General features: G+C 55.4%; 60 protein-coding genes (2 of these 60 running past the window's edge). 34 read left to right on the forward strand and 26 right to left on the reverse strand.

Annotated elements, in window-relative coordinates; genetic code table 11:
* Positions 1-567: the 3' portion of a transaldolase gene (gene tal / locus WG891_RS04105; protein ID WP_337263473.1), read on the forward strand. Its footprint begins 384 nt before the window's first position; the window shows 567 of its 951 coding nt (coding positions 385-951); its start codon lies beyond the left edge, outside the window; the stop codon is at positions 565-567.
* Between the two features lie 7 nt (positions 568-574).
* Here the strand turns inward: tal and WG891_RS04110 are convergent, their stop codons facing one another.
* Positions 575-2281, reverse strand: coding sequence for an SWIM zinc finger family protein (locus WG891_RS04110; protein WP_337263472.1), 1707 nt, complete (start codon positions 2279-2281; stop codon positions 575-577).
* A gap of 43 nt (positions 2282-2324) precedes the next feature.
* Positions 2325-2558 carry a hypothetical protein gene (locus tag WG891_RS04115; protein ID WP_337263471.1) on the reverse strand — a complete coding sequence of 78 codons (234 nt, stop codon included), beginning with the start codon at positions 2556-2558 and terminating at the stop codon, positions 2325-2327.
* 205 nt (positions 2559-2763) lie between these two features.
* On the opposite strand from WG891_RS04115, the gene WG891_RS04120 reads away from it, so the two are divergent.
* From WG891_RS04120 to WG891_RS04170, 11 genes are all read left to right on the forward strand, one after another.
* Positions 2764-3447, forward strand: coding sequence for a FadR/GntR family transcriptional regulator (locus tag WG891_RS04120; protein ID WP_337263470.1), 684 nt, complete (start codon positions 2764-2766; stop codon positions 3445-3447).
* A gap of 21 nt (positions 3448-3468) precedes the next feature.
* Complete coding sequence (locus WG891_RS04125; RefSeq protein WP_337263469.1) at positions 3469-5073, forward strand: ABC transporter substrate-binding protein; 1605 nt, start codon at positions 3469-3471, stop codon at positions 5071-5073.
* Positions 5074-5163: 90 nt separating this feature from the next.
* Positions 5164-6678 carry a carboxypeptidase M32 gene (locus WG891_RS04130; protein ID WP_337263468.1) on the forward strand — a complete coding sequence of 505 codons (1515 nt, stop codon included), beginning with the start codon at positions 5164-5166 and terminating at the stop codon, positions 6676-6678.
* A 27-nt stretch (positions 6679-6705) separates the two neighbouring features.
* Positions 6706-7407, forward strand: coding sequence for a creatininase family protein (locus WG891_RS04135; protein ID WP_337263467.1), 702 nt, complete (start codon positions 6706-6708; stop codon positions 7405-7407).
* Positions 7404-8480 carry a ketopantoate reductase family protein gene (locus tag WG891_RS04140; RefSeq protein WP_337263466.1) on the forward strand — a complete coding sequence of 359 codons (1077 nt, stop codon included), beginning with the start codon at positions 7404-7406 and terminating at the stop codon, positions 8478-8480. The genes WG891_RS04135 and WG891_RS04140 overlap by 4 nt, the downstream gene beginning before the upstream one ends.
* Positions 8481-8483: 3 nt before the next feature.
* The gene (locus WG891_RS04145; RefSeq protein ID WP_337263465.1) at positions 8484-9230 is read left to right on the forward strand and encodes an SDR family NAD(P)-dependent oxidoreductase; all 747 of its coding nucleotides are present in this window, start codon (positions 8484-8486) and stop codon (positions 9228-9230) included.
* Between the two features lie 68 nt (positions 9231-9298).
* Positions 9299-10324, forward strand: coding sequence for an ABC transporter permease subunit (locus tag WG891_RS04150; protein ID WP_076942862.1), 1026 nt, complete (start codon positions 9299-9301; stop codon positions 10322-10324).
* Between the two features lie 39 nt (positions 10325-10363).
* The gene (locus tag WG891_RS04155; protein ID WP_208611211.1) at positions 10364-11263 is read left to right on the forward strand and encodes an ABC transporter permease subunit; all 900 of its coding nucleotides are present in this window, start codon (positions 10364-10366) and stop codon (positions 11261-11263) included.
* 9 nt (positions 11264-11272) lie between these two features.
* Positions 11273-12247, forward strand: coding sequence for an ABC transporter ATP-binding protein (locus WG891_RS04160; protein ID WP_337263464.1), 975 nt, complete (start codon positions 11273-11275; stop codon positions 12245-12247).
* Positions 12244-13212, forward strand: coding sequence for a peptide ABC transporter ATP-binding protein (locus WG891_RS04165; protein ID WP_337263463.1), 969 nt, complete (start codon positions 12244-12246; stop codon positions 13210-13212). The genes WG891_RS04160 and WG891_RS04165 overlap by 4 nt, the downstream gene beginning before the upstream one ends.
* Before the next feature lie 19 nt (positions 13213-13231).
* The gene (locus WG891_RS04170) at positions 13232-14200 is read left to right on the forward strand and encodes an isoaspartyl peptidase/L-asparaginase family protein (protein ID WP_076942858.1); all 969 of its coding nucleotides are present in this window, start codon (positions 13232-13234) and stop codon (positions 14198-14200) included.
* Between the two features lie 74 nt (positions 14201-14274).
* On the opposite strand, the gene nudK is transcribed toward WG891_RS04170, so the two are convergent.
* From nudK to napF, 8 genes are all read right to left on the reverse strand, one after another.
* A complete protein-coding gene (gene nudK, locus WG891_RS04175) occupies positions 14275-14850 on the reverse strand; it encodes a GDP-mannose pyrophosphatase NudK (RefSeq protein ID WP_337263462.1) in 576 nt (191 codons plus the stop codon).
* 124 nt (positions 14851-14974) lie between these two features.
* Positions 14975-15592, reverse strand: coding sequence for a cytochrome c-type protein NapC (napC, locus tag WG891_RS04180; RefSeq protein ID WP_337263461.1), 618 nt, complete (start codon positions 15590-15592; stop codon positions 14975-14977).
* 11 nt (positions 15593-15603) lie between these two features.
* Entirely contained in the window at positions 15604-16053 is a 450-nt protein-coding gene (gene napB / locus WG891_RS04185) for a nitrate reductase cytochrome c-type subunit (RefSeq protein ID WP_076942853.1), read from the reverse strand.
* Positions 16050-16958, reverse strand: a complete 909-nt coding sequence (gene napH / locus WG891_RS04190; RefSeq protein ID WP_337263513.1) for a quinol dehydrogenase ferredoxin subunit NapH — start codon at positions 16956-16958, stop codon at positions 16050-16052. Before napH ends, napB begins: the two co-directional genes overlap by 4 nt.
* Entirely contained in the window at positions 16958-17710 is a 753-nt protein-coding gene (gene napG / locus WG891_RS04195; protein WP_337263460.1) for a ferredoxin-type protein NapG, read from the reverse strand. The genes napH and napG overlap by 1 nt, the downstream gene beginning before the upstream one ends.
* Before the next feature lie 10 nt (positions 17711-17720).
* Positions 17721-20207, reverse strand: coding sequence for a nitrate reductase catalytic subunit NapA (gene napA, locus WG891_RS04200; RefSeq protein ID WP_337263459.1), 2487 nt, complete (start codon positions 20205-20207; stop codon positions 17721-17723).
* The gene (napD, locus tag WG891_RS04205; RefSeq protein WP_337263458.1) at positions 20204-20467 is read right to left on the reverse strand and encodes a chaperone NapD; all 264 of its coding nucleotides are present in this window, start codon (positions 20465-20467) and stop codon (positions 20204-20206) included. The genes napA and napD overlap by 4 nt, the downstream gene beginning before the upstream one ends.
* Positions 20460-20954, reverse strand: a complete 495-nt coding sequence (gene napF, locus WG891_RS04210; protein ID WP_337263457.1) for a ferredoxin-type protein NapF — start codon at positions 20952-20954, stop codon at positions 20460-20462. The genes napD and napF overlap by 8 nt, the downstream gene beginning before the upstream one ends.
* Before the next feature lie 347 nt (positions 20955-21301).
* Between napF and narQ the strand changes: the two genes are divergently transcribed.
* Together narQ and narL are read left to right on the forward strand one after the other, a co-directional pair.
* The gene (gene narQ / locus WG891_RS04215) at positions 21302-22984 is read left to right on the forward strand and encodes a nitrate/nitrite two-component system sensor histidine kinase NarQ (RefSeq protein ID WP_337263456.1); all 1683 of its coding nucleotides are present in this window, start codon (positions 21302-21304) and stop codon (positions 22982-22984) included.
* 237 nt (positions 22985-23221) lie between these two features.
* The gene (gene narL / locus WG891_RS04220) at positions 23222-23854 is read left to right on the forward strand and encodes a two-component system response regulator NarL (RefSeq protein ID WP_076942847.1); all 633 of its coding nucleotides are present in this window, start codon (positions 23222-23224) and stop codon (positions 23852-23854) included.
* 27 nt (positions 23855-23881) lie between these two features.
* Here narL and WG891_RS04225 read toward each other — a convergent pair whose 3' ends face one another.
* Entirely contained in the window at positions 23882-24160 is a 279-nt protein-coding gene (locus tag WG891_RS04225; RefSeq protein WP_076942846.1) for a winged helix-turn-helix domain-containing protein, read from the reverse strand.
* A gap of 287 nt (positions 24161-24447) precedes the next feature.
* On the opposite strand from WG891_RS04225, the gene acrD reads away from it, so the two are divergent.
* A complete protein-coding gene (gene acrD / locus WG891_RS04230) occupies positions 24448-27585 on the forward strand; it encodes a multidrug efflux RND transporter permease AcrD (RefSeq protein ID WP_337263455.1) in 3138 nt (1045 codons plus the stop codon).
* A gap of 120 nt (positions 27586-27705) precedes the next feature.
* On the opposite strand, the gene ypfM is transcribed toward acrD, so the two are convergent.
* The gene (gene ypfM / locus WG891_RS04235) at positions 27706-27792 is read right to left on the reverse strand and encodes a protein YpfM (RefSeq protein ID WP_337274576.1); all 87 of its coding nucleotides are present in this window, start codon (positions 27790-27792) and stop codon (positions 27706-27708) included.
* 194 nt (positions 27793-27986) lie between these two features.
* On the opposite strand from ypfM, the gene WG891_RS04240 reads away from it, so the two are divergent.
* The 7 genes from WG891_RS04240 (at position 27987) to WG891_RS04270 (ending at position 31774) form a co-directional block, all read left to right on the forward strand.
* The gene (locus WG891_RS04240; RefSeq protein WP_156292999.1) at positions 27987-28466 is read left to right on the forward strand and encodes a tetratricopeptide repeat protein; all 480 of its coding nucleotides are present in this window, start codon (positions 27987-27989) and stop codon (positions 28464-28466) included.
* Positions 28467-28475: 9 nt separating this feature from the next.
* The gene (locus tag WG891_RS04245; protein WP_076942843.1) at positions 28476-28907 is read left to right on the forward strand and encodes a GNAT family N-acetyltransferase; all 432 of its coding nucleotides are present in this window, start codon (positions 28476-28478) and stop codon (positions 28905-28907) included.
* A 26-nt stretch (positions 28908-28933) separates the two neighbouring features.
* Positions 28934-29254 carry an isochorismate lyase gene (locus WG891_RS04250; RefSeq protein WP_337263454.1) on the forward strand — a complete coding sequence of 107 codons (321 nt, stop codon included), beginning with the start codon at positions 28934-28936 and terminating at the stop codon, positions 29252-29254.
* Positions 29255-29425: 171 nt separating this feature from the next.
* The gene (locus WG891_RS04255) at positions 29426-29791 is read left to right on the forward strand and encodes an ArsC family reductase (RefSeq protein ID WP_337263453.1); all 366 of its coding nucleotides are present in this window, start codon (positions 29426-29428) and stop codon (positions 29789-29791) included.
* The gene (gene dapE / locus WG891_RS04260; protein ID WP_156292996.1) at positions 29788-30915 is read left to right on the forward strand and encodes a succinyl-diaminopimelate desuccinylase; all 1128 of its coding nucleotides are present in this window, start codon (positions 29788-29790) and stop codon (positions 30913-30915) included. The genes WG891_RS04255 and dapE overlap by 4 nt, the downstream gene beginning before the upstream one ends.
* Complete coding sequence (locus WG891_RS04265) at positions 30912-31586, forward strand: M15 family metallopeptidase (RefSeq protein ID WP_337263452.1); 675 nt, start codon at positions 30912-30914, stop codon at positions 31584-31586. The genes dapE and WG891_RS04265 overlap by 4 nt, the downstream gene beginning before the upstream one ends.
* Before the next feature lie 2 nt (positions 31587-31588).
* Positions 31589-31774, forward strand: coding sequence for a YpfN family protein (locus tag WG891_RS04270; RefSeq protein ID WP_076942838.1), 186 nt, complete (start codon positions 31589-31591; stop codon positions 31772-31774).
* 31 nt (positions 31775-31805) lie between these two features.
* Here WG891_RS04270 and ypfH read toward each other — a convergent pair whose 3' ends face one another.
* The 6 genes from ypfH to dapA all read right to left on the reverse strand — a co-directional run bounded on the left by ypfH (position 31806) and on the right by dapA (position 38635).
* Positions 31806-32495, reverse strand: a complete 690-nt coding sequence (gene ypfH / locus WG891_RS04275; RefSeq protein ID WP_337263451.1) for an esterase — start codon at positions 32493-32495, stop codon at positions 31806-31808.
* Positions 32496-32715: 220 nt separating this feature from the next.
* Positions 32716-34731 carry a tRNA(Met) cytidine acetyltransferase TmcA gene (locus WG891_RS04280; protein ID WP_337263450.1) on the reverse strand — a complete coding sequence of 672 codons (2016 nt, stop codon included), beginning with the start codon at positions 34729-34731 and terminating at the stop codon, positions 32716-32718.
* A 56-nt stretch (positions 34732-34787) separates the two neighbouring features.
* Positions 34788-35651, reverse strand: a complete 864-nt coding sequence (gene ypfJ / locus WG891_RS04285) for a KPN_02809 family neutral zinc metallopeptidase (protein ID WP_076942835.1) — start codon at positions 35649-35651, stop codon at positions 34788-34790.
* Between the two features lie 154 nt (positions 35652-35805).
* A complete protein-coding gene (gene purC / locus WG891_RS04290; RefSeq protein ID WP_156292992.1) occupies positions 35806-36519 on the reverse strand; it encodes a phosphoribosylaminoimidazolesuccinocarboxamide synthase in 714 nt (237 codons plus the stop codon).
* 165 nt (positions 36520-36684) lie between these two features.
* Positions 36685-37737, reverse strand: coding sequence for an outer membrane protein assembly factor BamC (gene bamC / locus WG891_RS04295; RefSeq protein WP_337263449.1), 1053 nt, complete (start codon positions 37735-37737; stop codon positions 36685-36687).
* A 16-nt stretch (positions 37738-37753) separates the two neighbouring features.
* Entirely contained in the window at positions 37754-38635 is an 882-nt protein-coding gene (dapA, locus tag WG891_RS04300; RefSeq protein WP_156292990.1) for a 4-hydroxy-tetrahydrodipicolinate synthase, read from the reverse strand.
* A gap of 127 nt (positions 38636-38762) precedes the next feature.
* Between dapA and WG891_RS04305 the strand changes: the two genes are divergently transcribed.
* Positions 38763-39350 (forward strand): glycine cleavage system transcriptional repressor, encoded by a 588-nt coding sequence (locus WG891_RS04305; protein ID WP_337263512.1) that lies wholly within the window; start codon positions 38763-38765, stop codon positions 39348-39350.
* 2 nt (positions 39351-39352) lie between these two features.
* On the forward strand, positions 39353-39817 hold the full coding sequence (gene bcp / locus WG891_RS04310) for a thioredoxin-dependent thiol peroxidase (RefSeq protein ID WP_076942831.1): 465 nt from the start codon (positions 39353-39355) through the stop codon (positions 39815-39817).
* 52 nt (positions 39818-39869) lie between these two features.
* Here the strand turns inward: bcp and WG891_RS04315 are convergent, their stop codons facing one another.
* On the reverse strand, positions 39870-40946 hold the full coding sequence (locus WG891_RS04315; protein WP_076942830.1) for an AI-2E family transporter: 1077 nt from the start codon (positions 40944-40946) through the stop codon (positions 39870-39872).
* Between the two features lie 382 nt (positions 40947-41328).
* Here WG891_RS04315 and WG891_RS04320 point away from each other — a divergent pair, with 382 nt between their 5' ends.
* Complete coding sequence (locus WG891_RS04320) at positions 41329-42798, forward strand: beta-barrel assembly-enhancing protease (RefSeq protein ID WP_337263448.1); 1470 nt, start codon at positions 41329-41331, stop codon at positions 42796-42798.
* A 21-nt stretch (positions 42799-42819) separates the two neighbouring features.
* Positions 42820-43173 carry an arsenate reductase (glutaredoxin) gene (gene arsC, locus WG891_RS04325; protein WP_337263447.1) on the forward strand — a complete coding sequence of 118 codons (354 nt, stop codon included), beginning with the start codon at positions 42820-42822 and terminating at the stop codon, positions 43171-43173.
* 26 nt (positions 43174-43199) lie between these two features.
* Here the strand turns inward: arsC and hda are convergent, their stop codons facing one another.
* Positions 43200-43901 (reverse strand): DnaA inactivator Hda, encoded by a 702-nt coding sequence (hda, locus tag WG891_RS04330; protein WP_076942827.1) that lies wholly within the window; start codon positions 43899-43901, stop codon positions 43200-43202.
* Here hda and WG891_RS04335 point away from each other — a divergent pair.
* Together WG891_RS04335 and WG891_RS04340 are read left to right on the forward strand one after the other, a co-directional pair.
* The gene (locus WG891_RS04335; protein WP_156292986.1) at positions 43817-44059 is read left to right on the forward strand and encodes a hypothetical protein; all 243 of its coding nucleotides are present in this window, start codon (positions 43817-43819) and stop codon (positions 44057-44059) included. The two genes, hda and WG891_RS04335, sit on opposite strands and share 85 nt — an antisense overlap.
* Positions 44060-44095: 36 nt before the next feature.
* Positions 44096-44311, forward strand: coding sequence for a hypothetical protein (locus tag WG891_RS04340; protein ID WP_337263446.1), 216 nt, complete (start codon positions 44096-44098; stop codon positions 44309-44311).
* A 50-nt stretch (positions 44312-44361) separates the two neighbouring features.
* Here the strand turns inward: WG891_RS04340 and uraA are convergent, their stop codons facing one another.
* Both uraA and upp read right to left on the reverse strand, forming a co-directional pair.
* Entirely contained in the window at positions 44362-45651 is a 1290-nt protein-coding gene (gene uraA / locus WG891_RS04345) for a uracil permease (RefSeq protein WP_076942825.1), read from the reverse strand.
* Positions 45652-45931: 280 nt separating this feature from the next.
* Positions 45932-46558: a uracil phosphoribosyltransferase gene (gene upp, locus WG891_RS04350; RefSeq protein WP_095996141.1), complete on the reverse strand. Its 627-nt coding sequence runs from the start codon at positions 46556-46558 to the stop codon at positions 45932-45934.
* A 342-nt stretch (positions 46559-46900) separates the two neighbouring features.
* On the opposite strand from upp, the gene purM reads away from it, so the two are divergent.
* From purM to speG, 3 genes are all read left to right on the forward strand, one after another.
* Positions 46901-47938, forward strand: coding sequence for a phosphoribosylformylglycinamidine cyclo-ligase (purM, locus tag WG891_RS04355; RefSeq protein WP_076942823.1), 1038 nt, complete (start codon positions 46901-46903; stop codon positions 47936-47938).
* Positions 47938-48576: a phosphoribosylglycinamide formyltransferase gene (purN, locus tag WG891_RS04360; RefSeq protein ID WP_337263445.1), complete on the forward strand. Its 639-nt coding sequence runs from the start codon at positions 47938-47940 to the stop codon at positions 48574-48576. The genes purM and purN overlap by 1 nt, the downstream gene beginning before the upstream one ends.
* Positions 48577-48690: 114 nt before the next feature.
* Positions 48691-49236: a spermidine N1-acetyltransferase gene (speG, locus tag WG891_RS04365; protein ID WP_076942821.1), complete on the forward strand. Its 546-nt coding sequence runs from the start codon at positions 48691-48693 to the stop codon at positions 49234-49236.
* Positions 49237-49278: 42 nt separating this feature from the next.
* Here the strand turns inward: speG and WG891_RS04370 are convergent, their stop codons facing one another.
* Positions 49279-49785 carry a DUF1993 domain-containing protein gene (locus WG891_RS04370; RefSeq protein ID WP_337263444.1) on the reverse strand — a complete coding sequence of 169 codons (507 nt, stop codon included), beginning with the start codon at positions 49783-49785 and terminating at the stop codon, positions 49279-49281.
* Between the two features lie 484 nt (positions 49786-50269).
* Between WG891_RS04370 and WG891_RS04375 the strand changes: the two genes are divergently transcribed.
* Together WG891_RS04375 and WG891_RS04380 are read left to right on the forward strand one after the other, a co-directional pair.
* Positions 50270-50599, forward strand: coding sequence for a hypothetical protein (locus tag WG891_RS04375; RefSeq protein ID WP_337263443.1), 330 nt, complete (start codon positions 50270-50272; stop codon positions 50597-50599).
* Entirely contained in the window at positions 50523-50828 is a 306-nt protein-coding gene (locus WG891_RS04380) for a bactofilin family protein (protein ID WP_337274577.1), read from the forward strand. Before WG891_RS04375 ends, WG891_RS04380 begins: the two co-directional genes overlap by 77 nt.
* Before the next feature lie 9 nt (positions 50829-50837).
* Here WG891_RS04380 and pstB read toward each other — a convergent pair whose 3' ends face one another.
* From pstB to WG891_RS04395, 3 genes are read right to left on the reverse strand one after another with little or no spacing between them, the layout of a single operon-like run.
* On the reverse strand, positions 50838-51650 hold the full coding sequence (gene pstB / locus WG891_RS04385) for a phosphate ABC transporter ATP-binding protein PstB (protein ID WP_337263441.1): 813 nt from the start codon (positions 51648-51650) through the stop codon (positions 50838-50840).
* 46 nt (positions 51651-51696) lie between these two features.
* Positions 51697-53349 (reverse strand): phosphate ABC transporter permease PstA, encoded by a 1653-nt coding sequence (gene pstA, locus WG891_RS04390; RefSeq protein WP_337263440.1) that lies wholly within the window; start codon positions 53347-53349, stop codon positions 51697-51699.
* Positions 53346-55520, reverse strand: coding sequence for an ABC transporter permease subunit (locus tag WG891_RS04395; protein ID WP_337263439.1), 2175 nt, complete (start codon positions 55518-55520; stop codon positions 53346-53348). Before WG891_RS04395 ends, pstA begins: the two co-directional genes overlap by 4 nt.
* Before the next feature lie 257 nt (positions 55521-55777).
* On the opposite strand from WG891_RS04395, the gene ppk1 reads away from it, so the two are divergent.
* Positions 55778-56261 carry the start of a polyphosphate kinase 1 gene (gene ppk1 / locus WG891_RS04400; protein ID WP_337263438.1) on the forward strand. Its footprint extends 1580 nt past the window's final position, so 484 of the gene's 2064 nt are visible here — the first part of the coding sequence; its start codon is at positions 55778-55780; the stop codon falls past the right edge of the window.

The following is a 56261-nucleotide window of genomic DNA, read 5'->3' on the forward strand; positions in this document are numbered from 1 at the left end:
CTGATCAAGCTGGCCGCCACCTGGGAAGGCATCAAAGCGGCTGAAGAGCTGGAAAGAGAAGGGATCAATACCAACCTGACGCTGCTGTTCTCCTTTGCCCAGGCCCGCGCCTGCGCCGAGGCCGGCGTATTCCTGATCTCGCCGTTCGTAGGCCGCATCTACGACTGGTATCAGGCCAAACAGCCGACGGCTGATTACGTTGCCGAGCAGGATCCCGGTGTAAAATCGGTTCGCGCAATTTATGCCTACTACAAACAGCACCGCTACCAGACCGTGATTATGGGAGCCAGCTTCCGTAAAGTTGAGAAGGTTCTGGCGCTGGCGGGCTGCGATCGTTTAACCATTGCCCCTAATCTGCTGGAACAGTTAAAGCAGAGCAATCAACCCGTTGAACGCCAACTAACGCCATCGATCGAAGCTTTCACCCCACCGGCTCCGCTGGCCGAAGCCGAATTCCGCTGGCTGCACAATCAGGATGCGATGGCGGTTGAGAAACTGGCCGAAGGCATCCGGCTGTTCGCCGTTGATCAGCAAAAGCTGGAGGATATGCTGGCGGCTGAGCTGTAGTTCAGCCTTACAGGTAAGCGGCAAAATGCTTATTGAACAGGGCCAGCATGTTGCGCTTACGCCGATACTCCGTGGCTAACTGAGCCACGGAGTGCCCGAAATCATTCAGTGGATGCCGGTTTGCTTTGAGCCGCGCCTGAAGGCGCAGTAACAGCTTTATTGCTTGTTCATACGATGATGTATGGGTTTCTTCGATCAATCCTTTCACTGCCTGTCGATAAAGCACCAGCGCTTCGTCAGGTTCTGAAACAATCAATAGATCGGCCAGTTGCAATATTTGCGTTCGCGATCCATTCCCGGCTTTGACACAGACTTTAGCTTTTTCAAGCTGCTTTTGTTCGGTATAAAACTCCAGTAATTCATTCCCTAAACGTGGAGAACTGCACAATATCTGCTCGACTTTATTTAAAAGCTCTGGTTCAGGCTGCCCAAGTTCCTCATGCACAGCAAGTAAATACTGGAATTCACGATAGCTAGGACGGTGTTCAAAACTGCGCCAGGCGGCGTTCCATGCCTGCTTGTTTTCGCCAAGGGCTATTTTAACGCGTACCTCTTGGTGCCAACAGGCTATTTGATCGTGAGGTGTCGCAACTTTTTTCGCTTTCAGTAACCAGTCCTCTGCATCCAACTCTTCCTGATGCTCAAGGTAAAACTTACTGAGATCAAGGTAATCACGGCAACAATGGGCAAGCAACGACAGCAAACGCCCCTCTTTACGCCAATCACCGTTTTGCTGCGCAGCCGTCAATAACGGCCTAGCATAGCTTCGCATTCGGTAAACCACGTCAAACGGCTGATCGGCCATTTTAAGCTCGGCGGCCATCGCCTCGACGGCATCACTACAGAGTTTCAGCAAACAGTCTTGCACTTCAGCGCTGAGAACAAAATGTTCGTCAACCGTTGGGAATACGTCATATTCAGTTTGCCCCAAGTGTTCAAACAACCACTGTGCTTTCTTTGCCGCAGGCCAATCGAGCTTTTCGAATATGACCGGCATTTTTTCTAAAATCTGCCCTTCAATAGTAAATCGGTGACCACCAGAATCATCAATACGCTGTAGTACGTTATTCAGCCGTTTCAGCACGTGCTCCGTCAGTGCCCATTGTTCTACGACGGGTAATTTCTCCATCGCATTCCAAATGCTGTCCAACTGGGGTTCAGCATCTGAAAAATAGCCATAGACCTCATGCCAATCCCAGATCTCGCTGCTAGGCAATGCTTTAGTGACCATTTTCTTCAGTTGTGCCAGTGAAATCGATTCGGATGTCAATCTGGCATCGAGCAGCCATGCCTTCATTAAACTTTCATTACCGCGCAACGCTTGCAGTAATAATTCGATCAGTTCATCGGTCTTTTTTTGGCCAAAATAACGGCGCAGTAATTGCTCATCGCTTTCTTCCGTTGGCAAGCTATCAGGGTTTTCCAACAGTAACGCCACGGCGACGGCATGTTTGCAGACATCCATATAATCTGCGGCGGGGCAGGTACAGCTGCATTGCAGTTCAGGTTTTAGCGCGATCATGACCTGATAAGTGTAGCTACCCCGAACATCCGCAGTCACTAGTGACCCGCGGATGCACAGATTGCTGACACGGCCTTTCTCCATCAGTTGCGTACCTTTGGTAAAGGTTTCCCGCCCCGTTAACATTCTTAACTCAGTCATATCAATCAAGGGTGGCGCTGTGGTAGTGATGCCACTGATGTCTGATTTCATGCTTTTTTCCATAGTCATTATCTGTCGATAGCGACAGCAAAAATTATCCCGCTACCCAGTGAATCTGCGCATATTGCAGCAGCATAATGGTTTTGCCGTCTTTAGCCCGCCCCCGCATGTCGCAATAGCAAAACGCAGCCACGGCAGATTTGCAATAAAAAAGCTGCGGGTGGAACACAAGGATTGTTGAGAAATGACCAATGATTAATCTTTCCTCTATCTTGAAATATTCATTTTCTATAGTTTTTAATCGTGTTTTACCTGGCGGGTAAAGCATCCTCGCCTTCATTTAACCTATTTTTAACTAAAGAGGGTAAATAGGTTTCACCGCTAATACATTGAATAAAAACTAGAAAAAATCTCTCGAGTGGGAATAATCCTTTATATTGACAGTAATTGACAAAAACAAGCGGATCTCGCATTTTCTAAACGCTAACAAGTCAAACCTGTCTGACCTGTTAGCCCAATAAAAGGACCTCGTCGTGGCGACCAAAATGTCTGTGGTGCAACAAGCAACTCAAGAAATTGAAACGCGGATTAGCATGGGAGAATGGCAGGTGGGGCAACGCCTCCCCTCGCAGCATGAACTGGCCAAAATGCTCCAGCTCAGCCGTGCTTCATTGCGTGAAACACTCAGCCATCTTGAATCGCGGGGGTTGTTAAGTATCAAGCCTGGGAAAGGTGTGTATGTCACCGCACGCGCCCCCACAGAGCCGAAGCAATGGCGGTTTGAAAACTACTCGCTCGCCGAGGTGCTGGCTATGCGTCAGCAACTGGAAAGTTTTGCCGCCGCTCATGCGGCAGTGAACGCGGTTGCTGAAGATATCACGCTGCTGGAAACCTCAATCAATGAGGCGTACCAGGCGGCAAAACGGGGAGATCTGCTCATGGTCAAGCTGTGCGATCTGGATTTTCACGCACAGATCATTCGGATCGCGGGTAACCGGCTGCTGCAAGAGATTATCAAACTCATTCGCCAGCCCTATGAGCAGAGTAAAACGCCGCCGCACGGCAGTTTTGCAGACATGGAACCCACCCTCGAGGAGCACAAGCGGATCTTTTTAGCCATAAAAATGGGTGAACCTCATTTAGCACGGACCGCGATGGAGCAGCATCTGCAAAATGCCGCCCTGCGCGCCAATATCCATCTTAGTGGGCCAATTTAATTCATTTGCCAGGAGGCTATCATGATAAAAAAATTTACGTTGAGCATCGGTGCCAGCTTATTGTTGATGGCAGGGCTCGCCAGTGCCGCCGATCCGGTGAAAACACTCAAAGTCTGTACCGAAGCCAGCCCAGACGGCTTCGACTACTCCTTGTATCATGCTAACTCCACAGCAGATGCCTCATCAGAAGCCCTGTATAACCGCCTGGTCGACTTTAAACCGGGAACGACGGAACTCAGGCCGGCACTGGCAGAAAGCTGGGAGATCAGCCCAGATGGCAAAACCTATACTTTCCATCTGCGTAAAGACGTGCAGTTTCATACGATGCCCTGGTTCAAGCCGACGCGTAACATGAATGCCGACGACGTGGTGTATAGCCTGCAACGCCAGATTGACCCAAGTAACCCTTGGTATAAAACCGCGACGCAAGGCTGGTTTTATGCTCAGGCCATGGGGTTCAAGGAGCTGGTCAAGTCCGTTGAGCGCATGGATGACCATACCGTGCGCATTGAGTTAAATCGCCCGGAATCCCCTTTCCTGGCGGATTTGGCGATGGGCTTTACCTCAATTTTGTCTCGTGAATATGCCACGCAATTAGAGAAAGAGAATAAATTGCGCGATATGGACGTGAAGCCAGTGGGCACCGGCCCGTTTGTGTTTAAGCGTTACAGCAAAGATCAGATGGTGCGTTATGAGGCAAACCCTACCTATTTTCGTGGCAAGCCGAAGATCGACCAGTTAATTTTTAGCATTGCCCCCGATGCCTCCGTGCGTCTGCAACGGTTAAAAGCCGGTGAGTGTGATGTGATGCTCTACCCAAGCCCGCAAGATTGGCCAGCCATCGAAGCCAATGACAAATTGAATTTGATCAAAGGCAATGCGCTCACCAGTTCTTATTTGCAAGTGAATACCCAAAAGCCGCCGTTGGATAATAAATTAGTCCGCCAGGCATTAGCGCTGGCCGTTGATCGTCCTAATTTAATTAAGGTGGTCACCGCCAATGCGGCTTCTCCTATGACCAACCCTTATCCGCCGTCACAGTGGAGCTATAACAGCGATATTAAGCCGCTGGAATTAAATATCGATAAAGCGAAAAAACTGCTGGCGGAAGCTGGGCACCCTAACGGATTCGACATGGAGATCTGGGTGCGCCCGGGCACCAGTGGTTCTAACCCGAACCCTAAATTAACCGCAGAGATGCTTCAGGCCGATTTCAAGAAGATCGGGGTCAACGTGAATGTCAAAACCATCGAATGGGGTGAATTGCTGCGCAGAGCACGTGATGGCGAGCACACCTCAGTAGTATTGGGTTGGGCATCTGATAATGGCGATCCGGATAACTTCCTGTCCAACAACCTTTCCTGTTCTGGCATGGAAGATGGCAGCAACTTCTCGCGCTGGTGTGATAAACCCTTCGATCAATTACTGAAAGATGCCCGCGCAGAATCGGATGTCGCTAAGCGTACTGCAATGTATAAGCAGGCCCAGGTGATATTCCAGGAAAACCTGCCGTGGATCCCTTTATTCCACCCGCTGAATGCGTTAGCGACCAGTAAAAATGTTTCTGGCGTTGTTGCCAGCCCATTAACGCTGAATAGCTATGCGGATGCCGATATTAATAAATAATCTGCAATAACCTCAGCCGCAATATTACCCCAATACTCTTCCCGTTATGCCAATAGCGGGAATGAGAGTGGGTGCATATAAGGATGTATCATGACCGCGACGCCATTAAAGGCGCAGATCGCCCGTCTCAGCGATCTGCTCAATGTGATTAATTTATTAAATTGGGATGCCAGCACCGGCATGCCAAACGGTGCCAGCCTTCAGCGTGGGCAACAGATTGCCACCTTGAGCAGCCTGGCACAGAGCATGATCCTGTCTCCCGAATTAGCCAGCGCGTTGGCCGATGAAGCAGCATTACCGAATTTAACCCTGCATCAGCAACGTTCTCATCAGGCATTACAACAGGCGATTGCCCACTATAAAAAGGTCCCTGCCAGCCTGGTGGTGGAACAGGCACAATTAGTGGCCGTGGCCGAAGTGGCGTGGCGCCAAGCGCGTGAACAGAATAACTTCAGCCTGTTCCAACCCTATTTAGAAAAGATTGTGGCTTTAAAACGCCGGTTTGCCGAGGTGGTGGGTTACGAAAATCACCCTTATGAGGCCCTGACCCATGAATATGAGCCAGGTTTAACCGTCCCAGCGTTAAAGGCCCTGTTTGCCCAGCTACAGGCGCGGTTATTGCCGTTGGTAAAACGCGTTCACGCCGCACCTAAGCCTGATAACACCTTCCTGCATCGTCATTTTCCGGTCGATCAGCAGCGGGCGCTGTCCACCAAGCTGGCCGGGAAGATTGGCTATGATTTTCAACGTGGCCGTTTAGATACCACCACGCACCCTTTTGAAATCTCTATCACCCGCGAAGACGTGCGCATCACGACCCGGTTTAATCCGCAGTTTCTCAATGCCGGGCTGTTTGGCACCCTGCATGAGGCCGGGCATGCCATTTATGAGCAGAATGTCGCCCCAGAACTCAGCGGCACCGCGCTCACGCTGGATCTGTTCGGGCTGTATGCGGTCGCTGGCACCAGCTACGGGGTGCACGAGTCGCAGTCGCGCCTGTGGGAAAACCGCGTGGGCCGCTCTCTGCCGTTTTGGCATAACCACTATGCCGAGTTACAGGCCACCTTCCCCGGCGTGCTGGACGATGTGTCTGTCGAGCAGTTCCACCGGGCGATCAACCGCTCAGAGCCTAGCCTGATCCGCGTCGAAGCCGATGAACTGACCTACGATTTCCACGTGATGCTGCGGGTTGAAATCGAAATGGGCCTGATTGAAGGCAGCCTGAAAGTCAGTGATTTACCGGCGTTTTGGGCTGAAAAAATCCAGGCCTATCTCGGCGTTAAGCCCACTACCGATACGCTTGGGGTGCTGCAGGACATCCACTGGTCAAAAGGCATGATCGGTTCATTCCCCACTTACACCCTCGGCAACGTCATGGGCTCACAATTTATGGCCGCCGCCCTGCAACAGCAGCCGTCATTAGCCACGGCGTTAGAACAGGGGAACTACCTGCCACTGAAAGGCTGGCTGACAGAAAACATTCTGCAGCATGGCCGCACTTATTTACCCCATGAGCTATTACAGCGCACCACCGGTAAAGGGCTGGATGCCACCCCTTATCTTGATTATCTGGAACAGAAATTCACCGCGCTTTATCAACTGTAAACGACGCGGCTAACCGAGGGAGAAATCATGAAAATTGCAGATATGAACTGGATGCAGCTCGAATCCTACCTGCAGCAGGACGATCGCGTCGTGGTGCCATTAGGCAGCGTTGAGCAGCATGCTTATTTGAGCCTGGCCGTTGATATGATCCTGGCAGAGAAAGTGGCGGTAGATGCGGCCGAACCTTTGGGTATTCCGGTCTATCCGGCGATCCCTTTTGGCGTAACGCCCTATTTCGCCGCTTTTCCCGGCACGGTCTCTTTGCGCGTAGAAACCTATGTGCGGGTGATCCACGATCTTTTAGACAGCCTCGCCCGTTCCGGTTTCAAACGCATTGTGCTGGTGAACGGCCATGGCGGCAATCAACCGGCCGCCAGCGCCGCCACAGAATGGATGCTGAGTAATCCAGGCGTTAAGGTGCGCTTCTACAACTGGTGGAATGCGCCGTATACCCTGGCCAACGTGCGCTCGGTGGATCCCACCTCTTCCCACGCCAGTTGGATGGAAAATTTACCCTGGACGCGATTGGCTGACGCCCCCTGCCCAGACGCACGCAAAGCGCCGATTGATTATCAGCGCTTCCATGTGATGAACGCAGCACAGGCCAAAGAATACCTGGGCGACGGCAACTTTGGTGGCTGGTATCAGCGCCCTGCCGAGGTGGAAAATGCCATGTGGCAAGTGGCGGTGGAAGAGACTCGCGCCATTCTGCAGGAGCCTTGGGAATGAACCCGTCACCGATTTTAGTCTGGGGTGCAGGTGCCATGGGCGGCACCCTGGCTGCCTATTGGATCCGCGCCGGGCTCGATGTGCTGCTGGTGGACAACAACCCTGCCCATGTGGCGGCCATTAACCAACAGGGCTTACGCATCAGCGGGCCGATCGAGGAGTTTGTCGTCCCTGCCCGTGCGGTATTACCGGAGCAGCTTGGGTCGCCAAGCGCCGCAGGTAACGCCAGCCCGCAACAGTACCAGCGCATCTTTCTCTGCACCAAGGCACAGCATACAGAAGCCGCCTGCCGCAGCCTGGCTCCACACCTGGCCGAGCATGGTGAGGTGATCTCGGTGCAAAATGGTTTGAATGAGCTGATTATTGCCAGCATCGTCGGCGAATCACGCACCATTGGCTGCTTTATCAACTTTGGTGCCGACATTTTAGAACCGGGCCACATTCATTACGCCGGGCGTGGTGCCGTGGTGATCGGTGAACTGCAAGGCGCTTTAACCCCTCGCCTGGCCGATATTCTGCATTTGATGCAGCGATTTGAACCGAACGCGCTGCAAACGGAGCATATCTTCAGCTATTTATGGGGCAAGTTGGGTTATGGCGCGCTGCTGTTCGGCACTGCACTGACCAACGCGTCAATTGTCGATGTGCTGGCGCATCCTGATTACCGCAACGTCCTGATCGCTATCGGCAAAGAGGTGTGTGCGGTGGCCGCTGCGGCCAACATTCCGCTGGAAGGCTTCAATGGTTTTCATCCCCCCGCCTTCAGCGCCCAGGCCACCACAGAGCAAAGCCATGCCTCGATGGATGCGATGGTGGCATTCAACCAGCGCTCGGCCAAAACCCATAGCGGCATTTGGCGTGATCTCGCCATTCATAAGCGTAAAACCGAGGTGGATCAGCAACTCGGCGTGATTGTGCAGGAGGCGGAACGCTTAGGCATTGCCACACCCCTGTTGCAAGCGGTGATTAGCGGTATTCACCAGATCGAACAGGGCACGCCTTTATCCTGGGCCAACCTCGATCGGGTTGCCGCCCTGGTGCCGCCAGTCGCTCATTACGGGAGCAAGGAGTAACAGATGAAATTTGATTTTTCTGAACAGCAGATCATCGTCACCGGTGCCGCACAGGGTATTGGCCGCGCAATCGCCAAAGCCTTTGCAGCGCTGGGTGGCAAGGTGTGGATCTGCGACGTGGATGCAGACACGCTGGCTATCACCCAGCAAGAGTGTGGGCCGTTGGCACAGGCGCGCATCGTCGATGTCACCGATCAGGCGCAGGTGCAGGCCTTTGTCAGTGAGGTTGGCAAGGTGGACGTGCTGGTGAACTGTGCCGGCGGGGTGCGCGGGCAAGAGGGCCATCCGCTCGAAACCATTACCCCGCAGCAGTGGCACGCCCTGTTCCAGGTTAACGTGGACAGCACCTTCTGGTTCGCCCAGGCCGTCGCCCCGGCGATGAAAGCGGCTAACTATGGCCGCATTATCAATATCTCCAGCGGAGCCGGGCTAGGCATCAGCCTGACCGGGATACAGGCCTATGCTTCCGCGAAGGCGGCGCAGATTGGCCTGACCCGCCAGCTCGGCCATGAACTGGGCCCCTTCGGTATTACCGTTAACAGCGTTGCCCCCGGCTTTGTGCGCTCCAACCCCAGCAGCGAGCGCCAGTGGCAAAAATTTGGCGAAGCTAAACAGCAGACGATTTTGAGCCAAATCGCCATGCGCCGTTTAGGTAAAGCGGAAGATATCGCCCACGCCGTTCTGTTCTTTGCCTCCCCTTATGCGGGCTGGGTGTCGGGCCAGACACTCTCCGTTGATGGTGGCAAGTAACGCGTTCAGATTCACCCGGTGCGCGGGAGGATGCTCCCCGCACCTACGCACTCTTAATAGGTACTCCGATGGTTAAATTTATTATAAAGCGCCTATTGATGCTGATCCCGAGCTTTATCGGGATCACCTTGATTACGTTTATGCTGGTTCATCTGATCCCAGGCGATCCGGTGGAAATCATGATGGGCGAACGCGGCCTGGATCCCGCTTATCACGCTGAAATGCTGAAAAAACTCGGCTTGGATTTGCCCCTGCCGCAGCAGTATCTCAATTATCTGAGCAGCCTGCTGCACGGCGATTTAGGCATGTCACTCACCTCCAATGAGTCGGTGCTGCATGAGTTTCTGACGCTGTTTCCCGCCACGTTGGAATTAGCCACGCTGGCAATGATTCTGGCCATTATTGTCGGCATCCCGATTGGGGTATTAGCCGCCGTTAAGCGTGGTTCGATTTTTGATCATGGCGTGATGGGCCTGTCATTAACCGGCTTTTCCATGCCGATTTTCTGGTGGAGCTTAATCCTGATCATGTTCTTTTCGGTGCAGTTGGGCTGGACGCCAGTATCAGGCCGCATTGATCTGGATTTTGATATCGAACCCCACAGCGGTTTTATGCTGATCGATACGCTGATCGCGCAATATCAGGATCCCGATGCTAATCAAGGGGCTTTCCTTAACGCGCTCAAGCACCTGATCCTCCCGGCGATCGTCCTGGCTACCGTGCCGCTGGCAATTGTCTCGCGCATGACGCGTTCATCAATGCTGGAGGTGCTGCGCGAAGATTATGTGCGCACCGCCTACGCCAAAGGGTTATCGCCGTTGCGGGTCATTTTTGGCCACGCCCTGCGCAATGCCTTGATCCCGGTGTTAACCATTATCGGCCTGAGCGTCAGTTCTCTTCTGGGTGGTGCGGTGATGACAGAAACCATTTTCTCCTGGCCCGGCATTGGCAAGTGGCTGATCGAGGCGATTGGCCGCCGCGATTACCAGGTGGTGCAGAACGGTATTCTGCTGGTTGCCACGTTGGTCATTCTCACCAACGTGCTGGTGGATATTTTATACGGCGTAGTCAACCCGCGTATTCGCCACGCTTAACAGGAGCCGATGATGTCTAATGCAATTTTAAATAACGGCATGGCGATGGATCAGGACGATCTCTCATACCGCTATCCCTCGCCATTAAAAGAGTTCTGCCAGAGCTTTGCGACGAACCGCGGAGCCTCGATCGCGCTGGGTTTCATCGCGATCGTGCTGATTGCCGCCGTTTTTGCCCCTTGGCTGGCGCCTTATGATCCGATCACGCAATACCGCGATCACCTGATGCAGCCGCCGATGTGGCAAGAACACGGCAGTGCCGCCTTCCCCTTGGGGACTGACGAGGTCGGGCGCGACATTCTTTCCCGTTTGATGTACGGCGGGCGTTTGTCGCTGTTTATCGGGTTCTGTGCGGTGATTTTCGCCCTGATCCCCGGCGCCATGCTGGGGCTGCTGGCGGCATTTTATCCGCGCTTCATCGGCGTCGCCGTCATGCGCTTGATGGACATCATGATGTCGATGCCCACCCTGCTGCTGGCGGTCGCCATTATGGCGGTTCTCGGCCCGGGCCTGCTCAATGCGATGATCGCCATCGCCATTGCGTCGTTACCCGGCTATGTCCGCCTGACGCGGGCGTCGGTGATGATGGAGCTGAACCGGGACTACGTCACGGCCGCCCGGGTTGGCGGAGCCGGTACGCTGCGCCTGATGTTCTTCACCGTGCTGCCGAACTGCATGGCACCGCTGATTGTGCACATGACCATGAGTTTCTCCTCGGCGATCCTGGAAATTGCCGCACTGGGCTTCCTCGGGCTGGGTATTCAGCCACCGGACCCGGAATGGGGCACCATGCTGGCGTCGGCGCGTGAATATATGGAGCGCGCCTGGTGGATTGTCACCATGCCGGGCCTGACGATTCTGTTGTCGGTAGTGTCTATCAATCTGATCGGTGATGGTCTGCGTGACGCACTGGATCCTCGACTGAAGCAAGCAGGATAAGGTGAACGCATGAGTCTGTTGGATATTCGTAATCTCTCCGTGGCCTTTGGCGCGCGGAAAAAACCGTTTCGCGCGGTTGAAAATGTGAATTTAACCGTCGAGCACGGTGAGATCGTCGGTATTGTCGGCGAGTCGGGATCGGGTAAATCGGTCACCATGATGGCAATGATGGGGCTGCTGGAAAAGCAGGGGCGGGTTTCCGCAGACACCCTGCAGTTTGACGGCCACGACATGTTAACCCTGTCGGCACGCGAACGCCGCAAAATCATCGGCAAAGACATCGCCATGATTTTTCAGGATCCGATGTCATGCCTCAACCCCAGCTACACCGTAGGGCGGCAGATTATGGAAGTGCTGGCTCTGCACCAAGGGCTGAAGGGAGCTGCGCTGCGCGATCGCGCCATTGAGCTGATGACGCTGGTGGAGATCCCCGATCCCGCACGCCGTTTAGAGGCCTACCCCCATCAGTTATCGGGGGGAATGAGCCAGCGCGTGGCGATCGCCATGGCCATCGCCTGTAAGCCGAAGTTATTGATCGCCGATGAGCCGACCACGGCGCTGGATGTCACCATTCAGGCGCAAATCATGGAGCTGCTGGTGAACCTGCAGAAAACGCAGGGGATGGCGCTGATCTTGATCACCCACGATCTGGCGGTGGTGGCAGAGATCGCCCACAAAGCGGTAGTGATGTATGCCGGGCAGATCGCTGAAGTCTCCGCCGTTCCGGCGATCTTCCGCCGTCCACACCACCCGTATACGCAGGCGTTGCTGAAGTCGATCCCTGAACACAGCAAGGGAACCGAACGGCTGTTTACCCTGCCGGGGATTGTGCCTGGGCAATTTGATCGCCCGATCGGCTGTTTACTGGCCCCGCGCTGCCCTTATGTTCAACAGCAGTGCAGCGCCCAGCGCCCAGAACTCACCGTTACCGACGACTATGCCGTCAGGTGCTACTTCCCTCTCAATGCGTCAGGTCAACCATGAAAACGATATTACAAGCCACCGATCTCACTCGCCATTATGAGGTCGGCCAGGTTTTCTTGAGCAAGGGCCATACCGTAAAAGCGCTCAATGGGGTCAGCTTTTCGCTGGCTTCCGGCAAAACCCTGGCCGTGGTCGGTGAGTCCGGCTGCGGGAAATCCACCCTGGCCCGCCAGTTAACCTTAATTGAATCGCCGACCTCGGGCTCGCTGGTGCTTGATGGCCAGGATATCGCCAGCGCCACGGCCGCCCAGCGCAAAGCGATGCGCGCCAAAGTGCAGATGGTGTTCCAGAACCCTTATGCCTCATTGAATCCACGCAGCAAGATCGGCACGCAGCTCAGCGATCCGCTGGCGATCAACACCTCGCTGAATGCCAAAGAGCGCGAGGAACGGGTGCGGCTGATGATGAGCAAAGTCGGGTTACGCCCGGAGCATTACCACCGCTACCCGCATATGTTTTCCGGCGGGCAGCGGCAACGGATCGCCATCGCCCGCGCCATGATACTTAACCCGAAAATTGTGATTGCGGATGAGCCCACCTCGGCGCTGGATGTTTCGATCCAGGCTCAGGTGCTGAATCTGTTTATGGATTTGCAGGCGGAATTTAATACCACCTACGTGTTTATTTCCCACAACCTTTCCGTGGTGGAGCATGTCGCCAATGACGTCATGGTGATGTATCTCGGGCGCGCCGTCGAAATCAGCAGCAAAACCACGCTTTATGCGCAACCGCTGCACCCTTATACCAAAGCGCTGCTGTCAGCCACCCCGACCATCCATCCCGAAGATCGGCAGATCAAAATCAAGATCATGGGGGAGTTGCCCAGCCCGCTGAATCCCCCTTCTGGCTGTGCATTCCACAAACGTTGCCCGTTTGCCGATGCGCGTTGCCAGCAGGAAGAACCCCAATTACGGCCGCTCGGTAATACGCAGGTGGCCTGCCACCATGTAGAGCGGATTAACTAAACGCATTCAAGGTCATACAATGAGTACAATCAAGCCCGTTATCGTGATCCATGGTGGTGCTGGCACTATCAGCCGCCATAGTTGTACGGCACAAAAAGAACAGGAATACCACGCGGCTCTGCAAGCGGTGTTAGCGGCAGGCCAGGCTATTTTAGCCGAGGGTGGCAGCGCCACCGACGCCGTCACCCAGGCGGTCACGCTGTTGGAAGATTGCCCGTTATTCAACGCCGGGAAAGGCGCGGTCTTTACCCATGCGGAAACCCACGAGCTGGATGCGGCGATCATGAACGGCGCAGATCTGCAAGCCGGGGCGCTCTCTTGCGTTAACCATATCAAGCACCCGATCCAAGCCGCCCGCGCCATTATGGAGCATAGCGATCACGTGCTGTTTGTCGGCGCAGGCGCCGAAGACTTTGCCCGTCAGCAGGGCTTGGAACTGGTGGATAATAGCTATTTTTCTACCGATGCCCGGCGCGAGCAGCTTTACCGGGTAAAAAACGGCCATGGCGGCATGGTTTTGGATCACAGCGCCGAAACGCTCACCCAGCAAGCCTCGCCGATCGCTGAAGAACATAAATTTGGTACCGTCGGAGCCGTCGCGCTCGATCGCTACGGCAATCTGGCGGCGGCAACCTCCACGGGCGGCATGACCAATAAACAGGCGGGGCGCGTTGGCGATAGCCCGATTTTAGGTGCTGGCACCTATGCGGATAACCAGACGGCGGCCATTTCCTGCACCGGTACCGGGGAAATGTTTATGCGTATGGTCACGGCCTACGACGTCTGTGCCCTGATGCGCTATGCCGGCCTTTCTCTGGCGCAGGCCACCGAGCAGGTGGTGATGGAAAAACTCCCCACGATCGGCGGTGAGGGCGGATTGGTTGCCGTTGATGCGCAAGGCAATATCAGCCTGGCTTTTAACAGTGAAGGCATGTATCGCGGCTATGCGTATGTCGGGGAAGAGGTGGTCACGGCGATTTTCAGGTAGGGTGAGAACCCTGATGTTGCCAGAGGCAGCCTGCTATAAACGACAGGCTGCACAACCTTAAAACGATGTCTTTTTTATGCCATCACCCGATGAATTTGCAGATACTGCAACAGCATGATGGTTTTGCCATCCTTGATGCGGCCATCAGCGATCATCGCTACCGCTTCGCTGAACGGCAGTTCCACCACTTCGATATCTTCATCTTCAATGCCGCCACCGGCGGTATGGCGTTCGTTATCCTGGTACTCGGCGATAAAGAAATGGACAATCTCTGTCACCCCGCCCGGCGACATGTAGGCTTCGAAGATTTTCTGTACTTTATCCACCTGAAAACCGGTTTCTTCCACCGCTTCGCGGCGGGCGCACTGTTCGGGTGAGTCGGCGTCCAGCAACCCGGCGCAGGCTTCCAGCAGCATCCCGCTGGCATTGCCGTTAACGTAAGTCGGCATACGGAATTGATTGGTCAGCACCACGGTGCCTTTAGCACGGTTATACAGCAGAATCGTCGCGCCGTTGCCACGATCGTACACTTCCCGCACCTGCTCAATGGAACCGCCATTCTTACGTTTTAAATCAAAGGTGTACTTGTTCAATACGTACCAGTTGTCCGACAGCAGCTCTTTTCTGATATTTTCAATCTTTGATGACATAAACCTGGCTTCCGTTAACCGATCTGATCCCAACATGTGGCAATAGCAAAACGCAGCCACGGCGGATTTGCAACAAAAAACCCCGCAGGCTTTGCAGCACTGCGGGGTTTTTAACGTCGATCGTTTAAAAACCGTTCGGTACTTCGCGCATATCCGGCAGTTTATGCGCAATCCCTTTATGGCAATCAATACAGGTTTTGCCTTCGGTAATCGCTTTGTCATGCATTTTCGCCGCCACGGTTTTCTGCGCGTTGAAATCCATATACTCAAAGTTATGGCAGTTACGGCATTCCTGTGAGTTATTGGCCTTCATGCGCGCCCACTCGTTGCTGGCCATCGCCAAACGGTGCGACTCAAACTTCTGTGGTGTGTCGATCAGGCCAAACGCTTTGGCATACAGTTCCTTGCTGGCCTTAATTTTGCGCAGCATCTTTGGCCCCCACTCGTGCGGGACGTGGCAATCCGGGCAGGTAGCGCGCACGCCGCTGCGATTGGTGTAATGCACGCTCTCCATATATTCTTCGTAGACGTTTTCGCGCATTTCATGGCAACTGATACAGAATTGCTCAGTGTTAGCTGCCTCCATGCCGGTGTTGAAACCGCCCCAGAAAATAATCCCGGCAACAAAACCCAGCAACAGCAGCGTCCCCAATGCCAAACGGCTCCGCCTGCGCCACCAGCGCCATAAACGGCGGATCAGCCCGGCCTTTTTCTCAGGTGTTTCATTATTACGTTCGGCCATAGCTCCCCCGCTTATTGCCCAAAGCCCGGCATAGGCTTGAAATCGTTACCGATGATCGGTGCTGCATCGGTTTGTGGTACGTGACATTGCAAACAGAAATAGCGGCGCGGGGCCACTTCACCCAGCACTTTGCCATCGCTGTCCATAAAGTGTGTCGGGCTGATGCGCGGTGCACCGGTGGTGCGATAGCTTTCGACCCCGTGGCACTGCAAGCAGCGGTTAGTGTTCTTGGTCACCTGGTAGCCATCGATGCTGTGCGGGATCATCGGCGGCTGGTTAACATAGTTCAGTGCCATCCTTTCCTGCTGTTTCGGCATTTTGATCTGCCCTTCGACAGTGGCGGAAACCTCTGGCGACTGCTGAAGATCCACATCGCTGGCGGCAAACGCGAAGCTGGCAATCACCAGCGATAGCAGCGCCCCACACAGGGAAAGCGGCTTGTTCAGGACATTGCTTTTCATTTTTTGGCTCCCGAATAATGAAATTTGGTCTTAATCTCGAATACATTTTCTGCACAGACGTCTATACAGCGCCCGCAGGCAATACAGGCATCGCTGGCCACTTTGGGTGTGCCTTTTTGCAGTAATAACGGTTCACGTAGAATTTGTGGTTCCGGGCAAACATGAAAGCAATCCATACAGCGGGTGCAATTTTCGCGCTGCTCGGCGCTGATCTGCACCACGCCCTGGCTACCAATCACGCCGTATAACGCCCCCACTGGGCAAAGATGGCCGCACCAGCCGTGCTCGACCACCAGCAGATCGAACAGGAACAGCGCCACAATCAGCCAGATCCCGGCACCAAAGGCGGCCACCAGGCCTTTCAGCCAGCTCAGCGCCCCCTCGCCGGTGCCATGGATCAACCCCCGGCCCATCAGGGCTACCGGGTTTAACCATTCCCACAGCAGCGTACCGCTGACGGCACTGCCCACCAACACGGCGATCAGAATGCCGTAGCGCAGGCTGCGTGGCAGACTGGCCGACTGCCGCAGGCCCAGCTTGCGCCGCAGCCAGGCTGCCAGATCGGTGACCGGATTCAACGGACAAACCCAGCCACAGAACACCCGATTGCCGATCAGGCCGTAGATCAGCACCACTGCGGTGCCCACCCACACCAGCCAGGCGGGCCAATGCCCTGCCAACAGGCTTTCCAGCATCATCAACGGATCGGTGAGCGGGATCGTCTCCAGCAACAGGCTGGCACTGTAGTTACCGCGCAGGATCCAGACGCCCCACAGCGGCCCGGAGAGAAACATCAGCAAGATCAGTAGCTGGCTGCTACGCCGCAGGATCAGGAAGCGGTTGCTGCGCCACCAGCCGTGACGCAAACGCGCATCACGCCCGGCCTGTGCGACAGAATTGGCCATCATTCACCTCCCTTTGCACCACGTACCGGCAAGGTTAGCCCTTCCGGCACCAGCGAATGCCCTGCACGCTGTTTTTCCTGCCAACCCCAGCGGTAATGCTCACCCAACTGGCCGCGTGCCAGTTCCATTGGCAACACCTTGATCGCTGCCTGTTCCAACACGCAGGCCTGTTCGCACTTACCGCAGCCGGTGCAGGCGTCGCTGTGAACCGTGGGCAGGAACATCGCGTGTTTGCCGGTGCGCTGATTGTGCTGCAGATCCAGCGTAATGGCCTTATCGATCTGCGGGCAAACGCGGTAACAGACGTCACAACGCAAGCCCTGCCAGTTCAGGCAATTTTCATGATCCAGCAGCACCGCCAGGCCCATCCGTGCCTGATCGATATCGGTCAATAACGGATCCAGCGCCCCACTGGGGCAAGCCACCACGCACGGCAGGTTTTCACACATCTCGCAAGGAACGTCCCGCGCCACAAAATAAGGCGTTCCCGCCGCCAGCGGCGAAAGCAGCGTAGCCAGCTTCAGCGTCTGATAGGGGCACGCCTGCACACACTGGCCACAGCGGATACAGGCGCTGTCAAACGCCCCGTGCGTCAGCGCGCCCGGTGGCCGCAAGGCCAAACCATCGCGCGCCTGCGACTGCTTCTGCTGTAACCCGAGCTGCGCGGCGATCCCCACCAACCCGGCGGCGCTGCGAGCCGCGTCGCGCAGGAAGCGCCGCCGCGCTGGGGTTTTATCTCGTTGCTGGCTCATGGCGTTGGCCTTATACCTTCTCCAATTTCACCGCACACTTCTTGAAATCGGTCTCTTTCGACAGCGGATCGGTCGCATCCAGCGTCAGGTTGTTGACCAGCTGCGCCGCATCGAAGAATGGCATGTAGACCAGGCCTTTCGGTGGGCGGTTACGGCCACGGGTTTCGACGATACTGATCACTTCACCCCGGCGGGACACCACTTTCACTTTGTCGCCACGGCGCAGGTTGCGCTCCTTGGCATCCAGAGGATGGATAAAGGTGACCGCCTCTGGGAAGGCGCGGTGCAGTTCCGGGACACGGCGCGTCATGGAGCCGGTATGCCAGTGCTCCAACACACGGCCGGTCGACAGCCACAGATCGTATTCCTGATCCGGGCTTTCTGCCGCTGGCTCATACGGCAGTGCGAAAATCACCGCTTTACCGTCCGGTTTACCGTAGAAGCGCACGCTTTCACCCGCTTTCACATAAGGATCGGTACCTTCGCGGTAACGCCACAGGGTTTCTTTGCCATCGACCACCGGCCAGCGCAGACCGCGCGCCTGGTGATACATGTCGAACGCCGCCAGATCGTGACCATGGCCACGCCCAAAACCGGCATACTCTTCGAACAGCCCTTTCTGGATGTAATAACCGAAGGCTCGCGCCTCGTCGTTCAACTGATCGGCCGGGATCTCATCCAGCTTGTATTTGTTGACTTCGCCGTTGGCAAACAGCACGTCATACAGGGTCTTGCCACGGTATTCCGGCTTCTGATTCAACAGTTCTGCGGGCCATACCTCTTCCACTTTGAAGCGTTTGGCAAATTCCACCAACTGCCACAGATCGGATTTAGCCCCGTCCGGCGCTTTCACCTGCTGGCGCCAGAACTGGGTACGGCGCTCGGCGTTGCCGTAAGCCCCTTCTTTCTCGACCCACATAGCGGTTGGCAGGATCAGATCCGCCGCCAAGGCACTTATCGTCGGATAGGGATCGGAGACGATGATAAAGTTGCGCGGATCGCGCCAACCCGGCATGCGGTCTTCGTTAATATTCGGCCCGGCCTGGATATTGTTGGTACACATGGCCCAGTAAACATTCAGCTTGCCGTCTTTCAGCGCCCGATCCTGCGCTACCGCGTGCAGCCCGACTTTTTCAGGGATGGTGCCCGCCGGTAGCTGCCATCTCTGTTCGGCGATCTGGCGGTGTTTTTCGTTGGTGACCACCATGTCTGCGGGCAGACGGTGAGCAAAGGTGCCCACTTCACGTGCGGTGCCGCAGGCAGAAGGCTGGCCGGTGAGCGAGAACGGCCCGCAGCCCGGCTTGGAGATCTTGCCGGTCAGCAGGTGCAGGTTGTAGCACAGGTTATTAGCCCACACGCCGCGCGTATGCTGGTTGAAGCCCATGGTCCAGTAAGACACCACTTTCACATTGGGATCGGCATACAGCTTCGCCAGCGCTTCCAGTTGATCTTTCGGCACGCCACTCATCTCTGCGGCCTTATCCAACGTATATTCCGCCACAAAGGCTTTGTAATCGTCGAAGCTCATTGGCTCCGAAGCATCACTGCCTGGGTTCTTGGCGGCTTTTTCCAGTGGGTTCGTCGGGCGCAGGCCGTAACCGATATCGGTCGCGCCCTTGCGGATATTGACGTGCTGTTTGAGGAATTCCTGATCGACCGCGTTGTTCTGGATAATGTAGTTAGCGATATAATTCATGATCGCCAGATCGGTCTGCGGGGTGAACACCATAGCGTTATCCGCCAGCTCAAAGCTGCGGTGTTCAAAGGTCGACAGCACTGAGACGTTGACCTTGTCGTTGCCCAAGCGGCGGTTGGTGATGCGCGACCAGAGGATCGGGTGCATTTCCGCCATGTTGGAACCCCAGAGCACAAACGCATCGGCCTGCTCGATATCATCGTAGCAGCCCATCGGTTCGTCCATACCGAAGGTGCGCATGAAGCCCACCACCGCCGAAGCCATACAGTGGCGCGCGTTCGGATCGAGGTTATTGGAGCGCAGACCGGCCTTGAACAGCTTGGCAGCCGCGTAACCTTCCCACACCGTCCACTGACCGGAGCCGAACATGCCTATCGCTTCAGGCCCCTTCTCTTTCAGGGTGGCTTTAAATTTCTCGGTCATCAGATCAAAAGCCTGATCCCAAGTGATGGGCGTAAATTCCCCTTCTTTGTCGTATTGGCCGTTTTTCATCCGCAACAGCGGCTGCGTCAGGCGGTCTTTGCCGTACATGATTTTCGGCAGGAAGTAACCTTTGATACAGTTCAGGCCACGGTTGACCGGCGCATCCGGATCGCCCTGCGAAGCCACAATGCGGCCATTCTGGGTACCCACCAACACGCCGCAGCCGGTGCCGCAGAAACGGCAAGGCGCTTTGTCCCATTTGATTTCATCGGCACCACCGACCACGGCCTGTGCGACCGTTGGGATCGTCAGCCCGGCTGCTGCAGCGGCTGCCGCGGCAGCATTAGCTTTCATGAAGTCTCGACGACTGAGTTTCATGGCGTTACCTCACCTTGCTCATCCTGCTGGTGATAAACCAGCGATACCGCCAGCACGCCATCCAGATTGCGTGCCGACTCAATTTTTTCCAGCAGCGCCTGAGAGCGCGCAGCCTGCATGACCACCACCAGCTTGCCCTGCTGTTGATCCTGTGCCGGTATTTCCGTCTCCGGGATGGCCAGCAGCGCTGGGATCAACCCTGAGAACTTCTCCGGCCGGGCCTGAATCATCAACCCGCTCACATGCCATTCGTTATTCATTCTTTTCACTCCGGGTTATCGCGATCGCCGCAGCCGGACAACCGGCTACACAAGCCCCACAGCCGTTGCAGGCCGCTGCCTCAAGCGTCGGTTTGGCTATCCCTCCCAGCTGTGGCAGAAAGCGGATTGCCTGCGTCTCACAACTATCCTGACAGCTGCGACACTCAACGCCCCGCAACGCCAGACAGCTGGCGGTAAATTGCGCGACTTGCTGCCAGGGCGGCTCGTGCGGCGGGTAAAACAGCGGTGCTTCACAAGCCGTTGCACACTGGCGGCAAAAAGTGCATTCCGCACGTTGGAAATCAACCTCAGGAAAACCACCGCTGCCAGCGATCAGCACGCCGGTTTCACAGGCAGTGATACAGGCCTGGCAACGGGTGCAACCGGCAAGAAAGAGAGAAGCTTCGCGCGACCATGGGGGGCGGATCGCATCAGAATGCTGACGCCATTGTCCGCTGAGCAGTCTGCGTCGCGACAATTCGGCCATGCGGTTTATCCTTAGCGTTAAAAACACGCGCTGCGTGTAAAACAATTAATCATGTGACTTTGTTATTTTTTTGTTTCAAAACCCTAGAGGGCTTGAAAATAAAATAGGCTGAACGCCGGGAGCGCATAATCACTCTTTAGGGGTAAATCACTAGGTTGATTGCGCCAGATCAATCTCTGGCAAACCCTGGAGGGGTTTTGTCGGCAAATTTCCCCTCCACCGTTATGTATTTTTTTACACAACGCTAAGCAGACTGCCTGACGAAAATCGTGGTGACTTTGGTTATGCTTATGCGGGTAAATAAAATACGATGGGGGAATTCCACCTCCAGAGACAAGGAGACTGATGTGTTCGTCAAACGCTCAGTGACAAGCAGCATGGCCAAGGCGCTGGTTGGCATCTTGATACTTTCGGTACTGTCTACCGGGTTGGCGCTTACGACCCTCGTCGACAGCCTGCGGGATGCCGAAGCCGTGAACATTGCCGGCTCCCTGCGCATGCAGAGCTATCGTTTGGCCTACAAACTGACCAGCGGTTCCAACCAGATAGATGGGTTGCTGGTGCAGTATCAGCAATCACTTTTAGCCCCTGCGCTGCTCAAGCTCGATCGTTTTTACGTTCCGAGAGATGTGCGGGAAAAATACCTGACGCTGCGCCAATCCTGGCATGCGCTGGAAGCGGAGATCCGCGCCGGGCACCCGGAAAGCTATCAGGCTAACGTGGCCAGCTATGTCGATCAGATTGACCATTTTGTGTTGGCATTACAGCGCTATTCCGAACAGAAACTGAGCATTGTGGCCACAGTCAGCGTTGTGGGGTATATCGCCATTATCGCCTTGGTGCTGTTCTGCATCCGCTTTATGCGCCGCCAGGTCGTGACGCCGCTGAAGCGCCTGGTAGATGCCAGCTTGCGTATGCAGCAGCGTGATTTCAACCATCCACCTCTCGACGTGTCGCTACCGAATGAGCTGGGCGTGCTGTCGCAGGCGTTTACCGCCATGTCCGGCGATCTGTCCAAGCTGTATAAATCGCTGGAACACAAAGTGCGGGAGAAAACCGAACGCCTGCTGCAGGCCAACCGCACGCTGGAGGTGCTCTACAGTTGTTCACAAGCGCTGAATGCCGGGCAGCTCGATCAGCGGGCATTTGAGAAAGTGCTGCACATCGTGCGCCTCAGTGAACAACTGCAATGCATTCGGCTGAATGTGGAGGACAACGTCAATCAATGGCAGATCGGCAACGGTGAACCCCTGGCCGAGCAAGAGTGGCACGCTCTGGCGATCATGCAGGACAACAAACCGCTGGGCAGCCTGAGTTGGCAACAGCAGCAGCAACCGCCCCATCCGCACCTGATGCAAAGCGTGGCGAATATGCTCAGCCGCAGCGTCTATTTTTACCGCGCGCAAAAGCAGCACATGCAGTTCCTGCTGATGGAGGAACGCGCGACCATTGCCCGCGAGTTACATGATTCACTGGCTCAGGCTCTGACCTTCCTGCGCATTCAGCTCACCTTGCTGAAACGCACGCTGGCAAACAGTTCGCCAGCGGCACACGAGATTATTGACGATTTTGACCAGGCGCTGTCCGATGCTTACCGCCAGCTGCGCGAGTTGCTGGCCACTTTCCGCCTGAGTATTCAGGATGCCGATCTGAATGCCGCGCTGAAACAGGTGCTGGAGCCATTAAAACTTCTGACCAGCGCGCGGATTCAGTTACACTGTCGGCTTGCCTCGCAGGCGCTGAATGCGCAGCAACAGGTTCATGCGTTGCAGATCGTGCGTGAAGCGGTGCTCAACGCCATCAAACACGCCGATGCGCAGGAAATTGTGATCCGCTGTGAACTTTCACCTGAGGGGAATAACCAGATCACCGTTTGCGATGATGGCTCCGGTATCGACAGCCTGGACGAACCCGAAGGCCACTACGGCCTGACGATTATGAACGAACGGGCGGTGCGCCTGGGGGGAACGCTACATATCGGGCGTGGCAAAACGGGCGGCACCGAAGTCTGCCTGACCTTTCCACCCTAAGGAAGTGGTGATTAATTGTTCACCAACTTTCCCTTTGGCAGGGATATTAGCTAGCCTTATAAACAGCAAGATATCTGCGGTATATACCCACAATAATTCGAGTTGCGCGTAGGCAATGGTGCGCAGCCACACCCAAGCAGCTTGACGTGTGGCGGGTACAAACGCCGCTCTATTATTAACGGCCAAGTGCCCTCCCCGGCGCTTGTGTGGTTTTACTCACTACAGGGAGCATGTTTCATGGTGATAAAAAATTACAAAGTCATGATCGTTGACGATCACCCACTGATGCGCCGAGGCATCAAACAGTTGCTGGGGCTCGACCCGACGTTTACCGTGGTGGCGGAAGCCAGCAATGGTAATGAAGCCATTACCCTAGCCGGGCAATTGGCACCAGACCTCATCCTGCTCGATCTCAACATGAAAGGCCTCTCCGGGTTGGATACGCTGAAAGCCTTGCGTGACGAGGATGTGGAGGCCCGGATCATCGTGCTGACGGTTTCCGATGCACGTAGCGATGTCTATGCCCTGATCGACGCCGGTGCCGACGGTTATCTGCTGAAAGACAGCGAGCCTGAGCAGTTGCTGGAGCATATCCGTGAAGCTGCCGAAGGCAAAAACGTGATCAGCGATGCGATAGCCGACTACCTTGCATCGCGCAGCGAACAGCACGATCCGTTTGCCGATCTGACCGAGCGCGAACTGGATGTGTTACAAGAAGTGGCACGTGGCATGTCAAACAAACAGGTGGCCGCGCAGTTACACATTTCCGAAGAAACGGTGAAAGTGCATATCCGCAACATGCTGCGCAAGCTCAACGTGCGTTCGCGCGTGGCGGCCACCGTTTTGTATCTGGAATACAAAAGCCAGTAATGCATCCCCGGCATGCCGGGGGAGCATTTATTCAATCGCGGCAAGCAGCGCCAGATGATGCTGGTTAATCCAACTTTTATTCAGCGGCCCCCAGTTCTCTAGCCGGTAGAAACCGTCGTTATTACGCACGCCCTGCTGAACAAACTGTAATTCCACGCCTAAGCCGGGTAAGGCTTTTAACACATCCTGCAATGTACGACGCGGCCAGCCAGTCAACTCCATCAGGCGCGGAACATTAGGCCGCTCACTGTGACTGATCAGCCAGCAGAGATAAAGGCGACGGGCAAATACGGGGTTAATTTCCATGCCAAACTCCTGCTGCAAACAATTTCTGATGATTTCTAACCGGTTACGAGACGCATTGTTATCACTGTTATTTACACTATCTCCATTTTTTCTCCACGCTTTCCCTGCGTATCGCGAGTAAAGTGCAATAGCGTCTGGAGCCTGCCAGACCGTTATATCCCCTTTATACTTCAGGTTGCTTGGGTGCTGGTTGCGCACCGTCGTCGACAAGCAACTCGAATTATTCTGGGTATAAGCATAACTAACGCTGTCAAAAATATAACAAGTCATAATGAGGTTCGTGCTGCATGGCTAATTTTTTTATCGATCGCCCAATTTTTGCCTGGGTGCTGGCAATCATCCTTTGCCTGACTGGGACATTGGCGATTTTTTCTTTGCCTGTTGAACAATACCCGAATCTCGCACCACCGAATGTGCGCATTAGTGCCACCTATCCTGGAGCTTCAGCGCAAACGCTGGAAAACACCGTTACCCAGATTATCGAACAGAACATGACCGGCCTCGACAACATGATGTATATGTCGTCGCAAAGCACCAATACCGGCCAGGCCAGCGTAACGCTGACGTTCAAGGCCGGTACCGATCCCAACCAGGCCATGCAGCAGGTGCAAAACCAACTGCAAGGGGCGCTAAAGCGCTTACCGCAAGCGGTGCAGCAGCAAGGGGTATCGGTATCCAAATCCGGGGACACCACGCTGATGATGGTGGCCTTTGTCTCCACCGATGGCAGCATGGACAAACAGGATATTGCCGATTACATCGTCTCCAACCTGCAGGATCCATTGAGCCGGATCGACGGCGTTGGCAGCATGGACGTTTACGGCTCGCAGTACGCGATGCGCATCTGGCTGGATCCGAACAAGCTCACCAGCTATCAGATGACCACTCAGGACGTCGTGAGCGCAATCAGTGCGCAGAACGCCCAAGTCGCAGTGGGCCAGTTAGGGGGAACACCCTCTGTGGACAAACAGGCGCTGAACGCCACCATCAATGCCCAATCCCAGTTGCAGACGCCGGAACAGTTCCGTGAGATCACTTTGCGCGTCAACCAGGATGGTTCACTGGTCACGCTAGGCGATGTGGCCACCGTGGAGCTCGGCGGGGAGAACTACAACTTCCTCAGCCGCTATAACGGCCAGCAGGCCGCCGGGATGAATATCAAGTTAGCCTCCGGCGCTAACGAGCTGCAAACCGATCGGTTAGTCAAAGACAAAATTGCCGAACTGGCGCAATATTTCCCGCCTGGGTTGGAGGCGAAGGTTGCCTACGAAACCACCCCGTTCGTTAAAGCCTCGATTAAAGACGTGGTGAAAACCCTGCTGGAAGCCATCGTGCTGGTATTCCTGGTAATGTATCTGTTCCTGCAGAACTTCCGCGCGACGCTGATCCCGACCATCGCCGTTCCGGTGGTGCTGATGGGCACCTTCACCATCCTTTCCGCCTTTGGTTACAGCATTAACACGTTAACGATGTTCGCCATGGTATTGGCGATCGGCCTGCTGGTGGACGATGCCATCGTGGTCGTGGAGAACGTTGAGCGCGTGATGAGCGAAGAGGGGTTACCTCCGCGCGAAGCAACGCGTAAATCCATGGGGCAGATCCAGGGCGCGTTGGTGGGGATCGCCATGGTGCTGTCGGCGGTATTTATTCCGATGGCGTTCTTCGGCGGCACAACCGGTGCCATCTATCGCCAGTTTTCGATCACCATCGTTTCTGCCATGGTGCTGTCGGTGCTGGTGGCGATGATCCTGACCCCGGCGCTGTGCGCCACCCTGCTGAAACCGCTAGCCAAAGGCCATCATCACGGCAAGCGCGGCTTCTTCGGCTGGTTCAACCGCATGTTCAACCGCAGCAGCGAACGCTATGAGCGCGGTGTAGCGCGCGTGTTGCACCACAGCATCCGTTATCTGATGATTTATCTGCTGTTACTCGGCGGTATGGCTCTGCTGTTCCTGAAATTGCCCACTTCGTTCCTGCCGCAGGAAGACCGTGGCGTGTTTACCGTGCAGGTGCAGCTACCGACAGGCTCCGCGCTGCAGCAAACCACCAAAGTAGTGGAAAAAGTGGAGCACTATTTTCAGAGCAAAGAAAAAGATAACGTGCTGTCGGTATTCTCCACCATTGGTTCCGGGCCTGGGGGAAACGGGCAGAACGTGGCGCGCATGTTTATCCGCCTGAAGGATTGGGAACAGCGTACGTCCGGCGCCAATAGCTCATTCGATATCATCGATCGCGCCACCAAGGCCTTCGCTAAGATTAATGAAGCCAGGGTGATCGCCAGTAGCCCACCGGCGATCACCGGCTTGGGTAACGCCGCAGGCTTTGATATGCAGTTGGAAGACCATTCGGGCCAAGGCCACGAAAAACTGATGGCAGCACGCAACCAGTTGCTGCAACTGGCCGGGCAAAACCCGCTGTTATCGCGCGTGCGCCATAACGGCCTGGACGACAGCCCGCAGTTGCAGATCGATATCGATCAACGCAAGGCTCAGGCGCTCGGCCTTGCCATTAGCGACATCAACAGCACGCTCTCTACTGCCTGGGGCTCAACTTACGTGAACGACTTTGTCGATCGTGGCCGGGTGAAGAAAGTGTATGTGCAGGCAGCGGCACCGTTCCGCATGCTGCCGGAAGACATTAACAAATGGTATGTGCGCAACAACAGCGGTGGCATGGTGCCGTTCTCCGCCTTTGCCACGTCGCATTGGAATTACGGCTCACCGCGCCTGGAGCGCTATAACGGCAGTTCAACGGTCGAGATTGTCGGTGAAGCCGCTTCGGGCGTCAGCACCGGCACCGCGATGAAAGAAATGGAAAAACTCGTTAGCCAGTTACCCGTCGGTTTTGGCCTGGAATGGACCGCCATGTCTTATCAGGAGCGGCTGTCGGGCTCGCAGGCCCCGGCGCTGTATGCCATCTCGCTGCTGGTGGTGTTCCTGTGCCTGGCAGCCCTGTATGAAAGTTGGTCGATTCCGTTCTCGGTCATGCTGGTGGTGCCGCTTGGGGTGATCGGTGCCGTGGCAGCAACCTGGCTTCGCGGGCTGGAGAACGATGTTTACTTCCAGGTAGGGCTGTTGACGATTATCGGGTTGTCCGCCAAGAACGCCATTCTGATCGTCGAATTCGCCAATGAGCTCAATCAAAAAGGACAAGATCTGGTAGCCGCTACGCTGGAGGCTTCACGCATGCGCTTACGCCCGATTTTAATGACCTCGCTGGCCTTTATCTTCGGCGTTTTGCCGATGACAATCAGTTCCGGTGCCGGTTCAGGCAGCCAACACGCTGTCGGTACCGGCGTGATGGGCGGTATGATCTCCGCTACGGTGTTGGCTATCTTCTTCGTGCCGTTGTTCTTTGTGCTGGTGCGTCGCCGCTTCCCTGGCAAACGTGCGGTGCAACCATCAACAGAGACAGCCGATAAATAATCGGCGTAAAAAAAGCAGCATCAGAAAACCGATGCTGCTTTACTACTCTCTCTATTTTGTACCCAAGGTGTTTTAAGTAAAAAACCAATCAACTGCCTTGTTGTAAGCTTCAAGCCGGTGTTAGTTGCCTAACATCTCGTCAATGAAGTCTTTCCAGTTTCCTAACTCACGATCAACCATAATAACTTTACTGCCTCCATTAAACATCGTTTCAAATTCTACGCCCGTTTTTTAACCAAGTGAAGCCTTTTGGGAACGGTGCCAATCGTGAAAAACCGGGTTAAGCGCACATTTTCAAATTAATCATCAACCTGGTTAAATTTTATATTCCCTTGTGCGATCAATTCTTCCGTAGTAGCGTGCCGGAAGGCTAAAAAAACCTCATAGTAAAGGCTACGCTTATGCCCCCAACGTTCACGATCGAACAACTGAAAAAGCAGGGCCGCTACCAGGAAGCCTGCGAACGGGTGCTGCAGATGCTGCAACAGGCCCCCCAGGATGCCATGCTGCATTACCAGTTAGCCTGCCTTTACGATGTGCAGGGTTTTGAACAACAGGCGATTCCCTGCTATCTCGCCGCGTTACAATACGCCTTGCCCGCACAACAGCGCCAGGAAGCCTGGCTTGGGCTGGGCAGCACCTACCGCGCTTTGGGGGATTATCAGAAGTCGCTGGCCGCTTTCGACAGTGGGTTAAGCGAATTTCCGCAGGCCAAAGAAATCACCCTGTTCCGCGCCATGACGCTCTATAACCTGGGTGAAACCAAGCAGGCCGTCGCCGATCTGTTACTGCTGCTGGCTGAAACCTCTTCCCACAACGCTATCAGCCACTATCAGCGCGCAATTCGTCAATATGCGGCGGATCTGGATCGCATCAGTTAGGAGCAAACCATGGAGATCGTTGTTGACCGCCACCATTGCGGCATTGACTGGCAGCAGGTGGCAGCATTGCTGGAGGCCGCCGGATTGGGCAAGCGCGATCCGTTAGTGATGCAGAGGGTCTATCAAAATAGTCAGTTCTGTTACTTCGGGTGGGTTAATGGTGAACTGATGGCGACCGCTCATGCTATCAGTGATATGACTTCAGTGGCTTATCTGGCGGATGTGGCGATCCACCCGCATTTTCAGGGGCATGGCTATGGCCAGCGGTTGATGGCGCGCGTGATGCAGGATCTGGCTCCGCTCGGTAAAGTGTTTATCTACTCGGTGCCGGACAAGCTGACATTTTACAAAAAATATGGCTTTCACGATCTGACCACCGGTATGGTTTACGCTGAAGGACCGGTGCTTGAACGCTTACAGAACGGCGGGTATGTGCGCTGAAAGGGACATGACTGAGAGAACCACAGATGAATATAATCAATAAATTACCGCCACAAGCCTGCACCAGCATCGATGAGATACGTGCTGAAATTGATATGATGGATGAGCAAATCATTAAACTGCTTGCCCAGCGTTTTGCATATGTCAAAGCCGCGGCAAAATTCAAAACCAGCCCCGACGCCGTGCGAGCCAAAGCCCGCTTTGACGCCATGATCCAAACCAGAAGGCAATGGGCCAGTGAAAACGGCCTGAGCCCAGACGTGATTGAAAATCTCTATACGCAACTGGTGAATTACTTTATCAGCGAGGAACTGAAACACTGGTCAGAAGAGCAAGAGAACCGCTAAGCTGTTGCGTTCGCAAAAGATGAAAACTTTCATCCTCCCCCATTATTGCCCCCATTCGCGGTGGAACTCCCCAGCGTTTTTCGGCATGCTGGGCGCGGGTTTCTATTTTCCGCCACGAGCGGTTTATCATCGGTGATTACCGGTGTTTTGTTGCAGAGAAGGCTTTTCCTCATGACGTTAACCATGTACGGCATCAAAAATTGTGACACCATCAAAAAAGCGCGCCGCTGGCTGGAAGAGCAGGGCGTGGCTTACCAATTCCACGACTATCGCGCAGACGGGCTGAATGAACAGCAACTGCGGGATTTTGTCGAACGCCTTGGCTGGCAGCCGCTGCTGAACACCCGCGGCACCACCTGGCGCAAGCTGGACGAGGCACAGCGTAACGCCTGCGACAATGCCGATGCGGCCATCGCCCTGATGCTGGAACAACCCGCCATTATCAAACGCCCGCTGTTGGATGACGGCAACGGCCATGCTCTGCTGGGTTTCAGTGTTGACAGTTATCAGCAATTTCTTACCGAGGTTACACCATGATCTGCCCTGTTATTGAACTGGCGCAACAGTTAATCAAGCGCCCTTCCCTCAGCCCGCACGACGAAGGCTGCCAGGAGATCATGATTGCCCGCCTGAAGGCGGCCGGTTTCACCATTGAGCCAATGAACTTTGGTGATACGCAGAATTTCTGGGCCTGGCGCGGCCAGGGCACAACGCTGGCGTTTGCTGGCCATACCGATGTGGTGCCCACCGGCGATGAGAAAAATTGGGCGATCCCGCCCTTTGAACCGACGATCCGCGATGGCATGCTCTATGGGCGCGGCGCAGCGGATATGAAAGGCTCATTAGCCGCAATGGTGGTGGCCGCAGAACGTTTTGTGGCGGCACACCCGGATCATAAAGGCCGCCTGGCGTTCCTGATCACCTCAGACGAAGAAGCCAGCGCCACGCATGGCACCGTGAAAGTGGTAGAAGCTCTGAAAGCCCGCAGCGAGCGCCTGGATTATTGCCTGGTGGGTGAGCCTTCCAGCACCGAACGCGTGGGTGACGTGGTGAAAAACGGCCGCCGTGGGTCGATCACCGCCAACCTGCATATCCACGGTATTCAGGGGCATGTGGCCTATCCACACTTGGCGGATAACCCGGTTCACCGCGCGATGCCGGCGCTGAACGAACTGGTGGCGATCGAATGGGATCAAGGTAACGAATTTTTCCCGCCGACCAGCATGCAGATTGCCAACGTGCAGGCAGGCACCGGCAGCAACAACGTGATCCCCGGCGACCTGTTCGTGCAGTTCAACTTCCGTTTCAGCACCGAACTCACCGACGCGATGATTAAACAACGCGTGCAGGAACTGCTGGATCGCCATCAGTTGAATTACACCCTCGACTGGTGGCTGTCCGGGCAGCCATTCCTCACCGCGCGCGGCGCGCTGGTGGATGCGGTGGTCAATGCCGTGCAGCACTACGCTGAAATAACGCCACAGTTGCTGACCACCGGTGGCACCTCTGATGGCCGCTTTATCGCCCAGATGGGGGCTCAGGTGGTTGAACTTGGCCCGGTGAATGCCACCATCCACAAAGTTAACGAATGCGTCCATGCCGCCGATTTGCAGTTATTGAGCCGCATGTACCAACGTATCATGGAGCAACTGGTCGCATGATCACGCCAGAAATGCTGACCGGGCGCTCAACCGAACACTTGGCCGTGCTGAGCGGCAACCACCGCCTGCAACCTGCAGCGGTTGAGGCTTTCCGCGCCATGCAGCAGGCCGCCAACGCGGCGGGGTTTGATCTGCAACCGGCCAGCACCTTCCGTGATTTCGACCGGCAATTGGCGATCTGGAACGGTAAGTTTTGCGGCGATCGCCCAGTCTTGGATCAAGACAGCCAGCCGATAGATATCATGCCGCTGTCCACCGCCGAGCGCTGTGAAGCCATACTGCGCTGGTCTGCATTACCCGGTGCCAGCCGTCATCACTGGGGCAGCGATCTGGATATTTACGATCCGTCGCTGTTGCCAGCCGAGGAAAAACTGCGGTTGGAGCCTTGGGAATACCAGGAAGGCGGCTATTTCTATCCGCTGAATCAGTGGCTGACTGCGCATATGGCCGATTTCGGCTTTTACCGGCCGTTTACCGAAGATCAAGGCGGTGTCGCAATAGAACCCTGGCATCTCAGCTACCGTCCGTTGGCGCAGGAGGCCGAACGGCTATTAACCCCGGCACTGCTGCTGGCGGCCTGGCAGGATAAAGAGGTAGCCGGTGCGCAGTGGCTGGCCGGTCATTTGCCTGCCCTATTCACGCGTTTTATACACATTCAAGGGAAGGCATAAGCATGCATTGGTTAGCGGACTACTGGTGGGTAATATTGGTGATACTGGTAGGCATAGTGCTTAACGGAATCAAAGAATTACGCCGCCTGGATCATAAGAAATTTATGGCTAACAAACCCGAGTTGCCACCGCATCGCGATAACAACGCCAAATGGGACGATGAAGAGGATTGGCCGAAGAAGAAATAATATTAGGGCGCTCTACTTGGCGCCCTGAAGTTTATTTAAACGCGATCAAGTCCCCGCGTTTACCAAACATTGCCTCTTCCCAATAGCGCTGTGGGACGTAGTAATGCAAACGTTCCAGCGCCTGGTTCATCATGCCTTGATTGATGGCATGCCCGACGCCCTGTTCCACGTCCAACGTAAAATCACAGCCAACGGCCTGCAACCGTGCCGCCGCCGCACGCGCATGTTCCACCGCAATAACGGCATCGTCCTCACCGTGGATCAGGTGCACTACGCTTTCGCCAAAGCCGGTCTCCGGCAAGTGAGCAAAACGGCCGCTGAAGGCCACCACGCGCCCCGCCAGCTTAGGTTCTGCTTTCAACCCTTCTAGCGCCATGATGGAACCTTGCGAGAAACCGACCAACGCCGTTCCCGCATAGCCCACACCGCTTTGCTGCTGCCAGTAGCGCACGGTTTCGACAAACGTTGGCATCACTTCCGCAATGCGCTCAGCACGGTTAGCTTCCGTCACCCCTTGCACCGAGAACCACTGGCGGCCATTACCCTGGCCGAAAGCGAACGGCCCGCCGATGCTTACCACCAGCGCCTGCGGGAAGTCTTTGGCGAAGTAGCTGCCAATCTCACCCATCGCTACCGGGTTATCGCCCACGCCATGAAACAGCAGGATCAACTGCTCGGCCGGTGTCGCCGGGCTTTGCACAACAAAATGTTCATGTTTCATGGGGACTCCTCAGGTTAAATAGCAAGCCGAACTGCGATAACTATATACACGTCATACTTCAAGTTGCATGGGTGTTGGCTGCGTCCGTTCGCACCAGTCACATAGTTATCTATGCTCCTGGCGACTCTCGAACTTGCCGCCTACACGCAACTCGAATTATTTAGTGTATACACCGCTGGGATGTCGTGAAAATCGGGTTTTATTGAACAACTCTTTCCATTTATTGCAATGACCGCGACCAGCGCTGCCAATGGTGGCAACGTTGGCTATCCCAGTGCTCAAGCGCCTGCGCAACCTCTTGTCGCCATTGGCGTAACAGCGCTTTCTGGCCGCTCAAACCGTATTCAGCCGCACATTGCACCACGCTCTGCTGCTGTTGCAAATGGCTGCGCAAGGCGGCCATGGGCCAGGCGGTGGTCAACAACAGGCGTTGCAGTGCCCCAAGGCTGGCTTCCAGCGGGCGGTGGGCAAAGGCAAAGCCAGCCAACTCACGCCAATCTTCTTCGTTCAACAGCGGATCGCTATCATCGGCAACCAACGCTGGCGGCAGATCGATACGCTGTTGTAACCAACGCCAGTCGCGGGCCAAACGCTTATGCGCCGCATGGCACAACGCCTCCCCCTGCTCACTCAGTGGCAACAGCGCCATGGCGGTATAACAACCGCTGCTGGCTTCCGGTTTACTGCCAACACGCACCAGGGTAAAACCGCAGGATTGCCAGAAACGCCACAGCGGCTCGGTATAACCAAAACTGACGGAAAGAAAATCCAGCTCCTGTGAGCGCTGTTTTTGCTGTTCGATGAGCCGCTTGGCGATCCCCTGCTGGCGCAGCTCCGCCAGCACCGCAATGCGGGTAATGCGACGCGAACGCAGCGTTGGCGCCCACCACTGGCCGCCGTGTGCCGCCAAAGATTGCGCCACCAGGTTGCCACGCGGCCTTCTGCGGCCCGCCCAGACCTCATGCGCCAGTGCAGCGCTCAGGCCCCCTTCATCCACCAGCCACAGCGCCCCCACAATCTCATCCGCCAGCGACGCGGCGCTGAAGTGCATACCCGGTGCATCCATCAGGCGGCGCAGATCCAGTGGGGAAGTGCGGTAGTGAGCGCTGCAAAGCAATGCGTAGAAACGCCTCAGTTGACGCGGATCGGCACACAGCGCCGCTTGTTCAAGTGGGTTGATACTCAGATCTTGCCGGGCCACTGCCCACGCCGGTTCCTCGTTAAACAACAGGGCGTTATCGATGATGCGCTCCAGGGCATCACCCTCTGCCCAGCGGATGGGTTGCTGCAAACTCAACGGCTGCCACTGTGGTAATGCGGCACAGAATTTAAGCAAAAATCCGCGCCCCGTGCCTTCGTAGCCCTGCACCGTGGTGGTCAGTAATACGCGCGGGAAGTGGCTAATCAGCTGTTGTAACAACGGGCCGGGAATTGCCGCCGCCTCATCCACCAGTAGCCAGCCAGCGTTAACAATGCCGTGCTCCGTACAATATTGCAGCAGTGCGTCCGGTGCCCAGAACTGCGCTTTACCACCCGCCCACTCGCTGGCGACCTCGGTTGCCGCTCGGCTTGGCCCGGTGATCCAGCAGGTCAGCGGGCTGGCAGCCACCAGCATCCCAGCCAAGGTGGATTTGCCGCGGCCACGCGCCGCGGTCAGCACCCAGACGCCGCTTTCTGCCACCAGCAAACGCGCCAGAATGGCTTGCTGCTCGGCGCTAGGCAACCCCTGCGGCGGTTGCCAATCCACACGCTCCGGCAATGGGGCCAAACACAAAGGTTCGCCTTGCTGCCACAGCGTCACCTCACTGTCTGCCGCAAGCTGTTGCTGCAAATGAGCGATGAAATGGGGGGTGACGATCGGCTGCGGGCAGTCGCTCCAGCGCAGGCTGTCGCTATCCGGCTGTTGTTCCCACAGCGGCCAGGCGGGAACCAGCAGCAGCAACCAGCTACCGGCACGCAGCGTGCCGCAGAGCTGGGCCAAGGCTTCTACGTCCAACCCCTGTGTGGCATCAAAAACGGCGTGCAGGCGCTCCTGCCCGAGCAGCGTTCTCACCGCACTGCTGCTTAGAGACCGGGCATCATCGGCAGGAGCCGCATTGCCGATCCACGGCCAATCCCCCGGCAGTTGTGCTGCCAGTTGCTGAGCCTGAGTACGGCACCATTGCGGCTCACCGCTGAGAACCAGCAAACGGCGGATACCTTGCCGCTGCATGAGTTGTTGCATTGCCTGTAACATCAGAAGCCACGCTTGCAGGAAAAGCGCCGATGTGGAAACACCGGCACGGAATTGAATCAACGGGAAGCGAAGGTATTACACTTATTAGGATCGCCGCTGTCGAACCCTTGCTTGAACCAGGTATAACGCTGCTGCGAAGTGCCGTGCGTAAAGCTGTCTGGCACCACCCGCCCCTGGCTCTGCTGCTGCAGGCGATCGTCACCAATCGCCTGTGCCGCGTTCAGCGCCTGCTGCAAATCACCGGCTTCCAGCATGTTCTGCCGTTGCGCATAGTGCCCCCAGACGCCAGCAAAGCAGTCTGCCTGTAATTCCATTTTCACCGAAAGGCGGTTGACGTCTACCTGGCTGGCACCCTGCTGCATCTGGCGAACTTTCCGCTCGATCCCCAGCAGGTTCTGCACATGGTGCCCAATCTCATGGGCCACGACATAAGCCTGTGCAAAATCACCGCCAGCGCCCAGCTTGGTCTTCATATCCTGATAAAAGGATAAATCGATATATACGGTGCTATCCGCCGGGCAGTAGAACGGCCCCATCACCGCTTGGCCGGTTCCGCATCCGGTACGCGTGGCACCGCGATACATCACCAGTTTCGGATCCTGATAGCGTTTGCCGGTCTGCTGGAAGATTTCCTGCCAGGTGTCCTCGGTGGAAGCCAGCACCACCGAGGTGAACTTAGCTAACTCATCGTCTTTCGGGCTGATTCTGGCGCTTTGCTGCTGCGTTTGCGGCGCTATCTCGCCGCCATTGAGCAACGGCGTCAGATCCACACCGTAGTAACCGGCAACCAGCACCACCACCAGAATGATCAGGCCGCCCTTGCCGCCAATCGGCGGGCGAAAACCGCCGCCGCCCAGGCCGGAAGATTGCCCGCGACGATCTTCAACATTGTCACTTTCCCGACGCCCTTGCCAACGCATAGTTAAACTCCAGAATAAATAGTGAATCCCCGTGGGTATAGAGATGATTATAAAGGGTTAGCGGCACGGGGAATGCAGTAATTTTCTGGAAAGCAAAATAGAACGGGGCATTCCGCAGAAATGCCCCGTGTTGAACAATATGGCGGGAATGTGCTTAGTCGAGCTTCACACCGATGCGGTGGGCAACTTCTTCATAGGCTTCGATCAGGCCACCCAGGCTCTGACGGAAACGATCTTTGTCCATTTTATCCAGGGTATTCTTGTCCCACAGGCGGCTACCGTCTGGCGAGAATTCATCCCCCAGCACCACTTCACCCTTGAACAGCCCGAACTCCAGCTTGAAGTCCACCAGGATCAAACCGGCGTCATCAAACAGTTTGCTCAGCACCTCATTGGCCTTATAGCTCAGCTCGCGCATGCGTGCCAGATGCTCCTTGCTCACCCAACCGAAGGTTTCGCAGTAGGATTCGTTGACCATCGGATCGTGCATTGCATCGTTCTTCAGGAACAGATCAAACAGCGGTGGATTCAGCGGCAAACCTTCTTCAATCCCTAAGCGTTTCACCAAAGATCCGGCGGCGCGGTTGCGGATCACACATTCAACCGGCACCATATCCAGCTTCTTCACCAGCACTTCGGTGTCTGACAGCAGGCGTTCCATCTGCGTTGGGATACCGGCTTCTTCCAGTTTGCTCATGATGAAATGGTTGAATTTGTTGTTCACCATCCCTTTGCGATCGAACTGCTCAATGCGCTGACCATCCAGTGCTGACGTATCGTTACGGAATTCCAACACCAGCAGATCTGGATTTTCGGTGGTGTAGACGGTTTTCGCCTTTCCGCGATACAACTCAGCTAGCTTTTGCATCTTACTTACTCCAATGAGGTTATACCTTCCGGCTGCCGACAACCTACCGGGTATAGAATTGACCTAATAAATTCGTTGATTTGCTGGTAACTATTGTGCCAAACCCCGGACGCAAACGATACCGTTTCTGCAAAAACAAAAAGGGGCCGTAGCCCCTTTCGATGATTATTTAACGCTGGTTTGGCTGAAAGCCGCCTGGAACGCGGCCACCAGGGCATCATTCTGCGCCTGAGACAACGGTTTCCCTTTGGAATCGATAAATTGCAGGCTGGTACGGTTGTTCAAATCACCGACCTGCAGTTTGTAATCCCCTGAATTCAGCTCAGGATCTTTCACCCCTAACGCACTCCAATCGCTGCTGCTCAAGGATTTGTAGGTCACGGCAACGGTGCCCTGCGGACGGCTGCGGTCGCCCACTTTCATCCCCAGTTTTGCCAAGGCCGCAGGTAAGCGATCCCACACGGTGGCGTACGGCGCACGTACGATCAGCACCGGTAACCCCACATCGTCCGCGCCACTCTGCACGTCCAGCGCGCCGGTACGGCTGGCCGCACGGTTGCTCGTCAGGTTATCCTGCTTATCCAGACCTTCGGCGATGGTGTTCATCATCATGCTGTTATAGCGCTGAATCTCGGAAGGATCGGTCACCTCATCGGTTTTACCCTGTTGGCGCAACCCTAGCGTTTTCACCACCAGCGCCTGCTGGTAACCCTGCTTCTGCAGGCTGACCTGGTAACGGCCTTCGTACTGGTTGTCTTCATCCAGACGGTTCCACTTCACCCAGTCGGTGGTCAGAGTCTGGCTGGCTTCCTCCTGAGAAGCGATTGGCATGTTTTTCGCCTGCAGCAGGCTGACGATGCGTGGCCACAGGTTCTGGTTCTGTGGGCTGTTTTCCAGCAGCAATGTGCCGCTGTTCCCGCTGTTCTGGCTGCGGGAACCGCTCAGCAGGGCCAATGGCTGTGACGGAGGCCGGATATCCAGTTGCTTGCCGACAGGGCCTTTTTGCGTACTGGCCGCAACATCAAAATTACCGGCTGACGCTGGCAGAGTGATACCCGCAGGCGCGTTCAGCGGCTTGAGTGGTGCAGCGTCGAGATAGGACTCATCGCCGCTCACCTGGCGTTTGTAACGTTGATCGGAAGAACATGCCGACAGCGCCATGACCAGCGCTAACCCCACGACTGTTGCTACCGTCGACTTTTGCAATGAATAAGCCATCAAATCTCCCTAAGAGTTACAGCAAACCGGCGCTTTTCAACGCACGCTCCACCACAGGGCGGGCAGCGTCGGTTAACGGCGTCATAGGCAGACGCATCGTATCGGTTGCCATCAATCCCAATGCCTTACAGGCCCATTTCACCGGAATTGGGTTGGGTTCTACAAATAAATCCTGATGCAACGGCATCAAGCGCTGATTCAAGCGGCGAGCTTCGGCAAAGTTGCCTTGGGCCGCAAGACGGCAAAGTTCTACCATTTCACGCGCAGCCACGTTGGCCGTTACGGAAATCACCCCTTTGCCACCCAGTTGCATGAAATCCAGGCCGCTGGCGTCATCGCCGCTCAGCAGAGTGAAGTTTTCATCATCAACCAGCACTTGGATCTGACTTACACGACTTAAGTTCCCTGTTGCCTCTTTAACGGCAACAATATTCTTAATTTTGGCCAAACGCGCGATCGTCGGCGGCAGCATGTCACAACCGGTGCGTGAAGGCACGTTATACAGGATCTGTGGCAGGTCGGTGCTTTCGGCAATCGCTTTAAAGTGCTGATACAGCCCTTCCTGCGTTGGCCGGTTATAGTAAGGCGTGACCGACAGACAGCCAACGACACCGGTATTGCTGAAATGCCGCGTGAGCGAGATCGCTTCGCTGGTTGAGTTCGCGCCGGTTCCGGCAATCACCGGAATGCGGCCTGCGGCCAGTTCCAGCGTCTGCAGCACCACGTCAACGTGCTCATCGTGAGCCAGCGTAGCGGACTCACCGGTGGTCCCAACGGAAACAATAGCCGCAGTCCCACTGGCTACATGATAATCAATCAGTTTTTTTAGGCTCGCACGATCAACAGCGCCTTTGGCGTCCATCGGCGTTACCAGTGCAACAATACTTCCCGTAAACATTGGCCATCCCCTCCACAAACAAGTGACTCATGGTACTTTTGACACCTATCCAAAAGCAAGCAAACAACGTGTTGTAAGCGCTTGGCAGGCGGTTTTTTTTATGTTTACCATGGTAAACCCATTGAGCATGACAGGAAGCTCCATTTTGCCTAAGCCAGATGAACACTATCTCGTGATTACCGCACTGGGCGCCGATCGCCCCGGGATCGTCAACACCATCACCCGCCACGTCAGCAGTTGCGGGTGCAATATCGAAGATAGCCGTCTGGCCATATTGGGTGAAGAATTTACCTTCATCATGTTGCTTTCCGGCAGCTGGAACGCGATTACCCTGATCGAATCTACTTTGCCGCAAAAAGGTGCGGAGCTGGATTTGCTGATTGTGATGAAACGCACAAACTCGCACGAAAGGCCGCCCATGCCGGCTGCGGTGTGGGTGCAGGTAGAGGTGAGAGACTCCCCGCACATCATCGAACGTTTTACCGCTCTGTTTGACGCCAGCCAGATGAACATTGCCGAGTTGGTGTCACGTACTCAACCCGCAGAGGGCAATCTGCCGCCCCAGCTTTATATCCAGATCACTGCCCATAGCCCTGGCAGCCAGGATGCATCAAATATCGAACAAGCCTTTCATCGCCTATGTACAGAATTGAATGCGCAAGGCAGTATTAGCGTTGTGAACTATCCACAGCATGATGAGAAAGATGGAGAGTAGTGATGAGCCCATTGAAAGCCGGTGATACAGCGCCAAAATTTAGTTTACTCGACCAGGATGGCGAGGAAATTCATTTGGCCGACTTCCAGGGACAGCGAGTTCTTGTTTACTTTTATCCTAAAGCCATGACGCCAGGCTGTACTGTGCAAGCCTGTGGCCTGCGGGATAATATGGATGAATTGAAAAAAGCCGGTGTCGAAGTGCTGGGCATCAGCACCGATAAACCGGAGAAACTGTCACGTTTTGCCGAGAAAGAGCTGCTCAACTTCACGTTGTTATCTGACGAGAATCATGAGGTAGCACAGCAGTTTGGCGTCTGGGGTGAAAAAACCTTCATGGGGAAAACCTATGACGGCATCCACCGCATCAGCTTCCTGATCGATGCCAACGGCAAGGTTGAAAAAGTGTTTGATGATTTCAAAACCACCAATCATCACGACATCGTTTTGAATTACCTGAAGCAGTAATCACTGATTAATACCAAAGCGCAGCTCCCCGCTGCGCTTTGTTTTTCTGGCCTTACTGCACTTCTTTCCCCGCATCCACCAGCATGTCATCCGGCCAGGCGCGAATCACCGCTTTCACCAGCGTCGCCAGCGGAATGGCAAAGAACACGCCCCAGAAGCCCCACAGGCCGCCAAAGATGATCACCGAGAGAATAATCACCAGCGGGTGCAGGTTGACCGCCTCAGAGAACAGAATCGGCACCAGCAGGTTGCCGTCCAGCGCCTGAACCACCAGATAAGCGATAACCAGCGTCCAGAAATCGGCACCGATGCCCCACTGGAACATCGCCACCACCACGACCGGGATCGTCACCAGCACTGCGCCAATATAAGGGATCAACACCGAGAAGCCGACCAGCACCGCCAACAGCAGCGAGTAGCGCATATCCAGAATGAAGAACACCAGGTAGGTGGTTACGCCAACGATCACCATCTCCAGCACTTTGCCACGGATATAATTGGTGATCTGCTGGTTCATCTCTTTCCACACCTGCCCGGCCAAGCCGCGATCGCGCGGCAACACCCGGCGCACCGCGTTGATCATCTGCTCTTTATCTTTCAGCAGGAAAAACACCATCAGCGGCACCAGAATCAGGTAAATCGCCAGCGTCAACAGCCCGACCAGCGAGGCCAGAGAAAACTTGACCACCGACTCCCCCATGCCAGACAGCCGGCTGCGCAGGTTTTCTGCCATCATGTCGATGATCCCGACATCCACCAACGCCGGATAACGCTTCGGCAAGGTGGCCGCATAGTTATAAAACTGGTTGAGCATGCCCGGTAAATCGGTCATCAGGTTGATGCCCTGCTTCCAGGCCGTTGGGGCAACGACCAAGACCAGCAGCAACGTAATGCCAGCAAACACAATCAGCACCATGCTCGCCGCCCAGTTGCGTGACCAGCCCAGGCGTTGCAGGCGTGCGGTCGGCCACTCCAGCAGGTAGGCCAAGACAATTGCCACCAAAAGCGGGGCTAAAATACCGTGCAGAAAATAGAGAATGCAGAACCCGCCAACCAGGATCACCAGCAGCGCGATGGCTTGCGGATCGGTAAAACGACGGCGGTACCACTGTAATAACATCTCCAACATCAGAGATTACTCCTTAATTCCATCAATGAGAGTGTGCTTCCGCCTTTCCCTGTGCGACCCAGCAGGCATCGTATTATGACTTGTTTTAACACAATTTCAGCCCGATTATCGTCGGGCAAACGTTTCATTGCAGGCGCTGGCTGACTATGATGAGAGGGTGCCAGCCCGGTTCGCAAACGGTTTATTTTTGTGAGCCAACAGACCTTTATGCTGATTGTACTGGAGAGTCTGGCATGCAAGAAGAACTCTTACGTGATGCTGACGTCTTAATACCCGTCATACTTCAAGTAGCAGGTGTGTTGACTACACGCTTGTCGCTTTCCTGCTACTCGAATTATTTAGGGTATAGTTGATGACTTTGATTTAAGGGAAACGCCTGACTATGACCACCCGGTTGACCAAAACAGCGTTAGCAGTACTGTTGTTCGGCACACTTTGCGCCTCTGCGCCGGTGCCGGTAAATGCGGACACACAGGACCAACTGCCAGACATGGGGACCAGCGCAGGCGGCACCTTGAGTATCGGCCAGGAACTGTTGATGGGGGACTTTTACGTGCGACAGCTGCGCGCCAGCGCCCCGCTGATTAACGATCCGTTATTAACCCAGTACATCAACCAGTTGGGTAACCGGCTGGTCGCCAACGCCTATTCGGTAAAAACGCCGTTCCACTTCTTTCTGGTGCGTAATGATGAGATAAACGCCTTCGCCTTCTTCGGTGGTAACGTGGTGCTGCACTCGGCGCTATTCCGTGAAACCGACAACGAAAGCCAGTTGGCTTCGGTGCTGGCGCACGAAATCTCTCACGTTACCCAGCGCCATCTGGCCCGCGCCATGGAAGATCAACAGCGCAATGCTCCGCTCACCTGGGTGGGTGCTTTAGGTTCTGTCCTGCTGGCGATGGCTAACCCGACCATGGGAATGGCAGCGCTGAGCGGCACGCTGGCCGGTGCACAGCAAGGGATGATCAGCTTCACTCAGGCGAATGAACAGGAAGCCGATCGCATCGGCATTCAGGTGTTACAACGTTCTGGCTTTGATCCGGAAGCCATGCCGGATTTTCTGCAAAAATTAGCCGATCAGTCGCGTTACGCGTCTAAACCACCGGAAATGCTGCTGACCCACCCGCTGCCCGACAGCCGGCTTTCCGACGCACGTAACCGTGCCAACCAGATGCCGCGTCATCTGGTCCAATCCAGCCAGGAGTACCTGTTAGCCAGAGTGCGTACCCTGGGTATGTACAGTTCAGAAGGTTATGGCCTGACCGAAGAGATTCTGAATGACTACAGCAAAGGTAACGTACGGGAACAAATGGCGGCAAAATATGGCCGGGCGATCCTGTTCTACGAAGCGAAAAAGTACGATGAAGCCCGTAATATCATTCAGCCGTTGCTGGCGCAGGATGCAAAAAACGTCTGGCTGCTGGATCTGATGACCGATATCGATCTGGCCCAGCAGAAAGCGCCACAGGCGATTGCGCGCCTGCAGGCCGCGAATGCGGAACAAAGCAAGAATCCGGTGCTGCTGCTCAACCTGGCCAACGCCTTCGTGGAGGGGAATCAGCCAGCGCAGGCCTCAAAAATTCTTAACCGTTACACCTTTACCCACCCGGACGATCCAAACGGTTGGGATTTACTGGCGCAAGCCAGCGCCGCTCAAGGGTTACGCGATGAAGAGCTTTCAGCGCGTGCAGAGAGCCTGGCGCTCGCTGGCCGCCTCGATCAGGCGATTGGTTTGCTGAGCAATGCCAGTTCCCTGCAAAAACTCGGCAGCCTGAAACAGGCCCGTTATGACGCGCGTATCGATCAACTGCGCCAGCTACAGAAGAGCTTCAGCAAATTCCAGCGCAGCTAATTTGACCAAGGAAAGATTGCCATGAAAAACGTCACTATTTACCACAACCCACGTTGCTCGAAGAGCCGTGAAACTCTGGCACTGCTGGAACAGCAGGGCATTACCCCAAAGGTAGTGCTGTATCTGGAAACGCCGCCGTCGGTAGATGAACTGAAAAAACTGCTGAAAGAACTGGGTTTCCATTCAGCACGTGAACTGATGCGGCAGAAAGAAGAGATTTACAAAGAATTGAAGCTGGCGAATGAAAACCTGAGCGAAGAGCAACTGCTGCAAGCAATGGTGGCCAACCCGAAACTGATCGAACGGCCGATCGTAGTAAAAGGCAACCGAGCGCGCATTGGCCGGCCACCGGAGCAGGTGCTGGAAATCCTCTGATCCCCCGGGCTCTGCACCCAGGGCCCTTACAACCCCAGAATATCCTTCACAAACGGAATGGTCAGCTTGCGTTGCGCAGTGATCGACGCGCGATCGAGCTGATCTAACGTCATGAACAGCGTGCGCATTTCACGATCCAGGCGCTTGAGCAGGAAACGGCCCACGTCTTCCGGCAGTTCAAAGCCACGCAGCTTGGCGCGCAGTTGCAGTGCCAGCAATTTCTCTTCATCGGAAAGCGGCTGCAGCTTGTAGATCTGCCCCCAATCCAGACGGGAAGCCAGATCCGGCAAATGCAGATTCAACTGACGCGGCGGACGATCGCCGGTGATAAACAAGCGCGTACGCCCGGTTTCCTGAATGCGGTTATAGAGATTGAACATCGCCATTTCCCACTCTTCATCACCGGCAATGCATTCAATGTTGTCGATGCACACCAGGGCCAGCTGTTCCATGCCATCCAGCACTTCCGGCACGAAATAAGTGCGCTTGTCCAGCGGCACATAGCCGACGGCCTCCCCCTGCTTCGACAGTTCGGCACAGGCCGCATGCAGCAAATGGCTGCGCCCGCCGCCCTCGCGTGACCAGAAATAGATGTAACTACCGTGTTCCTGACGGATGGCAGACTGGATTGCGGCTAACAGGGATGGGTTCTCGCCCGGATAAAAACTGGCAAAAGTTTCATCATCGGGAAGATAAAGTGGCAGTGAAAGCTGTGCCGGCGTATTCAGAAAAGCACCTCAACCAAAACTGGCAGGAAAACAGAGTCAGTCTATCACAGAAAGCGCGAACTGTTGAACCGGCAGGTTTTTATGTTGCAATAGTGAGCAAAGATGGCATTCATGCTGCATCGCTGCTATACCGAAAGCACTTGGCTGCGCCACTTTAGACTGTGTCCCACAGATTATGACAAGGATAATAAACGATGAAATCATGGAACAAAGTACTGCTGGCTTCGATGATTGGCTTGCTGGTAGCCGGTTGCGATGAAGCCCCCAAAACCAGTGCCACGCCAGACAAAAGCAGCGCAGAGCCGATGAAAAATGGCGCCGCCACGGAAGAGGACAACAACAGCATGGGCGAGCAGCCGCAGGAAACGGACGGTGCCAACGATCCGGCAGGCAAACCGGTTAGCCCCTAAACGCCAACAGGGCGGAGAACTCTCCGCCCTGTTCGGCTTACAACGCGAGGTTACTTGTGATCGCGCCGCTCTTCCGGCACGTCAATCACTTCCTCTTCACGGCGATACAGGCTGATCACCTTAAACAGCAGGCTCAGGCCGATGCCGACGATGGTCGCCAGCGCCATGCCTTTCAGCTCCGCTGCGCCGATATGCACTTTGGCACCGCTGACGCCGATAATCAGGATCACCGAGGTCAGGATCAGGTTCTGGGCTTTGTTGTAATCCACCTTGGATTCAATCAGCACCCGGATACCCGAAGCGCCGATCACTCCATACAGCAGCAGGGAAACGCCGCCCATCACCGGCACCGGCACCGCCTGGATCGCCGCCGCCAGTTTACCCACGCAGGAAAGCAGGATCGCCAGAATCGCCGCGCCGCCAATCACCCAGGTGCTGTAAACCTTGGTGATCGCCATCACGCCGATGTTCTCGCCGTAGGTGGTATTCGGCGTTGAGCCGAAGAAGCCGGAGATCACCGTTGAAATACCGTTGGCAAACATCGAACGATGCAAACCTGGATCGCGCAGCAGGTCTTTTTTGACGATATTTGCCGTCACCACCAGGTGGCCGACGTGCTCGGCAATCACGACCAACGCCGCAGGCAAAATGGTGAAAATGGCGAACCACTCAAAGCGCGGCGTATAGAAGGTTGGCAGCGCAAACCAGTGCGCTTCACGGATCGGCGTCAGGTCCACCACGCCCATCACGAACGACAGCGCATAGCCCACCAGCACCCCAATCAGGATCGGGATAATCGCCAGGAAGCCGCGGAACAGCACCGAACCGAGCACGGTCACGCCCAGCGTCACCAGGGAAATTGTGATGGTGGTGCTATCGGCAGAAGTCCCTTCGGCAGGCAGCAGCCCGGCCATATTGGCCGCCACGCCCGCCAGTTCCAAACCGATCACCGCCACGATGGCCCCCATCGCCGCAGGCGGGAAGATCACATCCAGCCAGCCGGTTCCGGCCTTCTTCACAATCAAGGCCACCAGGCAAAACAGCACGCCACACATGATAAAACCGCCGAGCGCCACTTCATAGCCCAGCGGCAACAGCAGCAACACCGGTGAAATAAACGCAAAGCTGGAACCCAGATACGCCGGGATCTTGCCTTTACAGATAAACAGATACAGCAGCGTACCGATGCCGTTGAACAACAGCACCGTCGCCGGGTTGATTTTGAATAAAATCGGCACCAAAACGGTCGCGCCAAACATGGCGAACAGATGCTGGAAACTGAGCGGAATAGTCTGGAGTAACGGCGGGCGTTCGCTGACGCCGATAGCGCGACGGGTCATGGTGTGTTTTTTCCTCTGAATTGTATTAATCAGTTGTTTAAGTTCAGTAAGTTATGCCCAATGGACTTCAAGTTACCGCTAGGCGGCAAGGGCGTGACAAATCGGTCGTAGACTGATTTGCACAGCGCTTGCGCTGGCCCGCAGGGTGAGCCTCAGTATTGAGGCTCATAATCCCTGGGAGCTTATACGTAATAAGTGACCGGGAGTTACATCCCGCCAACAACGCTGTAGCTTGAAAGACGAAGGGCATAAAAAAGCCGACTCTCTGGTCGGCTCGACGTTATTTTGTACCAAATATCTTATCGCCGGCATCACCCAGGCCAGGCACGATGTAGCCCTTCTCATTGAGGCACTGATCGATGGAAGCGGTATACAGTTCAACATCCGGGTGCGCTTTTTCCAGCGCTTTGATCCCTTCTGGTGCGGCCACCAGCACCAGCACCTTGATGCTGGTACAGCCGGCCTTCTTCAGCAGATCGATGGTAGCAATCATCGAACCACCGGTCGCCAGCATCGGGTCAACCACCAGCGCCAAACGCTCTGAGATGTTGGAAACCAGTTTCTGGAAATAAGGCACCGGCTCCAGGGTTTCTTCATCACGATAAACCCCAACCACGCTGATACGCGCGCTCGGTACGTGCTCCAGCACCCCTTCCATCATACCCAGACCGGCACGCAGGATCGGTACGACGGTAATTTTTTTCCCTTTGATCTGATCGACTTCAACCGGCCCGCACCAACCTTCGATGGTGACTTTTTCCGTCGCCAGATCGGCGGTCGCTTCATAGGTCAGCAAACTACCCACTTCAGAAGCCAGCTCACGAAAGCGTTTGGTACTGATATCATGTTCGCGCATCAGGCCAAGCTTGTGTTTAACCAGCGGGTGTTTCACCTCAACGATCTTCATCATTATTCTCCTATTAAGGCGGTTGACGGCCAAAAAAATCGCGGGATTATACCGCCTTTTCCCACGAGCGCCACTACCAATAGCCGGATCGAGATCAACAAAAGGTCGATAATCATTATATACCCAATAAATTCCAGTCAACGGTTTATAGTCATTGTCCCCATCCTCATCACCTGGTTGACCTGATTAGCAAACGCCAGGGTCCGATGAAACGAAAAATGGAAGCTGGCCGATAAGGCTCTCGCAAACGTTTGCTTGCGCTGTTAGAATTGCCGCGCCTTATTCCGGAACCAACACCGGAAGCACCGTTTTCAAACCGCAAACCGTCGTGGGGATCGCGCAGTGACCGACAAAACCTCTCTCAGCTATAAAGACGCAGGTGTCGATATCGATGCTGGCAACGCATTGGTAGACCGCATCAAAGGTGTAGTTAAACAGACCCGCCGCCCCGAAGTGATGGGTGGTCTGGGCGGATTTGGTGCCCTGTGTGCGTTGCCGCAGAAATACCGCGAACCGATACTGGTTTCGGGTACCGACGGCGTGGGCACCAAGCTGCGTCTGGCGATGGATCTGAAACGCCACGACACCATCGGCATCGATCTGGTTGCGATGTGTGTGAACGATCTGGTGGTTCAGGGGGCTGAACCACTGTTCTTCCTGGATTACTACGCGACCGGCAAACTGGACGTCGACACCGCCACCAGCGTGATCACCGGCATCGCCGAAGGCTGTAAGCAGTCCGGCTGTGCGCTGGTGGGTGGCGAAACCGCCGAAATGCCGGGCATGTACCACGGTGAGGATTACGACGTCGCCGGTTTCTGCGTCGGCGTGGTCGAAAAATCTGAAATCATCGACGGCAGCAAAGTGCAGCCGGGTGATGCGCTGATCGCCCTGGGCGCTTCCGGCCCGCACTCTAACGGGTATTCGCTGGTACGCAAGATCCTCGAAGTCAGCAATACCGATCCTACGACCACCACGCTAGCCGGCAAATCGCTGGCGGATCATCTGCTGGCACCGACCAAAATTTATGTCAAATCGGTGCTGGAACTGATTGCCAAAGTGGACGTACACGCGATTGCTCACCTGACCGGCGGCGGTTTCTGGGAAAACATCCCGCGCGTGCTGCCAGAAGGCATGCAGGCGGTGATTGACGAGTCGAGCTGGGAGTGGCCAGCGATCTTCAGTTGGCTGCAACAGGCAGGTAACGTCAGCCGCCATGAAATGTACCGCACCTTTAACTGTGGCGTGGGCATGGTGATTGCGCTGCCGGAAGAGGCGGTTGAAGAAGCCATCGCTTTGTTGACCGCAGCCGGTGAAAAAGCCTGGAAGATCGGTAAACTGACCGCTTCTTCTGACGAACAACAAGTGGTTATTCAGTGATGAAAAAGATTGTGGTGTTGGTCTCCGGCCAGGGGAGCAATCTCCAGGCGTTGATTGATGCCTGCCAGCAGGGCCGGATTGCCGCCAATATTGTGGCGGTATTCAGCAACAAGGCCCAGGCCTATGGCCTGCAACGTGCCGAAGAGGCTGGCATTGCCGCACATGCGCTTGATGCCAAAACCTTTGCCGACCGTGAAGCCTTCGATGCCGCACTGGCCGAGGCCATTGACCAGTATCAGCCCGATCTGGTGGTGTTGGCCGGTTATATGCGCATCCTCAGCCATGCCTTCGTCCAGCACTATGCCGGGCGCATGCTGAACATCCACCCATCATTGCTGCCGAAATATCCTGGCCTGCATACCCACCGCCAGGCGATCGACAACGGTGACAGCGAGCACGGTACCTCGGTGCATTTTGTCACCGAACAGCTCGACGGCGGCCCGGTTGTCCTGCAAGCCAAGGTGCCCATTTTCCCCGGTGACGAAGAAGATGAGGTGATAGAACGTGTGCAAACACAGGAACACCACATTTACCCACTGGTGGTGAACTGGTTTGTTACCGGGCGGCTGACCATGAGTGATAACGCGGCCTGGCTCGACGGTGAACGCTTGCCCGCACAAGGCTATGCCGCAGACTAGCGCTGGCAATCTGAATACAGCCTAAACGGTGCCCTGAGTGGTGCCGTTTTTTTTCGCCCTCATCCAATTCCCGGCGTTATACTTTACGCATATTCATTATGTTGAGGAGAAGGTATGCCGAGCACCACCAGCGTCAAATTACGCCCACTGGAACGGGAGGATTTGACGTTCGTTCACCAGATGGATAACAACGCCAGCGTGATGCGCTACTGGTTTGAAGAGCCGTATGAGGCCTTTGTCGAACTGGTCGATCTGTACGACAAGCACATTCACGATCAGAGCGAGCGGCGCTTTATCATTGAGCATGAAGGGGCCAAAGTTGGCCTGGTAGAACTGGTGGAGATCGACCACATCCACCGCCGTGCCGAATTCCAGATCATCATCGATCCGGCCCATCAGGGCAAAGGCTACGCCAGCACCGCCGCCAAACTGGCGATGGATTATGGTTTTTCCGTGCTCAATCTCTACAAGCTGTATCTGATCGTCGACAAAGAGAACCCGAAGGCGATTCACATTTACAGCAAATTGGGGTTCGAAGTGGAAGGCGAACTGATCGACGAATTTTTCGTTAACGGCGAATACCGCACCGTACTGCGCATGTGTATTTTCCAACCGCAGTATCTGGCAAAGTTCAAAACGCCGCCGGTAGCACTTAAGTAAGCGCTCACCGGGGAGCTGCGTGCTCCCCGGCTGATCGCCAGGTTAGACCTTGCCCAGATAGTCCATTTTACCCAGTTCAACCCCCTGATGGCGCAGAATGGCGTAAGCCGTGGTCAGATGGAAATAAAAATTAGGCAGGGCAAAGGTCAGCAGATAATCCTCCGCCGTAAAGTTGAATTCCCGCGTTTTGCTTTGCAGTGTAATAGTCCGCCCGTCAGAATCGGCAAAATCATGCGCTTGGAAACGTTGCAAATAGGCGATGGTTTTCTCAATACGCTGATGTAACTCAGCAAAACTGGCCTCATTGTCCGGCATCACCGGCACTTCCTGGCCACTCAATCTGGCAACGGCACCTTTCGCCGTATCGCTGGTGATCTGCACCTGCCGCAGCAAAGGGAACATATCCGCTGCCAGCCGGGCCTCCAGCAGCGTGCTTTCAGCTCGCTGTTTTTCACGCAGAAACTGCTCGCCTTTCAGCAATAAAGACGACAGATTCTGCAAACCGCGGACAAACTGCGCAGGGGAATGGGCGTAAATCGACAATGACATAAAACCTCCTGATTTTAGCAACGAATTTCCTCGGTGAAGCTTACGCTTTCCGCCGCTGCTCTGCCGCCGAATTGTTTAGCGATTTATGCCAATCAGATAAATCCTTATGAAAATCATATTATTATTTGAGCAGTGGCTGAAAGTCAGCATTCTGATAAATTCTGATTAACAAACCGGATAATGATTTAATGTTCATTGTTAGGTATCATCCCTGCCATTACGGATAGCCCCTATAGGCGCAGTGGCTGCGGCCAGCGCCCTGGCTCTCCGCACTCTGCTGCAAATGGAATTCAACCGGCCTGAAAACATGCGTAAATACAATTTATTATGGTGCGTATGGGTGTTATGGGCACTGCTCATAATGCTTTGGCTGACAGAGCTCGGCACCAGCGGAACCCACTTAAACCGAACGTTAATGATAGCGTTGGTCGTTATGCTATTGGTCACTCTGACGTTTATCTACAAAATCCCAAGGATGAATAATATGCTGTCATTCAATAAACAAAAGAAATCCAGTAATGAGTCAAAAGCCCCCGAAGTGATTGACCAGCCGCTATCGCAGACGCTGGTGCAAACTGAACCCGCTGCCCAGGCTGATGTCACCGATGCCATCAAACCGATCCGTGCCAAGAAAGACACCTTTGTTTCTAATGGTGCCCAGTTCACCGACGTTATCGAAGGTGACGGCAATATCATTATCGAAGGCAAGGTTGAAGGTAACATTCGTGTGTATGCATATGGTGCGTATCGAGAACAGCGGCCATGTGAAGGGCGAAATCCGCGCACAGCAGATCATGATCAACGGCTCGGTTGAAGGCCGTTGCTATGCTGATTCGCTGTCAATTCAGCCCAAAGGCAGCCTGCGCGGTGACATTTTTGCCGACGAAATCTCGATCGAGAAAGGCGGCGTATTTATCGGCCAATCACAGTTGATGCAGAAGGCCCAACCGCCGGTTCAGGCGAAAATCACACCGTTGAAAACCGCTATCAGCTCCGTTGAAACCGAAAATCAGCCAGAGCCATTGAACAAAAACGTCAAATAAAAACCGCCATCAACCATACCGGCCAGTGATGTAATCCTCCGTGCGGCGCTGGCGCGGAGAGGTAAAAATGCCATCGGTATGGTTATATTCCACCAGCCGCCCTTGATGGATAAACGCCGTATAGTCCGAAACCCGCGCCGCCTGCTGCATATTGTGCGTCACCAGCACCACGCTGTAGCGCTGTTTCAAGGCAGAGATCAGTTCCTCAATGGTGAGCGTGGAAATCGGATCCAGCGCCGAGGTAGGTTCATCCAGCAACAGCACCTCAGGCTCAATTGCGATCGCACGGGCAATCACCAAGCGCTGCTGCTGGCCGCTGGACAGGCGGAACGCGTTCTCACGTAAACGATCTTTCACCTCATGCCACAATGCCGCCGCACGCAGGGATCGCTCCACCGCTTCGTCCAGAATCCGCCGCTCGCGGATCCCTTGTAGCCGCAGGCCGTAAACCACATTTTCGTAGATAGACTTCGGGAACGGGTTTGGCCGCTGGAACACCATGCCAACGCGCCGCCGCAGCGCGGCCACCTCGACCTGCGGGCCGGAAATCACTTCGCCGTTCAGCCGCAATTCGCCGTCGATCCGGCAATCATCCACCAGATCGTTCATGCGGTTAAAACAGCGCAGCAGCGTCGATTTTCCACAGCCGGAAGGCCCGATCAGCGCCGTAACGCGGTGCTTCGGAATACGCAGGGAAATATCGTGCAACACCTGCTTGGTGCCATAAAACAGATTCAGGCCGTCAACCTCCAGCACGGTATGCTCATCTGCAAGCTGCTGAACATCCAGCCGAGGTAAACTGTCTGGCATCATCAAACCCATGTGGTACTCCCCAAGGCGTCGATGTTATCACCAGCCTTATTCAGAACTATTGTGACCATGTTTTATACCGCTCCCGCAGCGAATGGCGAATGCCCATCGCCGCCAGATTAAGCCCCACCACAATCAGCACCAGCAGGAACGCCGTGGCAAACACCAGCGGCCTCGCGGCCTCTACGCTAGGGCTTTGAAACGCCATATCGTAGATCTGGAAGCTGAGGTGCATGAATTTCCGCTCGAGGTGCAGATACGGGAAAATATCATCTACCGGCAGCACCGGCACCGATTTCACCACCCCCACCAGCATCAACGGCGCCGTTTCCCCCGCCGCGCGCGCCACGGCCAGAATCAACCCGGTCATCATCGCCGGGGCCGCCATCGGCAGCACAATGCGCCACAGCGTTTCCGCCCGGGTGGCTCCCAGCGCCAACGAGCCCTGGCGCAGCGAGGCAGGAATACGTGACAGCCCTTCCTCGGTCGCCACAATCACCACCGGCAACGTCAGTAAGGCCAGCGTCAGCGCGGCCCACAGCACGCCGGGCGTACCGAAAGTGGGGTTCGGCAGCGATGCCGGATAAAACAGCTGATCGAGAGTGCCACCAATCATATAAACAAAAAAGCCCAGGCCAAATACGCCGTAAACGATCGAGGGCACCCCGGCCAGGTTGACCACGGCAATGCGGATCAGGCGCGTCAGAAGATTATTACCCGCATATTCATGCAAATAGAGCGCGGCAATAACGCCAAACGGCATCACCACGATCGACATCAGGATCACCATCAGCACGGTGCCGAAAATGGCCGGGAACACGCCGCCTTCAGTGTTGGCCTCGCGCGGGCTGTCGGTAAGAAATTTTTGTACCTGATCGGCCCAGTGTGCCAGTTTCTGCCCGCTTCCCATGGCGTTCGGATACCAGGCATCACGCACCTGGCTCAGTGGAATGGTATGAATCTGCCCATGCATGTCGCGTAACAACAGGGCATCACGCTCGCGATCGCGATTCAGCCCCTGCAACTTGTCGGCCAGTTGCCGGTACTGACGCTGTAATTCCAGCCTTTCGGCGCGGATCGAGGCCTGTAAACGCTCATCCAACTGATTATCGCGCTGCAGGCTTTTCTCCCGCAGGCGCAGGCTTTCAAATTGCTGATTAATGCGCGCCATCTCGCGGAACTGAATATCGTGCGCCTGACGAGAAAGTGCCGCGATCTGTGGCAAACGCTGTTGCAACGCCTGGCTGAGATCGCGCCCGGTCAATGGCTGGCCATCCTCCAGCATCCCGGCCAGATAACCGTAGGCAGTTCCATTGGTGTTGCGCTCCAACACCAGCACATCGGGCGGCGTGGTTTGCAGGCTGACGTCGCTGGCCAGCAAGGTACGGAAATCCTGCCCTTCGCTTTCACGGTTGCCTACCTTGATCAGATAACGGGTGAAGCTTGCCGCATCATCCGCAGGCAATGCGATGCCGGAGTCCTGCAATTGGCGGCGTGAAAGGGTCTGCTGCTGATAAAGCTCACCGATCACCGTCACCGGCCCGGCAGCGCTTTGATTCAATTCGAACTGGTACACCGGGCTCGGCCAGAAATAACGCATGCCCTGCCCGGCTAACAGCAGCAAGATGCCGATCAGCGCCAATAAGCTGACCGCCACCGACGCGGCCGTCAGCCAAATCCACGGAGAGCCGCTGCCAATCCACTTTCTCATGGCGTCTCCTGATTCAGCGTATAACGCTCACGCAGGCGTAGACGCACCGCCTCAGCCAAGGTGTTAAACATAAAGGTAAAGATAAACAGCACCAGGGCGGTGAGGAACAGCACGCGATAATGGCTGCTGCCAACCACCGCCTCCGGCATTTCAATGGCGATGTTGGCAGCCAGCGCGCGCAGGCCCTGGAACAGGCTGCCGTCGATAATCGGCGTATTGCCGGTGGCCATCAGTACGATCATGGTTTCCCCCACCGCACGGCCAAAGCCAATCATTAGCGCAGAGAATATCCCGGCACTGGCAGAGGGCAACACCACGCGCACCACGGTTTGCCACTGAGTGGCTCCCAGCGCCAGCGAACCGCGGCTAAGCGCAGTGGGCACGCTGAACAGAGCGTCCTCCGCCAGCGAGAAAATAATCGGTACCAGCGCAAACCCCATCGCCACGCCGACCACCAGCGTGTTGCGCTGATCGTACCCTTCACCTAGCCAATAGTGCAGCGGCTCGCCGAACAGCTGTAATTCCAGCCACGGCCCAACGGCAAACGCCAGCCAGACGGTCAGCACTACCAGCGGCAGCAACACCAATAAATCCATCCCTGGGGCCAAACGGCGCGGAGCAAAGCGGTTTACCAGCCAGCCGCACAGTAGCACTACCAGCGCCAGCAACAGCGGCAAACTCAGCACCGCCAGCAGATAATCCCCCATCAGCGGTGCTAACCAGATCCCGGCAACCAACCCAATCACCACCGTCGGCAATGCGCCCATTACTTCCACCGCCGGTTTCACCACGCGTCGCAGCCCGGCCGACATAAAGCAGGCGGTATAGATTGCCCCGGCCAAGGCCAGCGGCACGGCGAACAGCATGGAATAGCCCGCCGCCTTGAAGGTGCCAAAAATCACCGGGATCAGGCTGAATTTGGCCTGATAGCTGTCTTCACCCGAGGTGGACTGCCAGACGTAAGCCGGTTCGGGGTAATTTTCATACCACAGTTTCTGCCACAGCGAGCGCCAAGTGACATCAGGATAGAGGTTATCCACGCTGTAATGCAGCCACCCCTGAGACGTTTCCAACAGCAGGCCATCGCCACGCGGTGCAAAGGCCATCTGCCGCACCTCGTCGGGCAATGTGGTCTGCAGCAATGGCTGCGGCTGAATGCTGGAGAACAGTGAGAATGCGCCCCCCGGTTGCCATGCGGCAAACACCCGGCGATACGGCTCGGTTACCAGCAGTTCCTGCGGCAATGCCTGATGCGCAAACTGCTGTATCGGCGTCAGTTGCCGTTGCTGATTTTTTTCCACCTCGAACCACTCACGCAGGCTGCCGTCCCCGGCGCGGATCAACAGGGCGCTGCCGCCAGACAAGGCCGTCAGATGATAAGGCGGGTGTTCCCCAAGCGTGCGTGTCTCACGCAAAGATAGCTGGGTGGCTTCGATCTGATAGCGGGCCAGCTGATTCCCGGTGAGTAAATAGAGTTGGCGGCCATCCGGCGTCAAAAACAGTTGCTGCGCAGCGGCACTCAGTTGCACCTGCATCAGCTGCGCGGGCACCGCAGAGTTGAAACGGCCAAACAGCAGACGATGATCCTCCGTGACCGCCGCCAGCAGGGTCGCTCCCGCGCGCGTTTCCGCCAGCGCCAGCAGCGCCAGCGGCCGCCCTTGAGGATCAAATGCCACTGGCTCCTGGCCTAACGGAAAACGCCATTGCGCCAGGCTGCCACCCGCCGGGGCAAAATCGGCCTGGGTAACGATCACGCGGCCATCGGCCTGGGCCAATGCGAACAGATCGCGCGTTCCTACCGCCTGCGCCATCAATACCGGTTTATCCAGCAGGGATTGTTGCGCTAACGGTTGCCCAGCGCTGGCCTCACCCTGTGCGGCCAAGCGATAAAAACGGCCTTCGCCCTGTTGATCGATGCGGTAACCGATACGCTGCTGCACATCCATGCCAATCGCCCAGGCAGGAGAGGCACTGACGATCGGTAACGGGCGCGCGCTGCCGATGGATGCCGGTTTGAACAGCGGCAGTACCGACAGCAGCAGATAGACAAAAATCAGCATCAGCGTCATCAACACCAGCAATCCGGTAGCAGTGACAGCGCCCTGCACGCCACGATCGACGAATGCCCGCCAACGATCGCGGGGATGTTGATTTACCCTTGTCTGTCCCATGTCTCTCGCTGTCTGCTCCATTTTCTGGCTGGCGTCCTAAGATAACCGGGCATCTTATGTCAGTTTTGTGACGTTTGCATGACAAAACTTCCCGGCGTTATCCTCTGCAGTGCGAGGTGACAACGGCATGGCTCGCTGACCGGTAAGGTGCCACAAACCCGTAGATATGTTGGACATTCCTGGCAATCTCTCGCAATAATGAAGTAAGACACTGGGCGGTGTCCCGAGTCCTTTTCTAAAATTGAACTGGAGTGGCAATGGGTCAGGAAAAGCTCTACATCGATAAAGAACTAAGCTGGTTATCCTTTAATGAGCGTGTATTGCAGGAAGCCGCAGATAAGAGCAATCCCCTGATTGAGCGCATGCGGTTTCTGGGCATTTACTCCAATAACCTGGATGAGTTTTATAAAGTCCGCTTTGCTGAACTGAAACGGCGCATCTTAATCAGCGAGGAACAGGGTTCGGGGGGTATGTCGCGCCATTTGCTGAAAAAAATTCAGGCCAAGGTGCTAAAAACCGATCAGGAGTTCGACAGCCTGTACAACGATCTGCTGCTGGAAATGGCACGCAATCAAATCTTCCTGATCAATGAGCGGCAGGTATCGGAAAACCAGCAAATCTGGCTGCGGCAATATTTCAAACAGCACCTGCGGCCGCACATCACGCCGATCCTGATTAATCACGACACCAATCTGGTGCAGTTTCTGAAAGATGATTACACCTACCTGGCGGTGGAGATTA

The sequence above is a fragment of the Serratia sp. MMO-28 genome (assembly GCF_037199905.1).
In the GTDB taxonomy this organism is placed as follows: Bacteria; Pseudomonadota; Gammaproteobacteria; order Enterobacterales; family Enterobacteriaceae; genus Chania; species Chania oryzae.

Excerpts from the sequence above, each read along its gene's own strand:
- WG891_RS04270 (WP_076942838.1), top strand. The coding sequence starts at position 31,589 with ATGCATTGGTTAGCGGACTACTGGTGGGTAATATTGGTGATACTGGTA.
- WG891_RS04135 (WP_337263467.1), top strand. The coding sequence starts at position 6,706 with ATGAAAATTGCAGATATGAACTGGATGCAGCTCGAATCCTACCTGCAG.
- WG891_RS04380 (WP_337274577.1), top strand. The coding sequence starts at position 50,523 with ATGGTGCGTATCGAGAACAGCGGCCATGTGAAGGGCGAAATCCGCGCA.
- acrD (WP_337263455.1), top strand. The coding sequence starts at position 24,448 with ATGGCTAATTTTTTTATCGATCGCCCAATTTTTGCCTGGGTGCTGGCA.
- WG891_RS04115 (WP_337263471.1), bottom strand. The coding sequence starts at position 2,558 with ATGCTTTACCCGCCAGGTAAAACACGATTAAAAACTATAGAAAATGAA.
- napA (WP_337263459.1), bottom strand. The coding sequence starts at position 20,207 with ATGAAACTCAGTCGTCGAGACTTCATGAAAGCTAATGCTGCCGCGGCA.
- WG891_RS04255 (WP_337263453.1), top strand. The coding sequence starts at position 29,426 with ATGACGTTAACCATGTACGGCATCAAAAATTGTGACACCATCAAAAAA.
- WG891_RS04170 (WP_076942858.1), top strand. The coding sequence starts at position 13,232 with ATGAGTACAATCAAGCCCGTTATCGTGATCCATGGTGGTGCTGGCACT.
- WG891_RS04250 (WP_337263454.1), top strand. The coding sequence starts at position 28,934 with ATGAATATAATCAATAAATTACCGCCACAAGCCTGCACCAGCATCGAT.
- WG891_RS04130 (WP_337263468.1), top strand. The coding sequence starts at position 5,164 with ATGACCGCGACGCCATTAAAGGCGCAGATCGCCCGTCTCAGCGATCTG.
- WG891_RS04265 (WP_337263452.1), top strand. The coding sequence starts at position 30,912 with ATGATCACGCCAGAAATGCTGACCGGGCGCTCAACCGAACACTTGGCC.
- WG891_RS04125 (WP_337263469.1), top strand. The coding sequence starts at position 3,469 with ATGATAAAAAAATTTACGTTGAGCATCGGTGCCAGCTTATTGTTGATG.
- WG891_RS04225 (WP_076942846.1), bottom strand. The coding sequence starts at position 24,160 with ATGGAAATTAACCCCGTATTTGCCCGTCGCCTTTATCTCTGCTGGCTG.
- WG891_RS04140 (WP_337263466.1), top strand. The coding sequence starts at position 7,404 with ATGAACCCGTCACCGATTTTAGTCTGGGGTGCAGGTGCCATGGGCGGC.
- ypfJ (WP_076942835.1), bottom strand. The coding sequence starts at position 35,651 with ATGCGTTGGCAAGGGCGTCGGGAAAGTGACAATGTTGAAGATCGTCGC.
- napD (WP_337263458.1), bottom strand. The coding sequence starts at position 20,467 with ATGAATAACGAATGGCATGTGAGCGGGTTGATGATTCAGGCCCGGCCG.
- napB (WP_076942853.1), bottom strand. The coding sequence starts at position 16,053 with ATGAAAAGCAATGTCCTGAACAAGCCGCTTTCCCTGTGTGGGGCGCTG.
- napH (WP_337263513.1), bottom strand. The coding sequence starts at position 16,958 with ATGGCCAATTCTGTCGCACAGGCCGGGCGTGATGCGCGTTTGCGTCAC.
- WG891_RS04395 (WP_337263439.1), bottom strand. The coding sequence starts at position 55,520 with ATGGGACAGACAAGGGTAAATCAACATCCCCGCGATCGTTGGCGGGCA.
- uraA (WP_076942825.1), bottom strand. The coding sequence starts at position 45,651 with ATGACCCGTCGCGCTATCGGCGTCAGCGAACGCCCGCCGTTACTCCAG.
- upp (WP_095996141.1), bottom strand. The coding sequence starts at position 46,558 with ATGAAGATCGTTGAGGTGAAACACCCGCTGGTTAAACACAAGCTTGGC.
- napF (WP_337263457.1), bottom strand. The coding sequence starts at position 20,954 with ATGGCCGAATTGTCGCGACGCAGACTGCTCAGCGGACAATGGCGTCAG.
- napC (WP_337263461.1), bottom strand. The coding sequence starts at position 15,592 with ATGGCCGAACGTAATAATGAAACACCTGAGAAAAAGGCCGGGCTGATC.
- WG891_RS04110 (WP_337263472.1), bottom strand. The coding sequence starts at position 2,281 with ATGAAATCAGACATCAGTGGCATCACTACCACAGCGCCACCCTTGATT.
- WG891_RS04165 (WP_337263463.1), top strand. The coding sequence starts at position 12,244 with ATGAAAACGATATTACAAGCCACCGATCTCACTCGCCATTATGAGGTC.
- WG891_RS04145 (WP_337263465.1), top strand. The coding sequence starts at position 8,484 with ATGAAATTTGATTTTTCTGAACAGCAGATCATCGTCACCGGTGCCGCA.
- bamC (WP_337263449.1), bottom strand. The coding sequence starts at position 37,737 with ATGGCTTATTCATTGCAAAAGTCGACGGTAGCAACAGTCGTGGGGTTA.
- WG891_RS04305 (WP_337263512.1), top strand. The coding sequence starts at position 38,763 with ATGACAGGAAGCTCCATTTTGCCTAAGCCAGATGAACACTATCTCGTG.
- WG891_RS04320 (WP_337263448.1), top strand. The coding sequence starts at position 41,329 with ATGACCACCCGGTTGACCAAAACAGCGTTAGCAGTACTGTTGTTCGGC.
- ypfM (WP_337274576.1), bottom strand. The coding sequence starts at position 27,792 with ATGTTTAATGGAGGCAGTAAAGTTATTATGGTTGATCGTGAGTTAGGA.
- pstA (WP_337263440.1), bottom strand. The coding sequence starts at position 53,349 with ATGAGAAAGTGGATTGGCAGCGGCTCTCCGTGGATTTGGCTGACGGCC.
- WG891_RS04335 (WP_156292986.1), top strand. The coding sequence starts at position 43,817 with ATGGGTTCTCGCCCGGATAAAAACTGGCAAAAGTTTCATCATCGGGAA.
- dapA (WP_156292990.1), bottom strand. The coding sequence starts at position 38,635 with ATGTTTACGGGAAGTATTGTTGCACTGGTAACGCCGATGGACGCCAAA.
- WG891_RS04280 (WP_337263450.1), bottom strand. The coding sequence starts at position 34,731 with ATGTTACAGGCAATGCAACAACTCATGCAGCGGCAAGGTATCCGCCGT.
- WG891_RS04240 (WP_156292999.1), top strand. The coding sequence starts at position 27,987 with ATGCCCCCAACGTTCACGATCGAACAACTGAAAAAGCAGGGCCGCTAC.
- napG (WP_337263460.1), bottom strand. The coding sequence starts at position 17,710 with ATGAGCCAGCAACGAGATAAAACCCCAGCGCGGCGGCGCTTCCTGCGC.
- speG (WP_076942821.1), top strand. The coding sequence starts at position 48,691 with ATGCCGAGCACCACCAGCGTCAAATTACGCCCACTGGAACGGGAGGAT.
- purC (WP_156292992.1), bottom strand. The coding sequence starts at position 36,519 with ATGCAAAAGCTAGCTGAGTTGTATCGCGGAAAGGCGAAAACCGTCTAC.
- bcp (WP_076942831.1), top strand. The coding sequence starts at position 39,353 with ATGAGCCCATTGAAAGCCGGTGATACAGCGCCAAAATTTAGTTTACTC.
- WG891_RS04150 (WP_076942862.1), top strand. The coding sequence starts at position 9,299 with ATGGTTAAATTTATTATAAAGCGCCTATTGATGCTGATCCCGAGCTTT.
- WG891_RS04370 (WP_337263444.1), bottom strand. The coding sequence starts at position 49,785 with ATGTCATTGTCGATTTACGCCCATTCCCCTGCGCAGTTTGTCCGCGGT.
- WG891_RS04375 (WP_337263443.1), top strand. The coding sequence starts at position 50,270 with ATGCTGTCATTCAATAAACAAAAGAAATCCAGTAATGAGTCAAAAGCC.
- ypfH (WP_337263451.1), bottom strand. The coding sequence starts at position 32,495 with ATGAAACATGAACATTTTGTTGTGCAAAGCCCGGCGACACCGGCCGAG.
- nudK (WP_337263462.1), bottom strand. The coding sequence starts at position 14,850 with ATGTCATCAAAGATTGAAAATATCAGAAAAGAGCTGCTGTCGGACAAC.
- dapE (WP_156292996.1), top strand. The coding sequence starts at position 29,788 with ATGATCTGCCCTGTTATTGAACTGGCGCAACAGTTAATCAAGCGCCCT.
- arsC (WP_337263447.1), top strand. The coding sequence starts at position 42,820 with ATGAAAAACGTCACTATTTACCACAACCCACGTTGCTCGAAGAGCCGT.
- WG891_RS04160 (WP_337263464.1), top strand. The coding sequence starts at position 11,273 with ATGAGTCTGTTGGATATTCGTAATCTCTCCGTGGCCTTTGGCGCGCGG.
- WG891_RS04315 (WP_076942830.1), bottom strand. The coding sequence starts at position 40,946 with ATGTTGGAGATGTTATTACAGTGGTACCGCCGTCGTTTTACCGATCCG.
- purN (WP_337263445.1), top strand. The coding sequence starts at position 47,938 with ATGAAAAAGATTGTGGTGTTGGTCTCCGGCCAGGGGAGCAATCTCCAG.
- pstB (WP_337263441.1), bottom strand. The coding sequence starts at position 51,650 with ATGGGTTTGATGATGCCAGACAGTTTACCTCGGCTGGATGTTCAGCAG.
- narL (WP_076942847.1), top strand. The coding sequence starts at position 23,222 with ATGGTGATAAAAAATTACAAAGTCATGATCGTTGACGATCACCCACTG.
- WG891_RS04155 (WP_208611211.1), top strand. The coding sequence starts at position 10,364 with ATGGCGATGGATCAGGACGATCTCTCATACCGCTATCCCTCGCCATTA.
- WG891_RS04340 (WP_337263446.1), top strand. The coding sequence starts at position 44,096 with ATGAAATCATGGAACAAAGTACTGCTGGCTTCGATGATTGGCTTGCTG.
- WG891_RS04245 (WP_076942843.1), top strand. The coding sequence starts at position 28,476 with ATGGAGATCGTTGTTGACCGCCACCATTGCGGCATTGACTGGCAGCAG.